Genomic DNA, 42221 nt, shown 5'->3' with positions numbered 1-42221 from the left:
CCTGTCGAAGCGGTTCTCGCCCACCGGCGAGGCCGACACGATCATCGTCGTCGCGAACGTCGACCCGCACTCGGTGCGCGAGACGACCGTCTACCTCGACCCCGCGAAGTTCGGGATCGATCCGGGCCAGCAGTTCCAGGTGACCGACCTGATCACGGATCAGACGTACACCTGGGGTCTGGCGAACTACGTGAGGCTCGACGCCTTCACCGAACCCGTGCACATCCTCCGGGTGCATCACGAGAAGGGACGCGCATGACCGACCTGCTCCCCGAGATCGACCGCGGCTGGCTCTACGCCGTCGCCGAGGGACGACACCCCGACCCTCACTCCCTGCTGGGTCAGCACCAGGTGGGCGACGGCTTCGTCATCCGCGCGCTGCGACCGTTCGCGCGAGCCGTGCGCGCCCACCGTGCCGACGGCTCCGTGGTCGAGCTCGAGCACGTCGAGGGCGGCCTGTGGCAGGGCTACTACGACGGCCCCGGGTCCGCCTACACGCTCGAGACCGAGTGGGAGGACGGCGGCAGCTGGACCGCCGACGACGCGTACCGCTTCGTGCCGTCCTTCGGCGAGGTCGACCGCTACCTCTGGGGTCAGGGCCGTCACGAGCAGCTCTGGCACGTGTTCGGCTCCCACCTGCGACGCCACGAGGACGTCGAGGGCGTCGCGTTCGCCGTCTGGGCGCCGCACGCCCAGGCCGTCCGCATCGTCGGCGACTTCAACGGCTGGAACGGCCTCGGGCACGCGATGCGCCGCCTCGACGACGTCGGCGTCTGGGAGCTCTTCATCCCCGCGCTCGCCCCCGGCACGGTCTACAAGTACGAGATCCTCACCCGCGACGGGCGCTGGGTGCAGCGCGCCGACCCGGTGGCGATGTACACCGAGGTGCCGCCGAAGACCGGCAGCGTCGTGAGCCACAGCCAGTTCACCTGGTCGGACTCCGAGTGGCTCGAGCAGCGCGCCGCCCGCGACCCGCACAACTCCCCCATGAGCGTCTACGAGGTGCACGTCGGATCGTGGCGCCCCGGGCTCTCCTACCGCGAGCTCGCCGACCAGCTCATCGAGTACGTCCTCGAGACCAGCTTCACCCACGTCGAGTTCCTCCCCCTCGCCGAGCACCCGTTCGGCGGGTCGTGGGGCTACCAGGTCACGGGCTACTACGCGCCGACGTCCCGCTTCGGGCATCCGGACGACCTGCGCTACCTCATCGACCGTCTGCACAACGCCGGCATCGGCGTGATCATGGACTGGGTGCCCGGCCACTTCCCCAAGGACGAGTGGGCGCTCGCGAACTTCGACGGCGAGCCCGTCTACGAGCACTCCGACCCGCGTCTCGGCGAGCAGCTCGACTGGGGCACGAAGGTCTTCAACTTCGGCGACAGCCAGGTGCGCAACTTCCTCGTCGCCAACGCGCTGTACTGGCTCGAGGAGTTCCACATCGACGGACTCCGGGTGGATGCCGTCGCGAGCATGCTCTACCTCGACTACTCCCGCACGGAGTGGGTGCCCAACAAGTACGGCGGGCGCGAGAACCTCGAGGCGATCAGCTTCCTGCAGGAGGCGAACGCCACCGCCTACAAGCGCAACCCCGGCATCGTGATGATCGCCGAGGAGTCGACCGCGTTCCCCGGCGTCTCGAAGCCCACGTCATCCGGCGGTCTCGGCTTCGGCATCAAGTGGAACATGGGCTGGATGCACGACAGCCTGCAGTACATCTCCCGCGACCCGGCCTACCGCTCCTACCACCACAACGAGATCACCTTCTCGCTGGTGTACGCGTTCACCGAGCAGTTCCTGCTGCCGATCAGTCACGACGAGGTCGTGCACGGCAAGGGCTCGTTGCTCGGCAAGATGCCGGGCGACCAGTGGCAGAAGCTCGCGAACCTGCGCGCGTACCTCAGCTTCATGTGGGGGCACCCGGGCAAGCAGCTGCTGTTCATGGGGCAGGAGTTCGGCCAGCCCTCCGAGTGGAGCGAGCAGCGCGGCCTCGACTGGTGGATCCTCGACCAGCCGGTGCACCAGGGCCTGCAGCGCTTCGTCGGCCAGCTGAACCGGCTCTACAAGGAGAACCCGGCCCTGTGGGAGCAGGACAACGTGCCGGCGGGCTTCGAGTGGATCGACGGCGGCGACGCGGCGAACAACGTCATCTCGTTCGTGCGCTGGTCGAAGGAGGGCGAGGCGATGGCGATCGTCACCAACTTCTCCGGCCACCCGATCAGCCCGTACCGCATCGGCCTGCCGTTCGCGGGCACCTGGGACGAGGTGCTGAACTCCGACGCGCAGGAGTTCGGCGGCTCGGGTGTCGGCAACTTCGGCCAGATCGAGGCGCTGCCCGAGCCGTGGGCCGGCCGCCCCGCCTCCGCCGAGCTCACCGTGCCGCCGCTCGCGAGCCTGTGGCTCAAGCTTCGCCGGCCCGCCGAGCCCGAGCAGTCGGCGGAGCGCGAGAGCGACGAGGTGCCGACGGCCTCGAGCGAGGACCTCTCGCTCGGACTGCCCGAGCAGTAGGGCCGCACAGAGCAGCAGGCCCAGAACGACGAAGCGGCCGCTCCCCGAGAGGGGGCGGCCGCTTCGTCGTTCCCGGACGCCGCGCTAACGGCTCCGGGGTTGCAGCGTCGTCAGTACAGCAGCATCGTCAACCGGCGACGGGCCGCGACGACGCGCGGGTCCTCGACGCCGACGATCTCGAAGTAGTCGAGCAGCCGGGTGCGCACGGCGTCCTTGTCGCCCTGCGGCAGGGCCGGGAACACCTCGAGCAGCCGGTCGAACGCGTCGTCGACGTGTCCGCCGGCGAGGTCGAGGTCGGCCACGGCGAGCTGCGCCTCGACGTCGGTGCGCGAGGCGGCCGCGGCGGAGCGCACGGTCTGCGCGTCGACGCCCTCGAGGCGCTGCAGGAGCTTCACCTGTGCGAGGCCGGCGACGGCGAGCCGGTCGCGCGGGTCCTGCGCGATGGCGGTCGAGTACTCGCGGATCGCGGTCTCGTAGTCGCCCGCGGCGATCGCGTCGTACGCCTCCTGGTGGTGCGGCGGCAGCGGCTCCTCGGCGGGGGTCTCCTCGCCCGCCTCGGCGTCGCCGACCGGCACGGTGCCCGTCACGCCGTTCTGCGCGGCCAGCTGGAGCAGCTGGTCGAGCACGGCGCGCACCTGATCCTCCGGCGGCTCGCCCGCGAAGAGCGCCACGGGGCGCCCGGCGATGATCGCGGCGACGGTCGGCACCTGCTGCACCTGGAACGCCTGGCGCAGCTGGATCGCGTGGTCGATGTCGACCGTCGCCAGCACGAGGCGCCCGCCGTAGGACGGCACGATGCCCGTGAGCGTCGGCGGTTGACCCTGGCCGTGCAGCTCGACGACGACCGGGACGGTGTTCGACAACTCGAGGATCGCCTGGAACGAGGCGTCGTCGGCGGCGAAGACGACGGATGACGCGGGCGCCTCTCCCCCGTCGGGTCGCGCCTGCTGCTCCGCCGGGCGCTGCTGCTGGGCCGGGCGCACGAGCGAGGACAGATCCACGGCTCCGCGCAGGTTCGGCGGCAGATTCGTCACTATCCGGTCACCTCCGCTGCTGAGACGAGTCCCTGGCTGTACCCGAGGAGCTGGATCTGCCCCTCGGTCTCGACGGAACTCGGCACGTAGAACAGTAGTTGTTCGCCGTAGGTCGCCGTGATGCCACGGGTCGACCCGTCGATGTTGACGAGCGCGGCGACCGCGCCCTCCGCGTTCACCGAGGCACCCTCCTCGACCGGGCGCACGATCTCGGTCTCGTAGACCGTGACGGCGACGAGGGCACCGGCGTCGTTGGTCGCGAGCGCGATGGGCGGGGTGTCGGCGACGGCCGCCTGGAACTCGATCTCGGCGGTGTCGGGCAGCTGGTCGCGGCGCTGCTGCTTCGCCTCGGCGCCCACCTGGGTGCGCAGAGTGTCGCCCTCGGTCGTGAACAGCGCGTTGAACTGGCTGTTGCCGCCGTTGAGCAGCACATCGGCGTAGGCGGGGCCGATCTCGTTCGGCGGGGTCAGGAGGAGCCGGTTGTCGACGGTCAGGCGGGCCGCGCCGATCGTGGCGGGTGCGACGGGCGGCAGCGACGCCGACGGCTCGAGGGTGATCTGGTACTCGACCTTGTAGGGGTCGCGCGGGCCGTCCTGGATGAGCATGAGCGCGATCGCGGCCGCCTCGGGGGCGTTCTCGTCCTGCAGCACGGTGAACACGGTGCGCGGCCAGGTGTCGGTCTGCTGCGGGAGCGTCAGGGCGACGGGCTCCGCCGGGATCGGCTGAGGCGCAGGGATCGCGGCCTCGTCGGCGCCGCGCACGGTGTAGTTGGTCTCGCGCAGTTGCAGGGCGGGCCCGTCCATGCGGGTGCGCAGCAGGTCGACGTTCCGCTCGTTGTCGGCCTGGGTGACGGTCTCGCTGATCTCGGCGACGATGCGCTCGAGCTGCTGCTGCGTCACGGCGGGCGGCGGCAGCTCCTCCTCGGCATCCGCGCCGTCGGCGTCCGCGCTGGCCGACGGGCTCGCCGCGGGCATGCCTTGCGAGAGGTCGGGCCAGAAGTCGGCGGTGCAGCCGGAGAGCAGGAGCGAGCCGACGAGCACGGGGGCCGCCACGAAGGAGCGGCGCCCGGCGCCGGAGCGCACGAACGGGATCGAGCGGCGGCGGCTGCCGTAGCCGCGCTGGCGCGGCACCTTGGGCATCTTCGGCGTCTTGCGGCGCGGCCGGCGCGACCGGCGCAGGTGCGAGATCGCCCACAGGTAGAAGCCGATGCCCAGCAGGAGGAAGAAGAGTCCGCCGACGATCAGCGGTCCGGCGAGCGGGGTGCGCTGGTCGAGGGGCCAGGTGACGGCGACCTCGGCCGGGGCCGGAGCGGCGCCGTCGGACGCGATGAGCAGGGACACATCGGAGGGCAGGCGCACGGTGAAGGAGGCCTCGCCCTCGCCGGTGTACTCCTGCAGCCACAGGTCGCTGCCCGCGGGGTTCGGGGCGTCCGCGGCCGGCTCCTCCGCCTCGGCGGTCTCGCCCTCCTCGGTGCCGCCCGCGCCGGCGCCCTCGTCCGAGGGCTCGGAGCCGCTGCCCGACTCCTCCTCGGACTCGTCGGGCTCGACGAGGCTCGAGGTCAGCTCGCGCGTCTCCTCGTCGAAGGCGATCGCGTTGTAGGGCTCGTCGCCGAGCCACGCGACGACGTCGGTGGTGCGGCCGTACGCCGCGAAGACCGTGCCCTCGCCCGAGATACGGACGTCCTGGTTGCCGGGGTTCGACGTCAGGGTCTCACCGCTCAGCAGCGTGAACGCGGCGTCGCCCTCGGTCGTCACCTCGGTGGTGAGGGCGTCCGGCGGCGCGAAGACGGTGCGCTGAGCGATGCCGAAGCCGATCAGGGCCGCGGCCACGATGAAACTGACGATCGCCAGCAGGAATCTCACGAGACGTACTCCTTCCGCGCCGCCCGGGCACTCTCCAACTCTGCCGGGCCGCGCCCGGTCCCCCGCGGTTAGCGCGAGGGCGAGTCTGCGTGCCACCGCGCCGGGTTCCACGGGAGGGGCGGCGGACAAAGACAGTCAAGAATAGCGAAGTGGGCGCGTCGGGGCTTACCGGGTTCTCCCAGGTAGCGCTGCCGACGAGGCATCCGGGGTACGGATGCGAGGGGCGCGCCGTAAACTCGACCAGTCCCATCCCGCGCGCTCGCGCGCGAGCGAAGAACACGAGTCCGCGCACGCGCGGGCGACGACAGGAGACAGCGTGGCGAACGAGGCACCTGAGTTCGGGACCGAACTGCGTGGCTACCGCAAGGAAGAGGTCGACTCCGCCCTGCAGGAGCTGCGGCGCGACCTCATCCGTGCCAACGCGGAACGCACCGACGCGCTGAAGGAGATCAAGCGGCTGTCGGTGCAGGTCGAGGACCTGCAGGCCGAGCTCGACGAGGTGGGCAACCCGACGTACGCCGGTCTCGGCGTCAAGCTCGAGAGCACGCTGCGCATGGCCGAGGAGCAGTCGACGCGGCTGATCAGCCAGGCGGACATCGACGCCGAGCGGCTGCGCGGCGACGTCTACAACGAGGTCGCGAAGCTCCGCGCCGACGCGGAGGAGCACGCGCGCAAGGTGCTCGGCGACGCGACCGAGCGCGCCAGGATCGCCCTCGACGACGCGCACCGCGAGTCGGAGGACCTGCTCGCCCGCTCCCGCATCGAGGCCGACGTGCTCGTGCAGGAGGCGCTGCGCGAGGCCGCGTCGATCCGCGGCGCGGTCGCGACCGAGACCGCCGAGGCGCGCGCCACGAGCAAGCGGGAGGCCGCCGCCCTGCGGGCGGAGGCGGAGCGCGAGTCGGCGGAGCTGCGTGTCGCGGCGCAGCGCGAGGCCGCCGAGGCCCGCGACGCCGCGGACGCGCTCGCCCGCGACACGGCGAAGCGCCGCGCCGACTTCGAGGCGGAGGACGAGAAGCAGCGCGGCGACCTCGCCCGCTACGTCGAGCAGCAGCGCACGGACGTCGACGCGTACGTCGCCGAACAGCGGGCCGCGCTCGAGCAGGAGGCGGCGCGCACCCGTGCCGACCTCGAGGCCGAAGTGACGGCGGCGCGCGAGAGCCTCGCGACCGAGGTCGAGACGACGCGGGCGCGACTCGCCACCGACGTCGAGACCACCAGGGCCGCGCTCGAGCAGGAGGTCACCTCGACGCGCGAGGCGCTAGACGCCGACGTCACCTCGACGCGCGCCACCCTCGAGGCGGAGGTGCGCTCGGCGAAAGCCGCCCTCGAGCTCGAGGTCGAGACCACGAAGGCGCAGCTCGCCGGCGAGGTTGAGTCGACCCGCGCGGCCCTCGCCGCCGAGGCGGAGAACACCCGCGCCTCGCTCCGGACCGAGGTCGAGACGACGACGGCCGCCCTCGCCGCCGAGGTGGAGAACACCCGGTCCGCGCTCGTCGCCGAGGTGGAGAACACCCGCGCCGCCCTCGCCGAGGAGGTCGCCAACACCCGCGCGGCTCTCGCCGCCGAGGTCGAGACGACCAAGACGGGCCTCGCGGGCGAGGTCGAGTCGACCCGCGCCGCCCTCGACGCCGAGGCCGAGACCGTGCGCTCGACGCTCGCCGCCGAGGTCGAGTCCACGCGCGCCGCCCTCGACGCCGAGCTGACGGCCGCGCGCGAGGCGCTCGCCCGCGACGTCGAGACCACCAAGCGCAACCTCGACACCGAGGTCGCGACCGTGCGCGGCAACCTCGAGAACGAGGAGCGCACCCGCCGCGAGGCCCTCGCGGCGACGAGCGCGCAGGCGCACCGCGACCTCGAGGCCGAGCTCGACGCGGCGCGTACCCGGCTCGAGCGCGAGATCGACGACGCGCGGGCGGCGCTCGAGCGCGACAGCGAACGCGGCCGGACCGACCTCGAACGCGACCTCGCGCAGCAGCGGGCCGACCTCGAGGCCGAGGCAGCGGCGCTCCGCGCGCGGCTCGAGCACGAGCGCGCCGAGGCCGAGTCGACCCTCGCCGCCGACGTGCAGCGCGCCCGCACCGACCTCGAGGCCGAGCTCACCGCCCGCCGCGACGAGGCCGAGCGCGACCTGCTCGAGAAGCACCGCGAGGCCGTAGCCCAGACCCAGAAGTACCTCGAGGACGCGAACGCGGAACTCGCGGATGCGACCGAGCGCGCCGCCGAGGCGCGCCGCGTCGCCGACCACGCGGTCGACGAGGCCCGGACCGAGGCCCGCCGCATCCGCACCGAGGCGGAGACGACGGCGCACGAGCTCGTCGCCGCCGCTCAGGAACGCTCGAACGCCCTCGTCGCCGAGACGGAGGAGCGCGAGCGGGAGCTCGTGACGGACGCCGAGGAGCGCCTCGCCGAGATCCGCATCGAGCGCGACGCGGTCGCGGGGTACTTCGAGAACCTGCGCGGAGTGCTCTCGCAAGCTGAGAAGATCACTGCAGAGCCGTGATCCCGCCCCGGGACGGCATCCGTCCGATCCGGAGTGATGAGTGAGAGTACACAACCCCTTCACGATGGGGCTGCTCGGCGGTCTCGGCGTCATCGTCGCGATCGGCATCGGGCAGGCGGTCACGAATCTCGCGACGATCCTCACCTACGTCGGTGCGGCGCTCTTCCTCGCCCTCGGCATCGACCCGGCGGTGCGCTGGCTCGAGCTGCGCAAGGTGCGCCGGCCCGTCGCGATCCTCATCGTGCTCGCGGCCGTGCTGCTCGTGTTCGCGGGCATCGTGGGGGCGATCGTGCCGCTCATCGTCGCGCAGGTCGCGACCCTCGTGGAGCAGGTGCCGACCCTCATCGCGAGCATCGAGGACAACAGCTTCGTCGAGGACATCCGGCGCAACTTCCCCCTGCTCGACGTCGACCTGGTGCTCAGGGAGATCACGAACTTCTTCAGCGACCCCGCGAACGTCTCGCAGATCGGCGGCGGGGTGCTGCAGACCGGGATCGCGATCGGCACCGGCACCTTCGGCGCCGTGATCATCCTGATCCTGACGCTCTACTTCGTCGCGTCGCTCGGCTCGATCAAGCGCAGCCTGTATCAACTCGTGCCCGCCTCCAAGCGCGAGCGCTTCGCTGACCTCACCGAGCAGATCTCGGAGGCGGTCGGCAACTACGTCGTCGGGCAGGCCACTCTCGCGTCGATCAACGGGGTGCTGAGCCTCATCCTGCTCACGCTGATCCTCCGGGTGCCGTACGCGCCGCTGCTCGCGGTGATCGCCTTCCTGTGCTCGCTCGTGCCGCTCGTCGGCACGCTGACGGGGTCGACCCTCATCGTGCTCGTGACGGTGGTCACGAGCCTCGAGGAACCGTGGAAGTGGATCACCGCGATCGTCTACTACGTCATCTACATGCAGATCGAGGCGTACATCTTCACGCCGCGCATCATGACGAGGGCTGTCAGCATCCCCGGCGTGCTCGTCGTGATCGCCGCGCTCGTCGGCGGCACCCTGCTCGGCGTGCTCGGGGCGCTCATCGCGATCCCGGTCGCCGCGAGCATCCTGCTCATCGTGCGCCAGGTGCTGATCCCCCGCCAGAACGAGCTGTAGCCGCCGGATGCCTCGCCGCGAGGCATCCGGATCGTCCTAGGGCAGTTCGGTGGGCAGCGGGGCCTTCGCGGGGTTCACCCGCGCGACGATCTCGTTGAGCACGCGGTAGGTCTGGGTCTCCCCCACCCACAGGTGCTTGCCGCCCTCGACGGCGACGAGCTCGAGCTCCGGCACGGAGGCGAAGCGCTCGGCCGCCTCGGCGGGCCGGAGAAAGTCGTCGAACTCGGGCACGAGCGCGGTCACGGGCACGCCGGCGCCGTGCCACGCGGCGACCTCGGTCTCGGTGGCCCGGTGCAGCGGCGGCGACAGCAGGATCGCGCCCTCGATCGAGTAGCGCAGCCCGTACTTCAGCGCGAGCTCAGTGCCGAACGACCAGCCGACGAGCCACACGTTCGGCAGCCCGCGCTCCTCGACGAACGACATCGCGGCCTCGACGTCGTGCTCCTCGCCGACGCCCTCGCCGAACGCGCCCTCGGAGGTGCCGCGGGGGCTCGTCGCGCCGCGCAGGTTGAACCGCAGCACGGCGAGGTCGGCGAGCTCCGGCAGGCGCAGTGCCGCCTTGCGGTAGATGTGCGAGTCCATGAAGCCGCCGTGCGTCGTGAGCGGATGCAGCGTCACGAGCGTGGCGACGGGCGGACGCCCGAGCGGCATGGCGAGCTCGCCGACGAGACGCAGCCCGTCGCTCGTGGTGAACTCGACGTCCTCGCGGACGGCGGGGAGCTCGGTGTTGCCCCGGATCTCGGTCATGTGATCCTCCAGCAGTGCGTGTGCCAGTGCCGGCGCTCGGCGAGGTCGTTCGCCTCGCCGAAGAGCCCGTCGGCGCGCCAGGCCACGAGGTGGGCGGTGCCCGGCGCGATCTCGAGCGAGCAGCCGGGGCAGATGTAGACCTTCGAGGCGTTCGTCGGCGACAGCGGCTGCACGTTCCAGCTCACGCCGTGCTTCTGCTCGACCCGGCGGGTGCCGTAGAGCACGCGGCTCAGGTCGAGACCCTCGTCCTCCTCCGCCTTGCCGCGCCGATTCCTCGGGCGGTTGCTGCGCGGCATTGCCTCAGCCTAGCGAGCGACACAGGCTGGCGAGCGCCTCAGGCGGAGGACTCAGTACCAGCCGACGGACTGCGAGTGGCCCCAGGCGCCGCAGGGGGTGCCGTAGCGGCCGGAGATGTAGCCGAGGCCCCAGCTGATCTGGGTGGCGGGGTTGGTCTGCCAGTCGGAGCCGGCGCTCGCCATCTTGCTGCCGGGCAGCGCCTGCGGGATGCCGTACGCGCCGCTCGACTTGTTCTGGGCGTAGACGTTCCAGCTCGACTCCTTGTTCCACAGGGAGACGAGGCAGTCGTACTGGTCGCTGCTCCAGCCGCGGGCGAGCACCATGTCGTAGGCGATGGCCTTGGCGGTGCCCGGGTCGGGCTTGCCGGAGACCGGCGCGCTGCTGCTCTTCTTCGAGGTCGACTCCTCCGACGACGACGACGAGTCGTCCGACTCGGTCTCGATCTCGGGCGTCACGACGACGACGGGCTCGGGCTCGGGAGCCTCGGTCACGCCGTAGGCGCCGACCGCGACACTGTTGCTGAACTCGCCGGCGATGTCGATGTGCTGCGGCGGAGCCGGGGCGACGACGGGCGCGGCGGACTCGGTGGCGTAGGCGCCCGAGTACGGATCGACGATGGACACGAAGACGAAGCCCAGTGCCGCGACGAACGACGACACGGGAAGCGTGTAGCGCCGGCGGAGGGGTCGTCTGGTGAAGGAGTTCCCCTCGGCGATCGCGGCGATGGCCGCGGCGGAGGAGGACTTCAGTTCTACGGAATGCCTACCCACGATTGCCCGAGCCTACCCGATAGATAACGAAACGGCCACGAGACGTCACCGTACGGCGAGCATCACGTCGACGACGGCGTCCAGCAGCAGGTCGACCTGGGCCTCCCGGTAGCCGTTCTTCTGCGGCCGGAACGCGACCGTGCGCACCTCTTCGATGCTCATCGCGCGGCCGTCCTGGAAGTAGCGCACCAGCCGGTCGCCGAACAGGTCGACCTCGCGGCGGTTGTACCCGGTCGTGAGCAGGCCGGCCCGGTCGAACCGCTCCCCGCGCGGACGGGCGAGCCGGTCGAGCACGTCCTGCGCCACCTCGCGCGCGTGGGCGTACCAGGCGGCGTCACCGCGGGTCGCGAGCGCCCGCTCGCGTTCACGAGCGCTGAAGGCGTCCTCGAGGCGCTCCAGAGCCGCGTCGACGTGCGTCGTCGAGAAGCCGCCCTTCTGCATGCCGAAGGCGGTGCGGCGGATGCGCTCGGCATCGAGCGACGCGCTCTGCCCGCGCTCGGTCGTGTAGGCGCGGCGTGCCTCCTCGAGGAAGGCCTCGACCTCGGCGACGTCGTACCCGAGCCGCGACTTACGGACGCGGGGGAACGTGCTCACGCGACCCATTGTGCACACCGGCGGGCGCGCCTGAGGCCGCCACGCTCAGGCGACCGCCAGGAACAGCGCGTACGTCACGACGGCCGACGGGATGATCGAGTCGAGCCGGTCGAGGAAGCCGCCGTGGCCCGGCAGCCAGGAGCTGATGTCCTTCACGCCCAGGTCGCGCTTGATGAGCGACTCGATGAGGTCGCCCGCGGTGCCGGTGACGCCGACGAGGAGCCCGAACAGGATGCCGATCCAGGCGGGCTGACCGAGCAGCTGCGTCGCGAGCAGCACGCCCGTGACGACGCCGACGACCATGCTGCCGGCAAAGCCCTCCCAGGTCTTGCCGGGGCTGATGCGCGGCGCCATCTTGTGCCGGCCGAAGAGCACCCCGGAGCCCCAGGCGGCGATGTCGACGGCGATGTTCAGCAGCAGGAACGCGAGCACCCACCACTGCCCGCCGTCCTCGGCCGTCAGCACGAGCGCGAGTCCGCCGGCGACGCCGAGGTAGATCTGGATGAAGGCGCCGGCGCCGAGGTCGCGGAGCAGCGCGTCGCGCGGCACGCGGTTCGCCCGGGGCAGCACCTCGACGAGCCGCCAGACCGTGACGACGGCGATCGCGGCGAGGGACGCGAGCCAGAGGGCATCCGGCCCCCAGAAGAACCCGATGGGGAGCACGACCACGACCCCGAGCACGGAGGGCAGCCGTGGCACGTCGCGCCCGCCCTGCCGCATCGCGGTGGCGAGCTCGACGGCGCAGAAGGCCAGCAGCGCGCCGGCCACGACCATGAACAGCTCTTTGAGGAAGATCAGGCTCGCGAGCATCGTGAGCCCGAGCAGCAGTCCCGCGCCGATCGCGAGCGGGAGGTTCCGCCCGGTGCGCTTCGTCAGCTTCTCGTTCTGCGCCTCGAGCCTGGCGCGCTGGACCCGCAGCTGCTCGCGCGTCTGTTCACGCGTCGCGCGGAGCTGCTGCTTCGTCTGGTCCTTCGTCGCCCGCAGCTGCTCCTTCGTGCTGCGCAGCTGCGACTCGATGTCGCGTTTCATGGCGCCGTCGCCTCAGACCTCGAGGAGCTCCGCTTCCTTCTTCTTCAGCGCGTCGTCGATCGCGTCGATGAACGTCTTGGTGACGCCCTCGAGCTCCTTCTCGGCGCGGGCGACCTCGTCGTCACCGACCTCGCCCTTCAGCGCCTCGAGGTCGTCCTTCGCGCGGCGGCGGATGTTGCGCACCGCGACCTTCGCGTCCTCGCCCTTGCCGCGGACGATCTTGACGAACTCCTTGCGGCGGTCCTGGGTGAGCTCCGGCATCGTGATGCGGATGATGTTGCCGTCGTTCGTCGGGGTCGCGCCGAGGTTCGGGGTGTTGACGATGGCCCGCTCGATCTCCTTGAGCGCGCTCTTGTCGTACGGCGTGACGATGAGGGTGCGGGCCTCGGGGTTCTGCAGCGACGCGAGCTGCGCGAGCGGCGTCGGCGACCCGTAGTAGTCGACGAGGATGCGCTGGAACAGCTGGGGGTTCGCCCGGCCGGTGCGCACCGTCGAGAAATCGTCCTTCGCCACGTCGACGGCCTTCGACATCTTCTCCCTGGCCTCGGCCAAGACATCCGTGATCATGGGACTCCTTACGTCTCTTCTGAAGTCTAGGGTGCGGGCCTCAGTTGAAGACCCGGGTGCCGATCCGCTCGCCCCGGATGGCGGCCGTGATGTTGCCGGGCCCGTCCATGCCGAAGACGACCATCTCCATGTCGTTGTCCATGCAGAGGCTGAAGGCGGTGGAGTCGACGACCTTGAGTCCCTTGACGAGGGCCTCCTGGTAGGTGATCTCGTCGATCTTGTGCGCGTCCGGGTCGACCCGGGGGTCGGCCGAGTACACGCCGTCGACCGCATTCTTCGCGACGAGCACGACGTCGGCGCCGATCTCCAGCGCGCGCTGCGCGGAGACGGTGTCGGTCGAGAAGTACGGGAGCCCGGCGCCCGCGCCGAAGATGACGACGCGGCCCTTCTCGAGGTGGCGCTCGGCACGGCGCGGGATGTAGGGCTCGGCGACCTGCGTCATCGCGATCGCCGACTGCACGCGCGTGGCTGCGCCCGCCTGCTCGAGGAAGTCCTGCAGGGCGAGGGAGTTCATGACGGTGCCGAGCATGCCCATGTAGTCGGCGCGCCCGCGGTCCATGCCGCGCTGGCTGAGCTCGGCGCCGCGGAAGAAGTTGCCGCCGCCGACGACGACGGCGATCTCGGCGTCCTCGGTCGCGGCCGCGATGTCGCGGGCGATCCGGCTGACGACGTCGGGGTTCACCCCGAGCGCGCCACCTCCGAACGCCTCACCCGACAGCTTCAACAGCACCCGTCGCTTGCGGTTCCCGGTCATCGCGCTCCTCATGTGGGTCGTCGTCCTGATTATGGGGCAGTCGCCCGGGTCATCCCCCGGGCAGAAGAAAGGGGCCCGGGAGAATCCCGGACCCCTTCCATTCGGTCGTTACGCGCCGACCTTGATGCGGGCGAAGCCCGACACGGTCTGACCGGCGTCCTGGAGCACCTTCTGCACGGACTGCTTGGAGTCCTTCGCGTAGGGCTGCTCGAGAAGGGCGATCTCCTTGAAGAAGCCCGTCAGGCGACCCTCGATGATCTTGGGCAGCGCGGCCTCCGGCTTGCCCTCGTTCTTCGCGGTCTCGGTGACGATCTCGCGCTCCTTCTCGACGTCGGCCGCGGGCACCTCGTCGCGCGAGAGGTACTTCGGGTCGGCGAACGCGATGTGCTGCGCGATGCTGCGGGCCGTCTCGGCGTCGCCGCCGGAGTAGGCCACGACCACGCCGACCTGCGGGGGCAGGTCCTTCGAGGTCTTGTGCAGGTAGATCGCGAACTCGTCGCCCTCGACGCGGGCGACGCGACGCAGCTCGACCTTCTCACCGAGAAGAGCGGCCTCGTCGTTGATCAGCTCGGCGACGGTCTGCGACCCGACGGTCGCGGCGTTGCCGGCCTCGACGTCCGCGGCACCGGCGGCCGCGACGGCCTCCAGCACGCGGTCGGCGAGGGCGACGAACTTGTCGTTCTTGGCGACGAAGTCGGTCTCGCTCGCGAGCTCGATGAGCGTGGCGGATCCGGCCTCGGCCTTGGCGGCGACGAGACCGGCGGTGGTCGTACGACCCTCGCGCTTGGCGACGCCCTTCAGGCCCTTGACCCGGAGGATCTCGATCGCCTTGTCGATGTCGCCGTCGGCCTCGACGAGCGCGTTCTTGCTGTCGAGCATGCCCGCACCGAGGCGGTCACGCAGGGTCTTGACGTCAGCGGCGGTGAAGTTGGCCATCTGGTGATTCCTTACTTGCTCGCGGTCTTCTTGCCGGCGGGCGTCTTCTCGTCCTCGGTCGAGGTGGACTCGATCTTGGCCTCGACGTCGGCCTGGCTCTCCGGCTGGTGCTGCGGGGTCACGTCCGCGTCGCCCGACTCGAGGTTCTCGGCGGCGACGGCGTCGGCGTTGTTCTCCTCGATCGGCGCGCGCTCCTCGGTGGCGGGGGTCGACGCGTTGCCCGACTCGAGCAGCTCGCGCTCCCACTCGGCCAGCGGCTCGGCGGGCTCGGCGCCCTCCTCCGGCTTCTGGTGGCGCTGGATCAGGCCCTCGGCCGCCGCGTCGGCGACGATGCGGGTGAGCAGCGCGACCGAGCGGATCGCGTCGTCGTTACCCGGGATCGGGTAGTTGACCTCGTCGGGGTCGCAGTTGGTGTCGAGGATGCCGATGACGGGGATCCCGAGCTTGCGGGCCTCGTCGATGGCGAGGTGCTCCTTCTTGGTGTCCACGACCCAGAGCGCCGACGGCGTCTTCGAGAGGTTGCGGATACCGCCGAGCGTCTTGTGCAGCTTGTCGAGCTCGCGACGCTTGAGGAGGAGCTCCTTCTTGGTGAAGCCCTGCGTCGTGTCGTCGAAGTCGATCTCCTCGAGCTCCTTCATGCGGGCGAGGCGCTTCGAGACGGTCGTGAAGTTGGTGAGCAGACCGCCGAGCCAGCGCTGGTTCACGTAGGGCTGGTTGACGCGGGTCGCCTGCTCGGCGATGGTCTCCTGGGCCTGCTTCTTCGTGCCGACGAAGAGGATGGTGCCGCCGTGGGCGACCGTCTCCTTGACGAAGTCGTACGCCTTGTCGATGTAGGCGAGCGACTGCTGCAGGTCGATGATGTAGATGCCGGAACGCTCCGTGAAGATGAATCGCTTCATCTTGGGGTTCCAGCGACGGGTCTGGTGCCCGAAGTGGACGCCGCTGTCGAGCAGCTGGCGAATGGTGACGACGGCCATGAGCCGTTCTCCTTCTCTGTGCACGCGGACGTGCACGTTCTTCCGGTTTGTCAGGTCGCGGCGGGTGCCGCTCCTCCTGGCGCCCGGGCGCACTCCCGCCCCTCGCACTGCGGCGGAGGACCGATGGGGGTGGTGCCCGAGTGGGCGCGCGTAGTCACCCCGATGTCGAGGTGCGTGCTCATGCTACCACCCGTCCTCCCCCGCCGTCCCTGGTCCCCGGCTCTGCACCGACCGCGCACCGCCCTCCCCTCGTGCGCCTCCCGCGGCGGATGCTGGCGTCGTGCTCGTCCGCGCCGCGCTTCTCGCCGTGCTTCTCCTCACCCTTCCGCCGGGAGCGGTCTCCGCTGCCGGGTCGTCGACCCGGTCGGCGGCCTCGGTGGAGCCGCCCTGGACGTGGCCGACGCCTCCCCCGCACTCCGTGGCGCGTGCCTTCGAGGCGCCGCCGACGCCCTACGCGGCGGGCCATCGCGGCGTCGATCTCGTCGCGGCGCCGGAGGTGCAGGTGCTCGCCCCCGCGGACGGCGTGATCTGGTTCGCGGGGGTCGTGGTCGACCGGCCGGTGCTGTCGATCGATCACGGCGGCGGGCTGCTCTCGAGCCTCGAGCCCGTGCGCTCGGAACTGGCGCGCGGCGACGCCGTCACTCGCGGGCAGGTCGTCGGGGTGCTCGAACCGGGTCACTGCCCCGACGGTTGTCTCCACCTCGGCGCCAGGATCGACGGCGAGTACGTCTCGCCGATGCTGTTCCTCGGCGACGTGCCGCCGGCGGTGCTCCTGCCCACGCGCGAGCTAGGCGCGGGGGTGGGCGGTGCGGTAGCTCTCGCGCAGCCGCTCCGCCGAGACGTGGGTGTAGATCTGCGTAGTGCCGAGGCTCGCGTGGCCGAGCAGCTCCTGCACGCTGCGGAGGTCGGCGCCCCCGTCGAGGAGGTGGGTCGCGGCGCTGTGCCTGAGGGTGTGCGGGCCCGCGGGTCCCCCGCCGGGCAGCGTCGAGAGCAGGGAGCTGACGAGCGAGTAGACGGCGCGGGAGCCGAGTCGGCGGCCGGTGGCTCCGAGGAAGAGCGCGCGGGAGTCGGGGCCCGCTCCACCGGTGGACCCGGCCGCGCCGTCGGGCGCACGCGCCTGGAGCACCGGCCGGCCGTACTCGAGGTACTTGGCGAGCGCGCGGGCGGCGGGCACGCCGAACGGGACGATCCGCTCCTTGTCGCCCTTGCCGCGCACGCGGACCGTCAGACGTTCCAGGTCGAGCCCCTCGAGATCGAGGCCCACCAACTCGCTCACCCGGAGTGCGCTCGCGTAGAGCAGTTCGACGACGGCGAGGTCGCGCAGCGCGCCGGCCTCCCCCGCGTCGGCCCGCTGCTCGAGCCGCACCAGCAGGTCGTCCATCTGACCGCGCGTGAGCACGCGCGGCAGGTGCGAGTCGGACTTGGGCGCCCGCAGCCGGGCGCCGCTGTCGGGGGCGATCCCTTCCCGCGCGAGCCACGCGGTGAACGCGCGCGCCGAGGACGACCGGCGGGCGAGCGTCGCCTTCGCCGCCCCCGCCTGCGAGGCGTGCCAGAGCCAGTCGCGCAGCAGCTCGAGGCCGAGGCCCGCGACATCCGTCACGCCCTGCGACTCGGCGAACGCGACCAGTCCGGCGAGGTCGGTGCGGTAGGAGCGCAGGGTGTTGGCACTGACACCGCGCTCGAGCTCGAAGTGCTCGAGGAAGGCGTCGACGGCCCGCTCCAGTTCCACGCGACTATGGTCGCGCACGCGCAGGCGCCGCCGATCGAGCGACGCGGCCGGCGGCGGGAACGACGGGTGGCTTGCTCGGTCGAGAACGCGCGGCATGGCGGCCGGGAACCACCGGCCGCCGTGCTGCTTCGTCGAGCCGGCGCCGGCGACGCGACTGCGAGATCGATCAGTCGAAGGCGACCGCGCGCACCGGGGCGCCGTCGCCCGGCAGCCGGAGCGGGAAGAAGCCGATGCGCACGCGCTCGGGCAGCCCCTCGAGGTTCGTGAGGTTCTCGACGATGAGCGCGTCGGCGCCCAGCACGATCTGGTGCACGGGGAAGTCGCTCGTGCCGGCGGCATCCGTCGGGTCGGGGCTCAGGGTGTCGACCGCGAGAACCCGCATTCCCCGGGCGATCAGCAGCTCGGCCACCTCCGCGGCGAGCGCCGGATGCCGCACCGCCCGCTCCCCGCCGAAGTACCGGGCCCAGCCGAGGTCGAACACGACGATGGGCGGCACCCGGTCCGGCAGCTCGGCGAGGTCGCCGAGCCCGACGGTCGCGCCGTCCCGAGCCCCTCGACCCGGAGGACGAGGGCGTCGCCCACGAGCTCGTCGAGGCGCACGTCCTCCATGCCCCGGCCACCCGCGACGGTGTGCGAGGGCGCGTCGATGTGGGTTCCCGAATGCGATCCGATGTTGACCGCGGTCACCGCTGCGCCGTCGCTGTCGAGGTCGAGCGCGGGGTGGAGGTCGACGCCGGGGTCCCCCGGGTAGACCTGCATCCCCGTGCTCAGCGGGTGACTGAGGTCACGCACGCGCGCCGTCCCGCGCGGTCGCCTCCGTCAGGTGCACGCTGCGCTCGGCCGGGGTCTTCGAGCGGGACGGCAGCGACACCGCGAGGTACAGCACGAACGTCAGCACGAACGCGGGGATCGTGGCGCCGATCGGCGTCGGCAGCAGGTAGGTGAAGGCGTACGCGGTGACGGCCCCGATCACCCAGACGATGACGGCGACCCAGTTGACGCCGCCGGAGTACCAGTACCGCCCGTCGCGCTGGCGGAGGATGTCCTTCGTGTAGGTCCCGCGCTTCACGATGTAGTAGTCCGCGATCATGATCGCGAAGACCGGGGCGAAGAGAGCACCGATCGTGACGAGGAACGTCGTGAACTGCTCCAGCAGCCCGAACCACGACGCGCCGATGATCGAGATGACGCCGACGACGAGCGCGGTCGGCAGGAAGCGCAGCTTCTTGCCGCCGGGCACCGCGTTGACGACCGTCGTGACCATGCCGTAGACGACCATCGTGTTGGTCGCCATCACCGAGAGGAAGATGACGAGCGCGAGCGGGGCGCCGAACGGCGTGACGATCGTCACCGGGTCGAACGGGATCGCCTCTCCGCCGGAGAGCACGACGAACCCGATCGCCGTCGCGCCCACGATCATCGAGATCACGGTCGAGAGCGTGTAGCCGACGCCCGAGCCGATGACGCCGGCGCGGCTCGTCGCCGCGAACCGGTTGAAGTCGGCCGAGAGCACGGTCCACGAGATCGCCGTCGCGATCACGACGTCGAGCACGAGGATCGGCGTGTAGCCGAGCGACGGGTCGGCGGGGATGGCGGCGAACTCGGCGGGCGAGAACGTCGTGAACGCGATGACGAAGATGTACGCGACGATCGCGAGGATCAGCACGGCCAGCCACGGCTCGACCTTCGCGATGCCGGTGTGCCCGAAGATCGCGAGGATCACGACCAGCGTCTGGCAGACCAGCGCGAACAGTACGGGGTTCGAGAAGCCCGTCAGCGACTGCACGAGGAAGTCGAGCGCGATGCCGGCGAGCATCGCCTGCACCCAGCTCCAGCCCATGAGGATGATCACGTTGGCCGCCACGGGCAGCAGGCTGCCGCGCGTGCCGAACGGGCCGCGCGTGAGCGCCATCGTCGGCAGCCCGGTGCGCGTGCCGATGTTGCCGATGGTCACGAGCGCGGCGGCGCCGATCACCGTGCCGAGCACGATGAGCACGACGACGAGGCCGTACTCCACGCCGGGCACGAACAGGGTGCCCGTGAGCAGCGTCGTGACCACGAGGTTCGCGGCGAGCCAGATCATCCCGATGCGCGGGAGCGAGAACGAGCCGCGCACGGGGCCGGCGTCGTCGGAGTGCTCCTCCAGGTAGTCGGAGAGACGGGAGTAGAGCGACATTGCTGTTTTCTCCTTGCGGGTGCTGAGGGCGATCAGGACGCGGGGACGTCGGATGACTCGGGCAGGGGCGAGAGGTGCTCGTGCACGGCCAGGAGGCCCGTGCCGGTGGCATCCGTCTCGGCGGGGACGCGGAAGACGATGGTCTCCCGCTCGCGGTAAGACTCCCGCTCCTCGCCGGTGTCGACGGTGGTGTCGACCGTGTGGGTGAATACCGCCCCGCCGGGGAAGGTCTGCACGAGGCGGTCGCTCGACTCGCAGGAGAGGACGCGCCAGCCGGAGTCGGTCCACTCCTGCCAGAGGTGCTCGTAGGCGGCGCGGTCGTCGAGCCGCTCAGCCTCCGTGTGGAAGAGGAAGGTCGCGTCGGGCGCGAACGCCGCGAAGTATCGGGCGTCGTCGGTCGCGGCGAAGGCCTCGACGATCTCGTCCGCGGCCGCGAGCACGGCGTCGCGGGTGGGTTCGGTCTGGGTCATGCTCGGCTCCTTCGCCTGCATCCGATCGGGGGTCAGGCCTCGTCGCGGCCGCGGTGCGCGGGCGACATCGCGCTCAGCAGCTCGTACGCCACGTGGCTCGCGGCGACGGCGGTGAGCTGCGCGTGGTCGTAGGCGGGGGCGACCTCCACGATGTCCGCGCCGACGATCCGGCGGTCGGCGAGCGCCCGCAGAATCCGGAGCAGCTCGCGACTCGTCAGGCCGCCCGCCTCCGGGGTGCCGGTGCCGGGGGCGTGCGCGGGGTCGAGCACGTCGATGTCGATGGAGATGTAGAGCGGAGCGTCGCCAATGCGGGCGAGCACCCGCTCGATCGCGGCGCCGACGCCGTGCTCCTCGAGGTACTCGCTCGTCACGATCGCGAAGCCGAGGCGCGCGTCGTCCTCGAGGTCGCCCTTGTCGTAGAGCGGACCGCGGATGCCGACGTGCATGCTCGCCGTGAGGTCGATGAGGCCCTCCTCCGACGCCCGCCGGAAGGGGGTGCCGTGCGTCGTCGGGGCGCCGAAGTAGGTGTCCCACGTGTCGAGGTGGGCGTCGAAGTGCAGCACCGCGACGGGCCCGTGCTTCGCGTGCACCGCCCGCAGCAGGGGCAGCGCGATCGTGTGGTCGCCACCGATCGCGAGCAGCCGGTCCGCGCTGCCGGCGAGGGCGCGGGCGCCCTCCTCGACCTGCCGGACCGCCTCGCCGATGTCGAACGGGTTGACGGCGATGTCGCCGGCGTCCGCGACCTGCTGGTCGCCGAAGGGGAAGACGTCCTGCGCGGGGTTGTAGGGGCGCAGCAGGCGTGAGGCCTCGCGGACGTGGGCCGGACCGAAGCGGGCACCCGGTCGGTAGCTGACCCCCGAGTCGAAGGGAACGCCGACGACGGCGACGTCGGCCCGCCCGACCTCGTCGAGCCGCGGCAGGCGCGCGAACGTCGCGATGCCCGCGAAGCGCGGCACGACGCTCGCGTCGACGGGACCCACGGTCCCTTCCGTGCCCATCACCCTCGGCAGACCCGGCTCGTGTTGCATATTTGACAACTTCCGTTACTATTCAGGAAACTTGCGGCAACTGTATTGCCGCGCCCCGCCGTCGTCAAGGAGGACCGTGCGCCCGACCGCTCCCGCCGCCGGCACCGTCGAGCTCTCGATCGGTGCCAAGCTGCGCAGCACCCGGATGGCTCAGGGCCTGACGCTCGCGCAGATCGCCGAGTCGACCGGGCTGAGCAAGGGCTTCCTCAGCCGCGTCGAGCGCGACGACACCTCGCCGAGCGTCGCGACGCTCGTGCAGCTGTGCCAGGTGCTGTCGCTGCCCGTCGGCGCCCTCTTCGCGGAGCCGGAGATCCAGCTGGTCACTCGGGAGGAGGCGCCGCTGGTCAACTTCGGCGGCACCGGGGTGACCGAGCGGCTCATGTCGCCGCGGGGCGAGTCACGGGTGCAGCTGCTGCGCTCGACGCTCGAACCGGGCGCGCATGGGGGCGGCGACCTCTACACGATGAACTGCGACGTCGAGGTGCTGCACGTGCTCTCGGGCGCGCTCACGGTGCGCTTCGCCGACCGCGCGGTGCGGGTCGCCGCGGGAGACGCGCTGACGTTCCCCGGCCGGACGCCGCACACGTGGCAGGTCGAGGACGACGCGCCCGCCGAGGTGTGCTGGATCCTGTCGCCCGCGCCGTGGAGCGGTTCGGCCTGAGGCCGCACCGCGGACGCGCCCTGCCGACCCGGCCGGCGCCGGACCCGGTCAGCGCTTGCGGGAGAAGCGCTCCAGCCGGCCCGCGTCGTCGAGGGCCGCGAGCTCCTCGGCGAACGCCGCCTCGAAGCCGGCGACGACGGGGAAGGACCCGATCGGCACCGTCGTGTGGGTGACGGTGTACGGGTAGACCGCGACGAGGTTCATCGTCTGTCCGCCGTCGAGGCCGGCGAGCGACGGACGCGGCGCACCGGCGTCGATCGTGTAGCAGCTAGACGCCGCGACGGACACGGGAACCCCGGCGAACTGGCCCGTCACGCCGTGGTGGAGGTGCCCCGCGAGCACGGCGCGGACGTCGGTGCCCGCGAGAACGTCGGCCAGCTGATGCTGGTCGCGCAGCTCGAGCACGTTCATGAGCTCGACGAGGCTCGGCAGCGGCGGATGATGCAGGGCGACGATCGTGCCGAGCGGCGCGGGCTCGTCGAGCACGCCCCGCAGCCAGTCGAGCTGCTCGGGGTCGAGCCCGCCGTGGTGGTAGCCCGTGACGGTCGAGTCGAGGGCGACGATGCGCAGCCCGTCGACGTCGTAGACGCGGTCCTGCGCGCGGTCGCCGGCCTCGCCGCCGAAGAACGCATCCGCGAAGGCCGGGCGCTCGTCGTGGTTGCCCATCACCCAGACGATCTGCGCGCCGAGCCGCTCGGCGGTGGGCTCGACGATCGCACGGAGCGTCTCGTAGGCCTCCGGCTCGCCGAGATCGGTGAGGTCCCCCGTGAAGACGAGCGCCGAGATGGGCAGGCGGGATGCCTCGAGCTGGGCCAGCGCGCGCCGCAGCACGCCCTCGCTGTCGACGCCGTGCAGCCCCCGGCCGCCCGCGAGCAGGTGCGGGTCGCTGAGGTGCGCGATCACGCGCTGCGGTGCTGAATGCTGACCGAGCGGCGTCATCCGCTGCTCCTGCTGCGACTCCCCCGTCATGCCCTCAGCCTAGAACGCGCCGCCGACGGCCCGGCCGACGTGCTGGACTGAGGCGTGACCCTTCCCGCGGCCGGCCTCACGGTGAGCTTCGACCTCGACGGCACGCTCGTGCGGAGTCCGGCTGGCGTGGCGTTCCGCTCGGTCGCGGCGGGCTGGGGCGACGACGCCTGGGCCGCGGTCCTGGCGGAGCACGAGCGGCTGCTGCGGGCGGGCGAGCTCGCGGCCTACGACTGGGCCGAGCTCGCCAGACGGGAGGCGACCAGGCGCGGCCACCGCTTCGACGGCGACCTCGTGACCCCGCTGAAGCAGGCGATAGCGGAGCGGGGCGTCCGCCTGGTGCACCACGACACCCACCGCTCCCTCGCCGCGCTCAGGGCGGCAGGGGCGCGCGTCGTCGTGCTGACGAACGGGCGCCGGGAGTTCCAGCAACCGGTGCTCGAGGCTGCGGGGCTGCTCCCCGCCGTCGACGCGCTCGTCGCCTGCGACGACGTCGGTGCCGTCAAGCCGGATGCCGCGATGTTCGCGGCGGCCCGCGCGGGCGCCGACCGCCACGTGCACGTCGGCGACCGGCTCGACCACGACGTCGCGGGCGCGCTCGCCGCCGGAGCCGTCGCGGTGCTGCTGCGACCGGATGCCCCGGCCGAGTCATCCGCGCTCCCCGGCTTCCTCGACGCGGTGCGCGCCGCGGAGGGCGGCAGCGCTCCCCCGGTCACCCCCGACGCGGTGCTGCGCGACCTTGGCGAGGTCGTCGCGTTCGCGCTCGGCCGCTAGCGGAAGGCGTCAGCGGCGCCGAGCGGGGCGCTCGCTCTCGGTGTCCATCTCCTCGAGCGCCCGCCCCTTCGTCTCCCGCACGAAGAAGAAGGTGAAGACGAGCGAGAGCAGCGCGAAGAACGCGTACAGGCCGTAGGTGAACGGCAGCGAGAAGTCGCTGAGGATCGGGAACGTCACGGTCACCACGAAGTTGGCGATCCAGTTGACGGCCGAGCCGATGCCGAGCGCCGCGGCGCGGATGCGGTTCGGGAACATCTCGCCGAGCAGCACCCACATGATCGGGCCCCAGGTCGCGCCGAACGAGACCACGAACAGGTTCGCGCCGACGAGGGCGATGGCGCCCCAGGGCTGCGGGAGGCTGAGCGCGTCGCCGTCGACCGTCGCCTGGCTGAACGAGACGGCGATCGCGGCGAGGGACAGCATCATGCCGATCGAGCCGGCGAGCAGCAGCGGCTTGCGGCCGACCTTGTCGACGAGCCAGATCGCGACGAACGTGACGGCGACGTTGGTGATCGCCGTGATCACGGAGAAGAGGGCGGCGTTGTTCTCGAACCCGACGCTCGTCCACAGCGAGGTCGAGTAGTAGAAGATGACGTTGATCCCGACGAACTGCTGGAAGATCGCGATCGCGATGCCGACCCAGACGATCGGCTGCAGCCCGAAGGCCGGTCCGCGCACGGAGGCCTTCTTCTGCTGCTCGTCGGCCTTGATGGCGCGGCGGATGTCGGAGAGCGTGGTCTCCACGGTGTCCGGCGGCTGGATCGTCTCGAGCACCTGGCGGGCCTCGTCCTGGCGGCCCTCCGCCGCGAGGTACCGCGGCGACTCGGGCAGGCGCCACGCGAGGTAGCCGTAGACGGCGGCGGGGACGACACCGACGAGGAACATCCAGCGCCAGGCATCCCAGCCGAACCAGAACGGCTCGGTCGCGCCGCCGGCGCCCTGGTCGATGAAGAAGTCGCTGAGCAGCGCGGCGAAGATGCCGAGCGTGATGGCGAGCTGCTGGAGGGAGGCGAGCGTGCCGCGGACGCCCTTGGGCGCGACCTCGGCGATGTACGCGGGGGCGATCACCGAGGCGATGCCGATGCCGAGACCGCCGACGAGACGCCACAGGATGAGGTCCCAGACCGCGAACGCGGCGGCGCAGCCGATCGCGCTGATGAAGAACAGGGCGGCGCCGATGAGCATGACCTTGATGCGCCCGATGCGGTCGGCGAGCGACCCGGCGAGGTAGGCGCCGACCGCGCAGCCCAGCAGGGCGGAGGCGACCGCGAATCCGGTCAGCGCGGGGTCGAGCGAGAACTCGCTCTCGATCGCGTCGACCGCACCGTTCACGACGGAGGAGTCGAAACCGAAGAGGAAGCCGCCGATGGCCGCGGCGATGGCGAGACCCGTCACCCGGCGTCGCATCTGCGGGGGGAGGGTCTCGGTCTCAGCACTCATGCCTTCCACTCTCGCACCCCTTGCGGGCTGTGCAAACTTGAGGCATCCTGCAGGACCTTCCGGGGAAAGCTTGTCGTTTTCGCCATGATGGGGACATGCCGTCCTTCGTGCCGAGCTCTCCCCCGCCCCAGGCCGTGATGTCCCCCGACGGGCTGAAGCTCGCGACGTACGACTTCGGCGGCGAGGCCGACGCCCCCGTCGTGCTCGCCGTGCACGGCTTCGCCTCGAGCGGCATCGCCAACTGGCACGCCACGGGCTGGACGCGGGAACTCGGACGCGCCGGCTACCGGGTGGTCGCGATCGACCAGCGCGGGCACGGCCGCAGCGACAAGCCCGACGAGCCGAGCGCCTACTCGATGGAACTGCTCGTGCAGGACGTGCTCACCGTCATGGACACCTACCTGCTCGACGAGGTCGTGTTCGTCGGGTACTCGCTCGGCGCCCGCGTCGGCTGGCACGCGTGCGTCGATCTGCCCGAGCGGATCTCGAAGGCGGTGCTCGGCGGGATCCCCGACGGCGATCCGCTCACCCGCTTCCGCGTCGACGAGGCCCGCGCGTTCGTCGAGTCGGGTGAGCCCGTGCAGGATCCGCTGACCCAGGCGTACCTGACGATGGCGTCCCGCATCCGGGGCAACGAGCTGCCCGCGCTCGTGAGCCTCGTCGAAGGGATGCGCGGCGGGCCGCAGCCCGACCCGGCGAACCCGCCGCGGCAGCCCGTGCTCTTCGCGACCGGCAGCGAGGACCGCATCCTCGAGAAGTCGCGCGCGCTGGCCGCCGGGTGCCCGCAGGGCTCGTTCCACGAGATCCCGGAGCGCAACCACTTCAACGCCCCGACCGCCCGCGACTTCCGCATCGCGGCGCTGGAGTTCCTGGCTCGCTGACTAGCCGCGTCGCTCCTGACGGCGTCGGCGACGGCGCTCCCGCCACGAGAGCTGCGCGTACTCCGCGGCCTCCCGTTCGCGCTCGGCCTCGCGCTCACGGCGCCGCGCGTCGCGTCGCTCGAGCCAATGCTGGAGCTCGAGCTCGACGTCGCGCGTCGGCGTCACGACGGGCGGACCGCCCTGCAACTGCCGGCGCGCCTCGATCACGCGGCGGTTGAAGTCCTCGAGGTACTCGCGCACTGCGGCCACCGAGGCCAGGGCGTCGAGGCGCTGCTCGAGCTCGGCGTGCTCCGTGCGCAGGGTGAGGGCGGGCGGGCCGAGGCCGGTCAGCTGCTCGCGTTCGATCTTCCGGCGGATCCACCAGTCGGGATCGTGCGGGCGGCCCAGCCCGTCGAGCGGCTTGCCGGCGCCGGGCAGGTCGTCGAAGTCGCCGCGGCGAATCGCCTGCGCGACGACCGTCTCGACGTACATGGCCCGCTGCTCCGGCGTCGCCCGGCCGGCGGCCGGCTGCTCCTCGTCCTCCGCCTGGTCCGGCGTCTCGCGGTCGACGCGGTAGCGGGCCGCACTCAGCCGTGGATCGGGTCGCTCGGGCATCCGTCCTCCTCGTCGCCGAGAGTAGAACCGCGTGCTGGATGCCGCGTCAACGCGGCAGGTCGTCGTTCAGCTGGTCGCCGTCGACGTACACCCAGCGGCCCTCGTGCCGCGTGAAGCGGCTGCGCTCGTGCATCAGCCCGGCGCTCTTGGCAGAACGGTACGAGGCACGGAACTCGACGACGCCGTCAGTGTCGGCCTCGCCGCCCGCCGTGGTGTCGACGATCTGCAGGCGCCGCCACACGACGTCGTCGTCGAGCTCGAGCGGGTCGGGGCGGGTCGACGGATGCCACGTGCGCGAGAGGTAGGCGGCGTCGGCGAGCGCGAAGGCGCTGAACCGCGACCGCATGAGCGCGAGCGCGGTGGGCGCTGGCGCCCCGGCGTGCAGCGGCCCGCAGCACCCCGAGTACGGCGTGCCGCTGCCGCAGGGACAGGGGGCGTCGGAGGTCATCCGGCCATTGTCGCGCGCTGGCCTCAGAGCGTCATCGACCGGTCGATCTTGAGGATGCCGTCCTGCTCGACGAACACGTAGCGGCGGCGCTCCGACTCGCTCGATCCGTCGTTGTAGACGTAGGTGACCGTCGCCTCGACCTCGGTGCCGGACACGACCGCGACGTCACTCACGGTGACGTCGCTGAACTGGCTCCAGAACTCGTCGAAGTACGCCTTGTCGATCGGCTCGCCGCTCTGGTAGTTCGGCGTCAGTCGCTCCCATGCCCCGTCGGTGTCCTCGGGCAGCAGTGCGTAGTAGCCGGCGACCGCGCCCTCGGGAGTCGTCGCCTGACCGCGGTCCTCGGGAGCGGGTTGCGGCTCGGGCTGCTCGCTGGGCTGTTCGCTGGGCTGCTCGCTCGAAGTCTCGGGAGACGGCTCCGGCTGGGCGCTCGCTCCCCCGCCGCCCTCGTCGGACTCGGACTCCGACGGCGCGGCGTCGCTGGGCTCGGAGGTGGTGGCGTCCGGCGCGCTCTGCGGGTCCTCGCCACCCCCGGGAAGCAGCGAGGGGACGAGGAAGAGCGCCGCGAGCACGGCGGCCGCGACGAGCAGCAACGCGAGAAGGGCGCGCCGGCGACCTCGTCGAGGTTCGTCCTCGCCGGGCGGCGCGGCGGCGGGAGCCGGGGCGCCAGGTCGGACGACGGTGGGGGCGGTCGGCTGGGAGGGCGGAAGCGGCGGCGCCGCGGGCAGCCGCCGGGTGTCGGGCTGGGCAGTCGACGCGGCGGGAGCGGCACGCGGAGCGCGGGCGGTCGGAGCATCGGTGCCGGTCGGCGCCGCCGGGGCGGGCTGCTCGCTGCGTGGGGCGGGCGCGGTCATCGCGGCCGTGGGTGGGAGGGTGTCGCCCTCGGATGTCCACGGCTCGGTCGCGGCACCGGTCTCGGTGCCGGCGCCGTCCTCGGTTTCCGCCGCCGCTGGGTCGTGCGCGATCACCGGCGCGGTCGCGGCGGGCTCGGCTCCCGGGGCGGTCGCGTCGTGCTCGGTTCCCGAAGCGGTCGCGTCGGGCTCGGTTCCCCGCGCGGTTGGGGACTCTTGTGCCTCGTCGGGGGCTGGCTTCGGTGTGGGCGTCTCCTCCGCGGCCGTTGCGGTCGAGGGTTCCGGCGCTGTCGGCGATTCGGTCGCCGTCTGCTCCTGCGCTACCGGCGCTTCCGCCTCCGGATGCTCCTGCCCGGCGGTCGCGTCCGACCGCGGTTGTTCCTGCGCCTCCGGGGTTTCCGCCGGGGCGACTCTCGCACCCGTCGGCTCGGCCATCCGTTCGGTCGGCACGGACGCGGCTGCGGCAGCGCCGGCTCCGGCGGCCGCCGCTCCCGCTGCTGCCGCCGCTCCGGCTGCGCCTGCAGCCGCAGGTGGCATCGCCGGAGCTCCCCCGCCTGCCACCGCGCCGCCGTAGCGGACGCGGGTGGCGGGATCGGGCACGGGTGGGATGGGCAGCGTCGGCTTCTCGGAGCCGAGGCCCTTCTGCAGCCCGGCGAGCAGCGACGCGACCGCCTTCATCGACGGCCGCTCCTTCGGGTCGAGCGACAGCATGTCGAGCAGGAACGGGGTCAGCGGCCCGCCGTTGGCGGGCGGCGGGAAGCGTCCCGTCGCGACCTTGTGGAGCAGGGCGATGGAGTTCGGGTCCGACCCGAAGGGCGGCTGGCCCTCCAGGGCGGCGTACAGCGTCGAGCCGAGCGAGAAGACGTCCGAGGCGTAGGTCGAGTCGCTACCGCGGGCGACCTCGGGGGCGAGGTAGGCGGGGGTGCCGTAGACCATGCCGGTGCGGGTGAGCGTCGCGTCACCCAGCGCGTGCGAGATGCCGAAGTCGCTGATGTGGGCGCTGCCCTCCTCGTCGATGAGGACGTTGCCGGGCTTCACGTCACGGTGGACGATCTTGAGCCGGTGAGCGGCGGCGAGCGCGGACGCGATCTCGGCGCCGATCCGAGCGACCTGCGGGGGCGTGAGCAGACGCTCGCGCAGGATCGCCGACAACGGAGTCGAGGGCAGGTACTGCATGATGAGGCACGGCTTGCCCTCGTGCTCGACGGCGTCGAACACCGGCACCGCGTGCGGATGGTGGAGCCGCGCCGTGATGCGCGCCTCGCGCATCGCCCGGTTCTTGGCCTCCTCGGCCTCGTCCTCGGTGACACCAGCACCCGTGCGCAGTTCCTTGATGGCGACGGGGCGCTGCAGCCGCTCGTCCCAGCCCTCCCACACGACGCCCATGCCGCCGCCGGCGATCACTCGCACGAGGCGGTAGCGATCGGCGAGGAGAGTCTGCGGCACGCTCACCGGGACTCCCTCCTTCCGAAACCGAGAGAATCGAGCCTATTGCGGGGATCTGCGAGGGATCCGGGGAGCGGGCTGAATTCCCAGCCTGGGCGCGGGCACGCCGAAGTGGTCGGGCCGGGAGTCATCCGACCCGGGTCGCCGATCAGAGTTGGACCGTCTTGTTCTCCCCCAGGTCGGGCGTGCTGCCGGTCACCCGCGCCTTCACGTACTTGAGCAGGGTGACGGGCTTCGGATCGAGGTTCGCCCAGTACTCGGCACTCTCGGCGGTCACCTTGATGAGGGCGACCTTCGGGTCGTCCTTGCCGTTCTCGAACCACGCGTCGATCTGCGGGCTCCAGTACTGCTCGATCTTCGCCCGGTCGTGCACGATCGAGGCGCGCCCGGAGAGCGAGAGGTACCCTTTGCCGGAGTCGTACGACACGTTGACGTGCGAGTCGTGCTCGATCTCGTGCACCTTGTTCGAGGGGTCGTAGGTGAAGAACCACACGTCGCCGTCGAACTCGACGTCGACGGTCGCGAGCGGACGGCTGACGAGCCGCCCGTCCTCCGTCGAGGTCGTGAGCACGCCGATCTTCGCGCTCTTCACGATCGCCGTGATCTTCTCGAGCTCGTCGTTGCTCGCCGTCGTCATGCCGCGTCCTCCCGTCCGTCGACCTCCGATTCCGCGGTGGTCTCGTCCGACGCTAGGAGGCGCCGGAAGCGCGGGCGAGGGATCGCAGGCGATCGGCACCGTTCACGGAGGTCCCGTCCAGGGGCGATCAGGTGCTCACGCGCGTGCGGCGGACCCAGCCGTGCTCGCGCTCCGCGACGCGACCGTCGAGGGCGAGCAGCCCCAGGGTCGAGCGCACGATCGCCGGGGCGAGGCCCGCTCGCGCTGCGATGTCGTCCACGCTGCGCGCCCTCTGCCCGAGCGCGTCGAGCACCCGGGTCTCCTCCGACGACGGGCCCGGAATCGGGACGTCCACGCCGCCCGAGCCGCGATCCAACGGCGCGAGTTCGGCCATCTCGTCCGGCGTCGTCACGCACTCCGCGGAGAAGTCCCGCAGCAGCCTGTGGCACCCGGCGGATGCCGGCGAGGTCACGGGTCCCGGTACAGCACCCAGAGGGCGGCCGAGCGCAGCGGCATGGCCGGCGGTGTTCAACGAACCCGACCGACGCCCGGCCTCGACGACGACGGTCGCGAGGCCGGCGGCGGCGATCAGGCGATTGCGCTGGAGGAAGCGCCACTTGGTGGGCGCACTGCCGCAGGGCACCTCCGACACGACCGCTCCCCCGTTCTCGACCATGCGGGTGAGCAGACCGTCGTGCCCGCTCGGGTAGTACCGATCGACCCCGCCCGCGAGGAACGCGACGGTACGGCCTCGGCTCGCGAGCGCGGCCCGGTGCGCCATCCCGTCGATGCCGTAGGCGGCGCCACTGACGATCGTGTAGCCGCGATCGACCAGCCCGGCGGACGCCTCCATCGTCACGTGCTCCCCGTAGCCGGTCGCGGCGCGCGCGCCGACGATCGCGATGGACGCACTCAGGGTGGTCAGCGCGGCCGAGTCGCCGCGCACCCACAGGGCGAGCGGGGCGTGGTGCCCGAGATCGTCGAGACCGACCGGCCACTCCTCGTCGCCCGGCACGACGAGGCGCGCGCCGATGCGCCCGGCCTGCCGGAGGGCGGCGAGCGCGGTGGTCGTCGCGAGCCGCGGAGCCCAGCGGTCGAGCGCGGCGGTCACCTCGGCGACCGAGGCGTCCTCCCCGCCCTCGTGCAATCGGGTCAGGAGCGCGTCGGGGGCGGCCTTCGCCAGGACGAGTTCGAGCGCCTCGCGCGGGCCGAGGGCGGCCACGAGCGCACCCGCGAGGCGGTCGCCGGGCTCGGCGACGCCCGACCAGACGGCCAGCGCAAAACGATGCGCGACGGCGTCGCCGTCGAGTCCGTGTGCGGCCACCGCCCGGATCAGGGGTCCGGCGATGGTCTCCTTGACGCCGAGGATCGTCATGACGAGAGGGCCTTTCTGAGGTAGAGGGCGCGGCCGACGTGGTCGGGCCCGGGACGGTCGGCGCCGTCGAGGTCGGCGACCGACCACGCGACGCGGAGCACGCGGTCGTACCCGCGCATCGTGATGCCGCCGCGCTCGAGCGCTCGATCGAGCGGCGCGGTGACGGAGGGCTGCAGCCGATGCGGCCCGGAGCGCAGCCAGGAGCCGGGCACGTGCGAGTTCAACCGCCAGGGGCTTTCGCGGAGGCGGTCGGCGGCGGCGGCGCGGGCTCGTTCCACCCGCCTGCGCGCCGTCGCCGTGTCGAGCCGCGGTGCGTCCGCGTCGGCGAGGCGGAGCCGCGCCGCGGTGATGCGCTGCACCCGCAACTGGATGTCGATGCGGTCGAGCAACGGCCCGGAGAGCCGCCCGAGGTAGCGGCGCCGGAGAGCCGGCGGGCACTCGCACGAGGCATCCGTCGCCCCGAACTGACCGCAGGGGCACGGATTCGCCGCGAGCACGAGCTGGAACCGGCTCGGGAAGTGCGCGACGGCGTTCGCGCGGTGGATCGACACCTGCCCGGACTCGAGCGGTTGCCGCAACGTGTCGAGTGCGGCCGCGGTGAACTCGGGCGCCTCGTCGAGGAAGAGGACGCCGTGCGAGGCGCGCGGAGCTGCGCCGGGTCTGATCCACGAGCTGCCGCCGCCCACCAGGGCGGCCGGGGTCGCGGTGTGGTGCGGCGCCTCGAACGGAGGTCGGGTCGCGAGCGTCGCGCCGACGGGGAGCCCGGCGAGTGATCGGACGGAGGTGACCTCGATCGCCGCCTCGGTCTCCAGGTCGGGCAGCAGCCCGGGCAGGCGGGCGGCGAGCATCGTCTTGCCGGCCCCCGGCGGGCCGAGGAGGAAGAGGTGGTGACCGCCCGCGGCGGCGACGAGCAGCGCGTCGACCGCCTCCTCGTTGCCGACGACCTCGGCGAGGTCGAGCGTCTCGTCCGGACGCGGCGGAGCGGCGGCGCGCGTCACGACGTGGACGGGCTCGGGCTCGAGTTCCGCTCCGTGCCAGATCGCGGCGTCGCGCAGCGAGGCGACTCCGACGACGCGGATGCCGGGCACGAGCGCGGCCTCCTCGGCGTCGGCCGCGGGAACCATGACGGTCGAGGCACCGGCCCTCCGGGCGGCGAGTGTCGCGGGGAGCACACCCGTTCCGGGCCGCAGCCGGCCGTCGAGGCCGAGCTCGCCGAGATGCACGACCCGGCCGACGGACTCGGCCGACACCGAGCCGGCGGCCGCGAGCACCGCCAGCGCGATCCCGAGGTCGAACGCGGACCCGTGCTTGGGCAGCGCGGCGGGCGAGAGATTCACCGTGATGCGGCGGTTGGGCAACGGGCATCCGGCGTTCGTCGCCGCGGACCGCACCCGCTCCTTCGCCTCGCCGAGGGCGGCGTCGGCGAGGCCGATCAGCACGAAGTGCGGGACGTTGGCGGAGATGTCCGCCTCGATCTCGACCGGGCTGCCCGCGAGCCCGAGCAGGGCGACGGAGGTGGTTCGGGCGAGGGGCATCAGAAGATCCGCTCGAGATGCTCGATCGTCGGGGTCCGTCCGGCGCCGGTCACGGCGACGGCGTCGATCCGCACGTGGCCGTGCATAAGCGGGTGGGCCTCGCACCAGGCGGCCGCCAGGCGCCGCAGCCGCGCGAGCTTCGTCGCGGTGATCGCGGCGAACGGATGACCGAAGCCCGTTCCCGCCCGGGTCTTGACCTCGACGAACACGAGGTCACGTCCGTCCCGGGCGACGATGTCGAGCTCGCCCTGCGAGCACCGCCAGTTGCGGTCGAGGATCGTCAGGCCCTTCGCCGCCAGGTACTCGCCGGCGAGCGCCTCACCGCGCCGCCCGAGGTCGTCCTTCGCTGCCATGCGTCGAGGGTCGCCCGGACGGATGCCCCGTCTAGCCGCCTCGAGCCGATCGGTGCAGTGCGGCAATGGTGTGGCGGGTGGGAAGGAGAAGAGACTCTGCCGCCTGCTCCACCTACCGGGTTACGCAACCGTCAGGCCATACACTCGCGGAAGTCGACGTGAGGGGTGGAATGGCGGAGTTCGACCTGGACGGTGGGATGCCCGGGGTCAAGGTCTTCGGCAACCCCGCGGGGCGGCCGGTGGTCTTCGGGCACGGGTCAAGCGCCGAGACCGTGTGGCGCCAGATCGTCCCCGCTTTCCTCGACGACCACCGCGTCGTGCTCGTCGACCACTCGGCGCTCGCACCCGACGCCGTCGGCGACAAGTACGAACTGCTCGCCGCGGGCGTCACCGACCTGGTGCGCGTGGTCACCGAGCTCGAGCTCGACGACCCCGTGTTCGTCGGGCACTCGGCCAGCGCGGTCGTCGGCGCGCTGACATCCGTGCAGCAGCCGTTCCTGTTCTCCTCGCTCGTGCTCGTGAGCCCGTCGTTCCGCCACCTCGGCCGGGCGTTCAACGAGTACGACGGAGACGAGCCCGACATCTCGACGATGTTCGGCGCGCTGTCGAACGAGACGCTCGGGACGCTGCGGGCGATGGCAGCGGAGATCCAGGCGGGGGCGTCAGGCGAGGAGTCGGCGTTCGCCGCGCCGCGAGGGAGACGCGCCGCCGCCCCGTCGGCGTCGTACCACTACTTCCCGCTGCCGACGCTGATCCTGCAGTCGGCGTTCGAGATGCTCGAGGCCGACGGCGTGGCCGGCTATCTGCGCAGCCACATCCCGGAGTGCGAGTTCGTCGTCATGACGGCGTCCCACGCCGACGGCGCCGCGGTGCCCTCGGAGGTCGGCACGGCTATCCGCTCGTTCCTCGTGCGCTCGGCGCCGAGGCGCGCGAATCGCGTCGCGCCGCGAGCCTGAACACCCGGCGACTGAACCGCGGCCGGGAAGGGACGCGGCGGCGTCACTCGTCGAGCGCGAGCTCCTTGGGCAGCTCGAGCTCCTTTGAGGAGAGCTCCTCGATGTTGACGTCCTTGAACGTCAGCACCCGCACGCTCTTCACGAAGCGGTCGGCGCGGTACACGTCCCAGACCCAGACGTCGTGCATCTCGATCTCGAAGTAGAAGTCGTTGCCCATGTCGCGGATCGTCTGCGACACCTCGTTGGCGAGGTAGAACCGCCGCTCGGTCTCGACCACGTACTTGAACTGGCCCACGATGTCCCGGTACTCCCGGTACAGCGCCAGCTCGACCTCGCGGTCGTAATCCTCGAACTCGTCCTCGTCCATAGCCCCGTCAGTCTAATCGCCGCGGGGGAAGGGCGACGCCGGTTGACGCGAGCGCTCAGGCCCCGAGCTCGGCGTCGAGCCCGTCGAAGAGCGACGGCGTGCGCAGCCAGGTCTTGCGGTGCAGCCCGTGCGGCCCGTGGGCGTCGATCGCGCTCATGTGCACGGGCGACGCGTAGCCCTTGTTGCTGCGCCAGTCGTACATCTCGGCGCCGGCGTGCGCGTCGATCATGAGCCCGTCGCGGTGCACCTTGGCGAGCACGGATGCCGCGGCGACCGAGCCGCAGTCGCGGTCCGCCTTGATGCGGTGCTGCACGCGCACCGGGCGTGCGAGGTGCCGGCTGAGGTAGTCGAAGTGACCGTCGAGCAGCACGACGGACTCGTCGAACGCGTCGAAGTCGAGCGCGGCGATCGCGCGCGCCCCGGCGAGGCCGAGCGCGGCGGTCAGCCCGATCGTGTCGATCTCGTCGGCGCTCGCGAGCCCGACCGCCGAGGCGACGGCCCACTTCGCGGCGACGGGCGCGAGCTCCTCGCGGCGCTTCTCGCTCAGCATCTTCGAGTCGCGCAGGCCGTCCGGCACCTTGCGGCGCTTCGTCTCCAGCACGGCGACGCCGACCGCGACGGGCCCGGCGAGGGCGCCGCGGCCCACCTCGTCGCAGCCGATCACGTAGGTCACGCCGCTGCGGCCGAGGGCTCCCTCGACGCGCATCGTGGGGTCCGCGACGGTCACTGGTCGCCGACCTCCTCGCGGGTGGGCGCGGACGCGGAACGGTCCTCCACCCCGCGGAACACCTCCGAGTGGTTGTCGAGCCAGCCCCAGCGGGAGACGGGAGCGGTGACGATGATCGCGCGGCCCACGACATCCTCGATGGGCACGAACGCGGTCGCGGCATCCGGCCCGACGTGCTCTCGGCTGTCGGCGGAGAAGTACCGGTTGTCGCCCATCACCCAGATCGAGTCCTCGGGCACGGTGACCTCGAAGTCGTTCTCGGAGACGCGGCGCACGCCCTCCGGCAGCTGCACGTAGGGCTCGTCGACCGGCACCCCGTTGACCGACATCTGGCCGAAGTCGTTGCAGCAGCTGATGGTGTCGCCCGGCAGGCCGATGACGCGCTTGATCAGGTGCTCGTCGCTGTCGGGCGCGGTGAGGCCGACGATCGACAGGGCGTTCTCGAAGAACTCCACGATCGGAGGCCGCTCCTCCTTGGGCACGCCCCGGAGCCAGCCGCCCGGGTCGCGGAAGACGACGATGTCTCCGCGCACGATCGGCGTCACGTCGGGCACGAGCTGATTGACGATGATGCGGTCGTCCTCGATGAGTGTCGACTCCATCGACGCCGACGGGATGAAGAACGACCGGATGAGGAACGTCTTGATGAGGAAGGAGATGAGCAGCGCGGCGAGGAAGATCAGGAGCACGTCCCGCAGGAACAGCCGGACCCCTCGTCCCCGCTTCTCCACGGCGACTCCGCCCGCCGACGTGTCGTCGTCTTCTTGTGCCACTTAAACCCCGAACTCCCCGACACAGTGTAAGCGTCGGGGAGTCCGGATGAGATTCGTTAGAGGCCGAGTCGCGCCTTACGCGTCGCGCTTCTCCTTGATCTTGGCCTTCTTGCCGCGGAGCTCGCGCAGGTAGTACAGCTTCGCGCGACGGACGTCACCGCGGGTGACGACCTCGATGTGGTCGATGACCGGCGAGTGCACGGGGAACGTGCGCTCGACGCCGACCTGGAAGCTCACCTTGCGGACCGTGAAGGTCTCGCGGACGCCCTCGCCGGAGCGGCCGATGACGACGCCCTGGAAGACCTGGATACGCGAGCGGTTGCCCTCGATGATGTTGACGTGCACCTTGACGGTGTCACCCGCGCGGAAGTCGGGGACGTCGGTACGGAGGGAGGCGGCATCCACCTGGTCGAGGATGTGGCTCATGATGATTCGCTCTCTGTGACCGCCACAGGTCGATCACGGGTCACGGAAGACAATGGATCGTGCCGCGGATTCGCCGGTCCCCTGTGGCAGAGCCGTGCGCAGGCACAAGCGCTCATTCTGCCACAGAAAGGCCCGTCGGGGTACCGGATGCCTCGGCGCCCGCTCCCCCGCACCCGCACGCATCTCCGACCGGCGAGCGACGGATGCCTCAGCGCTGATGCTCGCCCGACTCGATGACGATGACCTCGGGCTTGTGCGCCGACCCGCTCCCGCCCGCGCGGAGCCGCTCGAAGCCGGCGAGCGCGGTGCGCACGCGGGTGCGGGTCTCGCGGACGAGCCGCCACACCTGCAGCCAGAACGCCCCGAAGAGCAGCGCGATCGCGAGGATCAGCACCTCCGTCACGGCGGGCAGCGCGCCCGCGACGACGAACGCCACCCAGACGACGCCGAGCACCGCGACATCCGTCCACTCGAGTGCGCGCTTGCGGCGCACGGAGGCCCGCGCCATCGTCACCGCCGAGAGCCCGCCGAGGCCGAGGGCCACGAGCGGGGCGAGTACGACGAGTGCGAGGAGGTCGCCGTCGAGGCCCTCGCCGAAGATCGCACGGCCGATGAGGAGCCACAGCGGCAGGAGGACGGCCGCGCCGAACTGCGCGGTGTAGAGCTTCCGCCGGAGCCACATGGCGGCAAGGGTAGCGAGCACTCATGGAGAATGTCTGCATGATCGAGCTACGCACCCCGGCCGAGATCGAGCAGATGAAGGCCGCCGGCGCCTTCGTCGCGAGCGTGCTCGAGGCCACCGCGGCCGAGGCGAAGGTGGGCGTGAACCTGCTCGAGCTCGACGCGCTCGCCCACGACATGATCCGCAGCGCAGGCGCGGAGAGCTGCTACATCGACTACCACCCCTCGTTCGGCGCCTCGCCGTTCGGCAAGGTGCTGTGCACATCGGTCAACGACGCGGCCCTGCACGGGCTGCCCCACGACTACGCGCTGCAGGACGGCGACCTGCTGAGCCTCGACTTCGCCGCGAAGGTGAACGGCTGGGTCGCCGACAGCGCCCTGTCGCTCGTCGTCGGCACCGCGGCCGCCGAGGACCTCGCGCTCATCGACACGTGCGAGCGAGCCCTCGCCGCCGGCATCGCCGCCGCGCGCCCCGGCAACCGGCTCGGCGACATCTCAGCGGCGATCGGCCAGGTCGCGACGAAGGACGGCTACGGCGTCAACACCGACTTCGGCGGACACGGCGTCGGCCGCGAGATGCACGGCGACCCGCACATCCCGAACGCCGGCCGCCCCCACCGCGGGCTGCCGATCAAGCCGGGCCTCGTCTTCGCGATCGAGCCGTGGCTCATGCGCGGCACCGACGAGATCTACACCGACCGCGACGGCTGGACGCTCCGCTCGAAGGACGGCTCGCGCGCCGCGCACGTCGAGCACACCGTGGCGATCACCGCCGACGGACCGCTCGTGCTCACCGCTCGCCGCTAAGGCAGGCCGCACCGGCCGCGTTTGCGCGCGTCCCGTGCGCTCGCTTCACTGGAGTCGTGACCCCCTTCTCCCGCCTCCAGCGCACCGCCGAGGACCTCGCGGTCGGCGCCTGGTTCCTCGTGACGCTCGCCTTCCCCCTGCTCGGCCTCGGTCTCTTCGCCGCCGGGTTCGCCCGAGAGGTGCAGCGGGTGGGCCGCCGGCGCGAGCGCACCGGCGACTGACATGACCGACGCGCGCCTACCCGGGGGCAACGGCACGGGTGCGGTGCGCGTCGGCGACACGGTGCGACGCCGCGTCGAGCGCTGGACCCCGTCGGTGCACGCGCTGCTCCACCACCTCGAGGAGGTCGGCTTCGAGCGCGCGCCGCGGGTGCTCGGCATCGACGACGAGGGGCGCGAGGTGCTGAGCTTCCTGCCCGGCGAGACGACCGCCGACTCCGATCCCTGGCCAGGCTGGGCGCGGTCGGATGCCGCGCTCGTCGACGCCGGCCGGTGGCTGCGCGAGTACCACGACGCCGTCGCCTCGTTCGTCCCACCGGAGGGCAGCGTCTGGCGCTTCGGCACCGAGTGGCGGCCGGGCCACGTCGTCGCGCACAACGACGAGGGCCCGTACAACGCGGCGTGGCACGAGGGCCGGCTCACGGGCTTCTTCGACTGGGACTTCGCGGGGCCGATGCCGCCGCTCCAGGATCTCGGCTTCCTCGCGTTCTCGTGGGTGCCGCTGTTCGACTCCGAGCACGACCGCGACCGGCCACGCCGGCTCCGGCTGCTGCTCGACGAGTACGGCTCGGATGCCTCCGAGCGCGAGGTCGTCGCGGCGGCCGTGCGGCGGGTGCGCTCCCTCGCACAGGCGGTCGAGCGGCTCGGCGCCGCGGGCGAGCCGGGGTTCGCCCGGCAGCTCGCCGCGGGATCGCCCGCCCTGCTGCGGCAGGCTGCGGGAGAGATGGAGCGGTTCGGCGCGAGTGCGTACCCATTGGGCGGGTAGTAGCCGAAGGGGCCCTGGAGCCGATACGCGGCTGCGCCGCTACTCGACTGACGGAACGCGCTACTCCGCGGCGGCGGGGTCGTCCGGCAGCAGGTCGGGACGGACGCGGCGCGTGCGCTCGAGCTGCTGCTCGCGGCGCCAGGATGCGACGAGGCCGTGGTTGCCGCTCAGCAGCACGGGCGGCACGTCGAGGCCGCGCCAGGAGGCGGGCTTGGTGTAACTGGGGTACTCGAGCAGGCCGTCCTCGTGGCTCTCCTCGGTGAGGCTCTCGGGGTTGCCGACGACGCCCGGCACGAGACGGCCGATGGCCTCGATCATCGCGAGCGCGGCGACCTCTCCCCCGTTCAGCACGTAGTCGCCGAGGCTCACCTCGACGACCCGGGCCCGGGTGCGGGCGTGCTCGGCGACGCGCGCGTCGATGCCCTCGTAGCGGCCGCACGCGAACACGAGGTGCTGCTCGAGGGCGAGCTCGCGGGCGAGGGCCTGCGTGAACGGGGTGCCTGCGGGCGTCGGGACGACGAGCACCGACGTCTCCGTCAGCAGCTGGTCGAGCGCCTCGCCCCAGGGCTCCGGCTTCATCACCATGCCGGCGCCGCCGCCGTAGGGGGTGTCGTCGACGGTGCGGTGCCGGTCGTGGGTGAAGTCGCGCAGGTCGGTGACCCGGGTCTCGAGCAGGCCGGCGGTGCGCGCCTTGCCCAGCAGCGAGAGGTCGAGGACCGAGAAGTACGCGGGGAAGATCGTGACGACGTCGATCAGCACGATCGGCGCCTACCCGCGGGGCTCGGGCTCGGGGCCGTCGTCCTCCGCGGAGTCGTCGGGCTCGGCGGAGTCGGGTTCGGCGGAGTCGTCGGACTCGGCGGCATCCGCCACCGGGTCCTCGGATGCCGCGGGGCGCGGCTCGTCGTCATCCGGCAGCGCCTCGAAGAGCCCGGCGGGCGGGGTGAGGGTCACGGTGCCGGCGGAGATGTCGACGCTCGGCACGATCGCCTTGACGAAGGGCACGAGCACCTCGTCATCCGCGGTCTTGATGGCGAGGAGGTCCTGCGCCGGGAGGTGGTCGACGCGCACGACGGTGCCGACCTTCACGCCGTCACGGATCGCGTCGAGGCCGACCAGCTGGTGGTCGTACCACGCGTCCTCCTCCTCGGGGAGCTGCGTGGTGTCGTGGTCGACCCAGAGGATCGCCTTGACGAGCGTCTCGGCGGTGGAGCGGTCGGCGACGTCCTTGAAGAACCCCACCGGGTGCGAGTTGTACCAGCGCAGCTCGGTCAGCTCGAGCGTCTTGCCGTGCCACGGCGAGGACGTCGGCACCTGCAGCGAGAAGACGGCGCCGGGCACGAAACGCTTCTCGGGCTCATCGGTGTAGAGCTCGAGCTTGAGGGCGCCCTTCAGACCGTGCGCCTTCGTGAGCCGGCCGACGCGCAACTGCGTGCGCGGCGGCTTCGGCGGCTTGACGGATGCCACGCGTCAGGAGTCGGTGTCGACGACGTCGACCCGGACTCGGCGCCCGTCGGCGAGCGCGGTGACGAGCGTGCGGAGGGCCTTGGCCGTGCGGCCCGACCGTCCGATCACGCGGCCGAGGTCCTCGGGGTGCACGCGCACCTCGAGGACCTCGCCACGAGACGAGGCCTTCGCGTCGACCTGCACCTGGTCAGGGTGATCGACGATCCCCTTGACGAGGTGTTCGAGTGCGTCGGCCAGCATGGAACTCAGGAGTTCTCGACCTGCTCAGGGGTCTCCTGAGTGGTCGCGGACGAGCTGTCAGCCGCGTCGACGTTCGGAGCGTCAGCCGCAGCGTCGGCCTCGGCGACGGCGTTGGTCGGCGCCGGCGCCTCGGTCTTCGGACGGAGGACGGGCTTCTTGGACGAGTCGGCCTGGAACTCCGGCTTGGCCTCCTTGACCTTGACGGTGCTCACGGCGTTCGCGTCGCCCTTGAACTTGCCCCAGTCGCCGGTCAGCTTGAGGATGGCCGCGACCTGCTCGGTCGGCTGCGCGCCGACGCCGAGCCAGTACTGGGCACGCTCCGAGTCGACCTCGATGAACGAGGGCTCCTCGGTGGGGTGGTACTTACCGATCTCCTCGATGACGCGACCGTCGCGCTTGGTGCGCGAGTCGGCGACGACGATTCGGTAGTAGGGCGCACGGATCTTGCCGAGGCGCTTCAGGCGGATCTTGACAGCCACAGTTCTCCTGGAAGTGTGTGAATTCGGACGAGTTCGTGCCGGGAGCGTGGGGGCACACTCGGCTGAAAGCTCAAAGGGGACCTCAGCCAGCCTGATTAGAGGGTCGGGCGGGCGAGACTCGACTGACCATTGTGCCAGATCCGCGGACGCTGCGGCTACCTCGTTCAGCATGGACGCGGCCTTCGTGGGGCACAGTTCTTCTGTGCGTATCGATTTCGCCCCCTCCGCCCGCTCGACGCTCGGCATCGAGTGGGAGCTCGCGCTCGTCGACCGCGACTCCGGGGAGCTCGCGCCGCACGCGCCGGCGATCCTCGAGCAGTTGAACCGGGAGGACCCGGAAACGCGGATCACCGCGGAGCTGCTGACCAACACGGTCGAGATCGTCTCCGGCGTGCACGAGCGGGTGGCGCCGGCGCTCGACGACCTGCAGGGCTGCATCGACCGGGTCACCCGCGCGGCCGCCCCGTACGACGTCGACCTCATGTGCGCGGGCACGCACCCCTTCAGCTCGACCGGGGCGCAGCAGATCACCGACAAGGAGCGCTACGCGACGCTCATGGACCGCACCCAGTGGTGGGGGCGGCAGCTGCTGATCTGGGGCGTGCACGTGCACGTGGGCATCGACGCGCGCGACAAGGCGCTGCCGATCCTCGACGGGCTGCTGCACTACTACCCGCACCTGCAGGCGCTCAGCGCGTCGAGCCCGTACTGGCAGCGCGAGGCGACCGGGTACGCGTCGAGCCGCGCGATGCTGTTCCAGCAGCTGCCGACGGCGGGCCTGCCGCCGCAGTTCACCCGGTGGGACCAGTACGAGCGGATGGTCGCCGACCTCGTGCACACCGGGGTCATCGACGACCACTCGGAGCTGCGCTGGGACATCCGCCCCTCCCCCGGCTGGGGAACGATCGAGAACCGCGTCTCCGACGGGCTGCCGACGATCCTCGAGGTCGGCGCGATCGCCGCGCTGACCCAGTGCCTCGTCGACGACCTGTCGCAGCGCCTCGACGACGGCGAGGAGATCCACGCGATGCAGCCGTGGTTCGTGCGCGAGAACAAGTGGCGCGCGGCGCGGTACGGGCTCGAGGCGATCATCATCCAGAACGCGCAGGGCGACGAGTCGCTCGTGACGGATGACACGCGCGCGCTCATCACGCGGCTGGAGCCGGTCGCGGAGCGGCTCGGCTGCCTCAAGGAGCTGCACGACGTCGAGGTCATCCTCGACCGTGGAGCCTCGTACCAGCGCCAGCTCGACGTCGCGGCGCGCAACAAGGGTGAGCTGCGCGCGGTGGTCGCGTCGCTCGTGGCC

General features: G+C 71.7%; 46 protein-coding genes and 2 pseudogenes (1 of these 48 running past the window's edge). 13 read left to right on the top strand and 35 right to left on the bottom strand.

Going from position 1 to position 42221, the window contains the following annotated elements; translation table 11 throughout:
- Both JUB10_RS06745 and glgB read left to right on the top strand, forming a co-directional pair.
- Window positions 1-259: pseudogene (locus JUB10_RS06745) on the top strand (alpha-1,4-glucan--maltose-1-phosphate maltosyltransferase); the annotation flags it as partial.
- The gene (gene glgB, locus JUB10_RS06740; protein WP_207454885.1) at window positions 256-2505 is read left to right on the top strand and encodes a 1,4-alpha-glucan branching protein GlgB; all 2250 of its coding nucleotides are present in this window, start codon (window positions 256-258) and stop codon (window positions 2503-2505) included. The pseudogene JUB10_RS06745 and the gene glgB, both read left to right, overlap by 4 nt.
- Before the next feature lie 110 nt (window positions 2506-2615).
- On the opposite strand, the gene JUB10_RS06735 is transcribed toward glgB, so the two are convergent.
- The gene (locus tag JUB10_RS06735) at window positions 2616-3539 is read right to left on the bottom strand and encodes a co-chaperone YbbN (protein ID WP_207454884.1); all 924 of its coding nucleotides are present in this window, start codon (window positions 3537-3539) and stop codon (window positions 2616-2618) included.
- Window positions 3539-5401: a hypothetical protein gene (locus JUB10_RS06730; RefSeq protein ID WP_207454883.1), complete on the bottom strand. Its 1863-nt coding sequence runs from the start codon at window positions 5399-5401 to the stop codon at window positions 3539-3541. Before JUB10_RS06730 ends, JUB10_RS06735 begins: the two co-directional genes overlap by 1 nt.
- Before the next feature lie 316 nt (window positions 5402-5717).
- Here JUB10_RS06730 and JUB10_RS06725 point away from each other — a divergent pair, with 316 nt between their 5' ends.
- Both JUB10_RS06725 and JUB10_RS06720 read left to right on the top strand, forming a co-directional pair.
- Window positions 5718-7901, top strand: coding sequence for an apolipoprotein A-IV repeat region-like domain-containing protein (locus JUB10_RS06725; RefSeq protein WP_207454882.1), 2184 nt, complete (start codon window positions 5718-5720; stop codon window positions 7899-7901).
- Between the two features lie 40 nt (window positions 7902-7941).
- A complete protein-coding gene (locus tag JUB10_RS06720) occupies window positions 7942-8997 on the top strand; it encodes an AI-2E family transporter (protein WP_207454881.1) in 1056 nt (351 codons plus the stop codon).
- A gap of 36 nt (window positions 8998-9033) precedes the next feature.
- On the opposite strand, the gene JUB10_RS06715 is transcribed toward JUB10_RS06720, so the two are convergent.
- From JUB10_RS06715 to rpsB, 9 genes are all read right to left on the bottom strand, one after another.
- Window positions 9034-9744, bottom strand: coding sequence for an alpha/beta hydrolase (locus JUB10_RS06715; protein WP_207454880.1), 711 nt, complete (start codon window positions 9742-9744; stop codon window positions 9034-9036).
- Complete coding sequence (locus JUB10_RS06710) at window positions 9741-10040, bottom strand: hypothetical protein (RefSeq protein ID WP_207454879.1); 300 nt, start codon at window positions 10038-10040, stop codon at window positions 9741-9743. The genes JUB10_RS06715 and JUB10_RS06710 overlap by 4 nt, the downstream gene beginning before the upstream one ends.
- A gap of 51 nt (window positions 10041-10091) precedes the next feature.
- Window positions 10092-10811, bottom strand: a complete 720-nt coding sequence (locus JUB10_RS06705; protein ID WP_307859126.1) for an aggregation-promoting factor C-terminal-like domain-containing protein — start codon at window positions 10809-10811, stop codon at window positions 10092-10094.
- A gap of 45 nt (window positions 10812-10856) precedes the next feature.
- Window positions 10857-11414 (bottom strand): DivIVA domain-containing protein, encoded by a 558-nt coding sequence (locus tag JUB10_RS06700; RefSeq protein ID WP_207454878.1) that lies wholly within the window; start codon window positions 11412-11414, stop codon window positions 10857-10859.
- 36 nt (window positions 11415-11450) lie between these two features.
- A complete protein-coding gene (locus tag JUB10_RS06695; RefSeq protein ID WP_207454877.1) occupies window positions 11451-12434 on the bottom strand; it encodes a phosphatidate cytidylyltransferase in 984 nt (327 codons plus the stop codon).
- Between the two features lie 12 nt (window positions 12435-12446).
- Complete coding sequence (gene frr / locus JUB10_RS06690; protein WP_207454876.1) at window positions 12447-13001, bottom strand: ribosome recycling factor; 555 nt, start codon at window positions 12999-13001, stop codon at window positions 12447-12449.
- 40 nt (window positions 13002-13041) lie between these two features.
- Window positions 13042-13755 carry a UMP kinase gene (gene pyrH / locus JUB10_RS06685; protein WP_207454875.1) on the bottom strand — a complete coding sequence of 238 codons (714 nt, stop codon included), beginning with the start codon at window positions 13753-13755 and terminating at the stop codon, window positions 13042-13044.
- Window positions 13756-13863: 108 nt separating this feature from the next.
- Window positions 13864-14691, bottom strand: a complete 828-nt coding sequence (tsf, locus tag JUB10_RS06680) for a translation elongation factor Ts (protein WP_207454874.1) — start codon at window positions 14689-14691, stop codon at window positions 13864-13866.
- 11 nt (window positions 14692-14702) lie between these two features.
- On the bottom strand, window positions 14703-15668 hold the full coding sequence (rpsB, locus tag JUB10_RS06675) for a 30S ribosomal protein S2 (protein WP_207454873.1): 966 nt from the start codon (window positions 15666-15668) through the stop codon (window positions 14703-14705).
- 280 nt (window positions 15669-15948) lie between these two features.
- Here rpsB and JUB10_RS15025 point away from each other — a divergent pair.
- Window positions 15949-16392 (top strand): annotated as a pseudogene (locus JUB10_RS15025) (M23 family metallopeptidase); the annotation flags it as partial.
- Window positions 16393-16455: 63 nt separating this feature from the next.
- Here the strand turns inward: JUB10_RS15025 and JUB10_RS06665 are convergent.
- The 6 genes from JUB10_RS06665 to speB all read right to left on the bottom strand — a co-directional run bounded on the left by JUB10_RS06665 (window position 16456) and on the right by speB (window position 21041).
- Complete coding sequence (locus JUB10_RS06665) at window positions 16456-17397, bottom strand: tyrosine recombinase XerC (RefSeq protein ID WP_307859125.1); 942 nt, start codon at window positions 17395-17397, stop codon at window positions 16456-16458.
- 166 nt (window positions 17398-17563) lie between these two features.
- A complete protein-coding gene (locus JUB10_RS14860) occupies window positions 17564-17893 on the bottom strand; it encodes a cyclase family protein (RefSeq protein WP_307859124.1) in 330 nt (109 codons plus the stop codon).
- Window positions 17791-18156, bottom strand: coding sequence for a cyclase family protein (locus tag JUB10_RS14855; protein ID WP_278250335.1), 366 nt, complete (start codon window positions 18154-18156; stop codon window positions 17791-17793). Before JUB10_RS14855 ends, JUB10_RS14860 begins: the two co-directional genes overlap by 103 nt.
- 25 nt (window positions 18157-18181) lie before the next feature.
- The gene (locus tag JUB10_RS06655; protein WP_207454871.1) at window positions 18182-19573 is read right to left on the bottom strand and encodes a purine-cytosine permease family protein; all 1392 of its coding nucleotides are present in this window, start codon (window positions 19571-19573) and stop codon (window positions 18182-18184) included.
- Window positions 19574-19605: 32 nt separating this feature from the next.
- Window positions 19606-20043 (bottom strand): nuclear transport factor 2 family protein, encoded by a 438-nt coding sequence (locus JUB10_RS06650; RefSeq protein ID WP_207454870.1) that lies wholly within the window; start codon window positions 20041-20043, stop codon window positions 19606-19608.
- 32 nt (window positions 20044-20075) lie between these two features.
- On the bottom strand, window positions 20076-21041 hold the full coding sequence (speB, locus tag JUB10_RS06645) for an agmatinase (protein WP_207454869.1): 966 nt from the start codon (window positions 21039-21041) through the stop codon (window positions 20076-20078).
- 106 nt (window positions 21042-21147) lie between these two features.
- Between speB and JUB10_RS06640 the strand changes: the two genes are divergently transcribed.
- Window positions 21148-21732, top strand: coding sequence for a helix-turn-helix domain-containing protein (locus tag JUB10_RS06640; RefSeq protein WP_307859123.1), 585 nt, complete (start codon window positions 21148-21150; stop codon window positions 21730-21732).
- A 48-nt stretch (window positions 21733-21780) separates the two neighbouring features.
- On the opposite strand, the gene JUB10_RS06635 is transcribed toward JUB10_RS06640, so the two are convergent.
- Window positions 21781-22701, bottom strand: coding sequence for a phosphodiesterase (locus JUB10_RS06635; RefSeq protein ID WP_242682176.1), 921 nt, complete (start codon window positions 22699-22701; stop codon window positions 21781-21783).
- Window positions 22702-22755: 54 nt separating this feature from the next.
- Between JUB10_RS06635 and JUB10_RS06630 the strand changes: the two genes are divergently transcribed.
- Window positions 22756-23472, top strand: a complete 717-nt coding sequence (locus JUB10_RS06630; protein ID WP_207454867.1) for an HAD family hydrolase — start codon at window positions 22756-22758, stop codon at window positions 23470-23472.
- Between the two features lie 9 nt (window positions 23473-23481).
- Here the strand turns inward: JUB10_RS06630 and JUB10_RS06625 are convergent, their stop codons facing one another.
- Window positions 23482-24912 (bottom strand): sugar porter family MFS transporter, encoded by a 1431-nt coding sequence (locus tag JUB10_RS06625; protein ID WP_242682175.1) that lies wholly within the window; start codon window positions 24910-24912, stop codon window positions 23482-23484.
- Between the two features lie 95 nt (window positions 24913-25007).
- On the opposite strand from JUB10_RS06625, the gene JUB10_RS06620 reads away from it, so the two are divergent.
- Window positions 25008-25793 (top strand): alpha/beta fold hydrolase, encoded by a 786-nt coding sequence (locus JUB10_RS06620; RefSeq protein ID WP_207454866.1) that lies wholly within the window; start codon window positions 25008-25010, stop codon window positions 25791-25793.
- Here the strand turns inward: JUB10_RS06620 and JUB10_RS06615 are convergent, their stop codons facing one another.
- From JUB10_RS06615 to JUB10_RS06585, 7 genes are all read right to left on the bottom strand, one after another.
- On the bottom strand, window positions 25794-26387 hold the full coding sequence (locus tag JUB10_RS06615; RefSeq protein WP_207454865.1) for a DnaJ family domain-containing protein: 594 nt from the start codon (window positions 26385-26387) through the stop codon (window positions 25794-25796).
- 46 nt (window positions 26388-26433) lie between these two features.
- The gene (locus JUB10_RS06610; protein WP_207454864.1) at window positions 26434-26835 is read right to left on the bottom strand and encodes a YchJ family protein; all 402 of its coding nucleotides are present in this window, start codon (window positions 26833-26835) and stop codon (window positions 26434-26436) included.
- A 23-nt stretch (window positions 26836-26858) separates the two neighbouring features.
- Entirely contained in the window at window positions 26859-29138 is a 2280-nt protein-coding gene (locus tag JUB10_RS14850) for a serine/threonine-protein kinase (protein ID WP_207454863.1), read from the bottom strand.
- Window positions 29139-29280: 142 nt separating this feature from the next.
- Entirely contained in the window at window positions 29281-29769 is a 489-nt protein-coding gene (locus JUB10_RS06600) for a pyridoxamine 5'-phosphate oxidase family protein (RefSeq protein WP_207454862.1), read from the bottom strand.
- 127 nt (window positions 29770-29896) lie between these two features.
- Window positions 29897-31123 (bottom strand): DNA-processing protein DprA, encoded by a 1227-nt coding sequence (dprA, locus tag JUB10_RS06595; RefSeq protein ID WP_207454861.1) that lies wholly within the window; start codon window positions 31121-31123, stop codon window positions 29897-29899.
- Window positions 31120-32658: a YifB family Mg chelatase-like AAA ATPase gene (locus JUB10_RS06590; RefSeq protein ID WP_207454860.1), complete on the bottom strand. Its 1539-nt coding sequence runs from the start codon at window positions 32656-32658 to the stop codon at window positions 31120-31122. The genes dprA and JUB10_RS06590 overlap by 4 nt, the downstream gene beginning before the upstream one ends.
- Window positions 32658-33011: a YraN family protein gene (locus JUB10_RS06585; protein WP_207454859.1), complete on the bottom strand. Its 354-nt coding sequence runs from the start codon at window positions 33009-33011 to the stop codon at window positions 32658-32660. Before JUB10_RS06585 ends, JUB10_RS06590 begins: the two co-directional genes overlap by 1 nt.
- A gap of 170 nt (window positions 33012-33181) precedes the next feature.
- Here JUB10_RS06585 and JUB10_RS06580 point away from each other — a divergent pair, with 170 nt between their 5' ends.
- Entirely contained in the window at window positions 33182-33967 is a 786-nt protein-coding gene (locus JUB10_RS06580; RefSeq protein WP_207454858.1) for an alpha/beta fold hydrolase, read from the top strand.
- A 43-nt stretch (window positions 33968-34010) separates the two neighbouring features.
- On the opposite strand, the gene JUB10_RS06575 is transcribed toward JUB10_RS06580, so the two are convergent.
- From JUB10_RS06575 to JUB10_RS06555, 5 genes are all read right to left on the bottom strand, one after another.
- Window positions 34011-34334 carry a DUF2469 domain-containing protein gene (locus JUB10_RS06575; RefSeq protein ID WP_207454857.1) on the bottom strand — a complete coding sequence of 108 codons (324 nt, stop codon included), beginning with the start codon at window positions 34332-34334 and terminating at the stop codon, window positions 34011-34013.
- Window positions 34335-34389: 55 nt separating this feature from the next.
- Window positions 34390-35061 carry a ribonuclease HII gene (locus JUB10_RS06570; protein ID WP_207454856.1) on the bottom strand — a complete coding sequence of 224 codons (672 nt, stop codon included), beginning with the start codon at window positions 35059-35061 and terminating at the stop codon, window positions 34390-34392.
- Entirely contained in the window at window positions 35058-35834 is a 777-nt protein-coding gene (gene lepB / locus JUB10_RS06565) for a signal peptidase I (protein WP_307859122.1), read from the bottom strand. The genes JUB10_RS06570 and lepB overlap by 4 nt, the downstream gene beginning before the upstream one ends.
- 75 nt (window positions 35835-35909) lie before the next feature.
- Window positions 35910-36260, bottom strand: a complete 351-nt coding sequence (gene rplS / locus JUB10_RS06560; RefSeq protein ID WP_207454855.1) for a 50S ribosomal protein L19 — start codon at window positions 36258-36260, stop codon at window positions 35910-35912.
- Between the two features lie 208 nt (window positions 36261-36468).
- A complete protein-coding gene (locus JUB10_RS06555; protein ID WP_207454854.1) occupies window positions 36469-36942 on the bottom strand; it encodes an MFS transporter in 474 nt (157 codons plus the stop codon).
- A gap of 38 nt (window positions 36943-36980) precedes the next feature.
- Here JUB10_RS06555 and map point away from each other — a divergent pair, with 38 nt between their 5' ends.
- The 3 genes from map to JUB10_RS06540 are packed head-to-tail and all read left to right on the top strand — an operon-like array spanning window position 36981 to window position 38732.
- Entirely contained in the window at window positions 36981-37748 is a 768-nt protein-coding gene (map, locus tag JUB10_RS06550) for a type I methionyl aminopeptidase (RefSeq protein ID WP_207454853.1), read from the top strand.
- 56 nt (window positions 37749-37804) lie between these two features.
- Window positions 37805-37969: a hypothetical protein gene (locus tag JUB10_RS06545; RefSeq protein ID WP_207454852.1), complete on the top strand. Its 165-nt coding sequence runs from the start codon at window positions 37805-37807 to the stop codon at window positions 37967-37969.
- Between the two features lies 1 nt (window position 37970).
- Window positions 37971-38732 (top strand): aminoglycoside phosphotransferase family protein, encoded by a 762-nt coding sequence (locus tag JUB10_RS06540; protein ID WP_207454851.1) that lies wholly within the window; start codon window positions 37971-37973, stop codon window positions 38730-38732.
- Between the two features lie 60 nt (window positions 38733-38792).
- Here the strand turns inward: JUB10_RS06540 and trmD are convergent, their stop codons facing one another.
- The 4 genes from trmD to rpsP are packed head-to-tail and all read right to left on the bottom strand — an operon-like array spanning window position 38793 to window position 40915.
- Entirely contained in the window at window positions 38793-39491 is a 699-nt protein-coding gene (gene trmD / locus JUB10_RS06535; protein ID WP_207454850.1) for a tRNA (guanosine(37)-N1)-methyltransferase TrmD, read from the bottom strand.
- A 9-nt stretch (window positions 39492-39500) separates the two neighbouring features.
- Window positions 39501-40196, bottom strand: a complete 696-nt coding sequence (gene rimM / locus JUB10_RS06530) for a ribosome maturation factor RimM (protein ID WP_307859121.1) — start codon at window positions 40194-40196, stop codon at window positions 39501-39503.
- 3 nt (window positions 40197-40199) lie between these two features.
- A complete protein-coding gene (locus JUB10_RS06525; RefSeq protein ID WP_207454849.1) occupies window positions 40200-40436 on the bottom strand; it encodes an RNA-binding protein in 237 nt (78 codons plus the stop codon).
- 5 nt (window positions 40437-40441) lie between these two features.
- Window positions 40442-40915, bottom strand: a complete 474-nt coding sequence (gene rpsP / locus JUB10_RS06520; protein WP_207454848.1) for a 30S ribosomal protein S16 — start codon at window positions 40913-40915, stop codon at window positions 40442-40444.
- Window positions 40916-41117: 202 nt separating this feature from the next.
- Here rpsP and JUB10_RS06515 point away from each other — a divergent pair, with 202 nt between their 5' ends.
- Window positions 41118-42221, top strand: partial view of a glutamate--cysteine ligase gene (locus JUB10_RS06515; RefSeq protein WP_207454847.1) — the 5' portion only. It continues 27 nt past the right edge of the window; only the first 1104 of its 1131 coding nucleotides appear in the window; its start codon is at window positions 41118-41120; its stop codon lies off the right edge, out of view.

Origin of the sequence: Desertivibrio insolitus, assembly GCF_017355965.1 — a bacterium.
GTDB lineage: Bacteria > Actinomycetota > Actinomycetes > Actinomycetales > Microbacteriaceae > JAFIQW01.
The sequence above is the reverse complement of the archived record's forward strand: the minus strand, read 5'-3'. Positions and strand labels throughout refer to the sequence as shown.

Coding starts and splice junctions, on each gene's coding strand:
- glgB (WP_207454885.1), top strand. CDS start 256: ATGACCGACCTGCTCCCCGAGATCGACCGCGGCTGGCTCTACGCCGTC.
- JUB10_RS06715 (WP_207454880.1), bottom strand. CDS start 9,744: ATGACCGAGATCCGGGGCAACACCGAGCTCCCCGCCGTCCGCGAGGAC.
- JUB10_RS06710 (WP_207454879.1), bottom strand. CDS start 10,040: ATGCCGCGCAGCAACCGCCCGAGGAATCGGCGCGGCAAGGCGGAGGAG.
- JUB10_RS06700 (WP_207454878.1), bottom strand. CDS start 11,414: ATGGGTCGCGTGAGCACGTTCCCCCGCGTCCGTAAGTCGCGGCTCGGG.
- JUB10_RS06695 (WP_207454877.1), bottom strand. CDS start 12,434: ATGAAACGCGACATCGAGTCGCAGCTGCGCAGCACGAAGGAGCAGCTG.
- frr (WP_207454876.1), bottom strand. CDS start 13,001: ATGATCACGGATGTCTTGGCCGAGGCCAGGGAGAAGATGTCGAAGGCC.
- pyrH (WP_207454875.1), bottom strand. CDS start 13,755: ATGACCGGGAACCGCAAGCGACGGGTGCTGTTGAAGCTGTCGGGTGAG.
- tsf (WP_207454874.1), bottom strand. CDS start 14,691: ATGGCCAACTTCACCGCCGCTGACGTCAAGACCCTGCGTGACCGCCTC.
- rpsB (WP_207454873.1), bottom strand. CDS start 15,668: ATGGCCGTCGTCACCATTCGCCAGCTGCTCGACAGCGGCGTCCACTTC.
- JUB10_RS14855 (WP_278250335.1), bottom strand. CDS start 18,156: ATGCAGGTCTACCCGGGGGACCCCGGCGTCGACCTCCACCCCGCGCTC.
- JUB10_RS06655 (WP_207454871.1), bottom strand. CDS start 19,573: ATGTCGCTCTACTCCCGTCTCTCCGACTACCTGGAGGAGCACTCCGAC.
- JUB10_RS06650 (WP_207454870.1), bottom strand. CDS start 20,043: ATGACCCAGACCGAACCCACCCGCGACGCCGTGCTCGCGGCCGCGGAC.
- speB (WP_207454869.1), bottom strand. CDS start 21,041: ATGGGCACGGAAGGGACCGTGGGTCCCGTCGACGCGAGCGTCGTGCCG.
- JUB10_RS06635 (WP_242682176.1), bottom strand. CDS start 22,701: ATGACGGGGGAGTCGCAGCAGGAGCAGCGGATGACGCCGCTCGGTCAG.
- JUB10_RS06625 (WP_242682175.1), bottom strand. CDS start 24,912: ATGAGTGCTGAGACCGAGACCCTCCCCCCGCAGATGCGACGCCGGGTG.
- JUB10_RS06620 (WP_207454866.1), top strand. CDS start 25,008: ATGCCGTCCTTCGTGCCGAGCTCTCCCCCGCCCCAGGCCGTGATGTCC.
- JUB10_RS06615 (WP_207454865.1), bottom strand. CDS start 26,387: ATGCCCGAGCGACCCGATCCACGGCTGAGTGCGGCCCGCTACCGCGTC.
- JUB10_RS06610 (WP_207454864.1), bottom strand. CDS start 26,835: ATGACCTCCGACGCCCCCTGTCCCTGCGGCAGCGGCACGCCGTACTCG.
- JUB10_RS06600 (WP_207454862.1), bottom strand. CDS start 29,769: ATGACGACGGCGAGCAACGACGAGCTCGAGAAGATCACGGCGATCGTG.
- dprA (WP_207454861.1), bottom strand. CDS start 31,123: ATGACGATCCTCGGCGTCAAGGAGACCATCGCCGGACCCCTGATCCGG.
- JUB10_RS06590 (WP_207454860.1), bottom strand. CDS start 32,658: ATGCCCCTCGCCCGAACCACCTCCGTCGCCCTGCTCGGGCTCGCGGGC.
- JUB10_RS06585 (WP_207454859.1), bottom strand. CDS start 33,011: ATGGCAGCGAAGGACGACCTCGGGCGGCGCGGTGAGGCGCTCGCCGGC.
- JUB10_RS06580 (WP_207454858.1), top strand. CDS start 33,182: ATGGCGGAGTTCGACCTGGACGGTGGGATGCCCGGGGTCAAGGTCTTC.
- JUB10_RS06575 (WP_207454857.1), bottom strand. CDS start 34,334: ATGGACGAGGACGAGTTCGAGGATTACGACCGCGAGGTCGAGCTGGCG.
- rplS (WP_207454855.1), bottom strand. CDS start 36,260: ATGAGCCACATCCTCGACCAGGTGGATGCCGCCTCCCTCCGTACCGAC.
- JUB10_RS06555 (WP_207454854.1), bottom strand. CDS start 36,942: ATGTGGCTCCGGCGGAAGCTCTACACCGCGCAGTTCGGCGCGGCCGTC.
- map (WP_207454853.1), top strand. CDS start 36,981: ATGATCGAGCTACGCACCCCGGCCGAGATCGAGCAGATGAAGGCCGCC.
- JUB10_RS06540 (WP_207454851.1), top strand. CDS start 37,971: ATGACCGACGCGCGCCTACCCGGGGGCAACGGCACGGGTGCGGTGCGC.
- JUB10_RS06525 (WP_207454849.1), bottom strand. CDS start 40,436: ATGCTGGCCGACGCACTCGAACACCTCGTCAAGGGGATCGTCGATCAC.